This window comes from Streptomyces sp. NPDC096310 (assembly GCF_044763125.1).
In the GTDB taxonomy this organism is placed as follows: domain Bacteria; phylum Actinomycetota; class Actinomycetes; order Streptomycetales; family Streptomycetaceae; genus Streptomyces.
Window position 1 is genome coordinate 1 of record NZ_JBIWFO010000033.1, and the last position, 55990, is coordinate 55990.

Here is a 55990-nt window from a genome sequence, read left to right on the forward strand (position 1 = left end):
GGCGCGGGGCCCACCACGGTGTTCGCCGGCTCCCGGGCGGCGGGGGCGGGGGGGGGGGGGGGGGGGGGCGGGCGGGGGGGGCCCCCCCCGCCGCCGTATCCGGACGTCCGGGAAACCGGCGGAGGACCGCCCCCTCGCACTTTGGCGGTTTCCAGGGGGCGGGCCTCCGCCTTGAGCGGTAGGGGCCGGGAGCCGTGCCCGTACGGTCGCGTACGGGCACGGCTCCCGGCCCGCGCCATGCCGTACGCGTCAGTGAGCCACCGGCACATACGCGGCGAGCGCCGCGGCCAGTTCCTCGTGGACCCGGGCCTTGAGCAGCGTGCCCTCCGGAGTGTGCTCCTCGGACAGCACCTCGCCCTCGGCGTGCACCCGCGAGACCAGGGCGCCCTGCGTGTACGGCAGCAGCACCTCGACCTCGACCTGGGGGCGGGGCAGCTCCGCGTCGATCAGCGCGAGCAGTTCCGCGACGCCCTCGCCCGTCCGCGCGGAGACCGCGATCGCGTCGCGCTCCGTGCGCAGCAGCCGCTGGAGGACCAGCGGATCGGCAGCGTCCGCCTTGTTGATCACGACGATCTCGCGTACGTCGACCGCGCCGACCTCGCGGATCACCTCGCGTACGGCGGCGAGCTGCTCCTCCGGCACGGGGTGCGAGCCGTCCACCACGTGCAGGATCAGGTCGGAGTCCCCGACCTCCTCCATCGTGGAACGGAACGCCTCGACCAGGTGGTGCGGCAGATGGCGGACGAAGCCGACCGTGTCGGCCAGGGTGTAGAGCCGGCCGCTCGGGGTCTCGGCCCGCCGTACGGTCGGGTCGAGGGTGGCGAACAGCGCGTTCTCCACCAGGACGCCCGCGCCGGTGAGCCGGTTGAGCAGGGACGACTTGCCCGCGTTGGTGTATCCGGCGATGGCCACCGAGGGCACCTTGTTGCGGCGGCGCTCCTGGCGCTTGATCTCACGGCCGGTCTTCATCTCCGCGATCTCCCGGCGCATCTTCGCCATCTTCTCGCGGATCCGCCGCCGGTCCGTCTCGATCTTGGTCTCACCGGGGCCGCGGGTGGCCATCCCGCCACCGCCGCCGCCACCCATCTGCCGGGAGAGCGACTGGCCCCAGCCGCGCAGCCTCGGCAGCATGTACTGCATCTGGGCGAGCGCGACCTGCGCCTTGCCCTCACGGGACTTGGCGTGCTGGGCGAAGATGTCCAGAATCAGGGCCGTACGGTCGACGACCTTGACCTTGACGACGTCTTCGAGGTGGATGAGCTGGCCGGGGCTCAGCTCACCGTCACAGACGACGGTGTCGGCGCCGCTCTCCTCCACGATGTCCCGCAGCTCCTGGGCCTTGCCGGAGCCGATGTACGTCGCGGAGTCGGGCTTGTCCCGGCGCTGGAACACCCCGTCGAGCACCAGCGCGCCCGCCGTCTCGGCGAGGGCGGCCAGCTCCGCGAGGGAGTTCTCGGCGTCCTGGAGGGTCCCCGAGGTCCAGACACCGACCAGGACGACGCGCTCCAGACGCAGCTGGCGGTACTCGACCTCGGTGACGTCTTCGAGCTCCGTGGAGAGGCCCACCACACGCCGCAGCGCGGCCCGCTCCGAGCGGTCGAGCTGGTCGCCGTCCCGCTCTCCGTCGATCTCGTGGCTCCAGGCGACGTCCTCTTCCATCAGGGCATCGGCCCGAAGGCTTTCCGTGCGGGTGTCCGCGAAGTTCTGCGTGTCCTGGGAAGGGGAGGAAGAGGAGGTCATTGGATCCTTACGTCGAAAGAGAGTCCGTTACGTCAGTCACAACGCGTGACGGCCGGGATTGATTCCCGGCCGCGTCGCCGACTCGTCGATGGTGGCACGGTTCCGCCCGGCCGTCACTCCGGTTTCGCGGGTCTTCCCGGCCGTGGGCGGGTCGCTGCGCCAGTCGGCGTGGCCGGGCATCGGCGGGGTGGTCCGCCCGTACAGCCACGCCATGAAGAACGCGGACAGGTCACGCCCCGCGACCCCGGACGCCAACTCGGTGAAGTCCGCCGTGGTCGCCGTGGCGTCCCGGTGGAGACGTACCCAGTCGCGCTCCAGCCGCCCGAAGGCGTCCTCCCCGATCTCCTGGCGCAGCGCGTACAGGACGAGGGCGCTGCCGTCGTAGACGACCGGCCGGAAGAGGCTGATCTGATCCCCCGGCGTCGGCGGCTTCGGGGCCGCGGGCGGGCCACCGGCCGCACGCCAGCCGTCGGAGCGCCGGTAGGCGTCCCGCATCCGGGTCTCCAGCGCCTTGCCGCCGTGCTCCTGCGCGTAGCGGGCCTCGTACCAGGTGGCGTGTCCCTCGTTGAGCCAGAGATCCGACCAGGTATGCGGGCTGACGCTGTCCCCGAACCACTGGTGGGCCAGTTCGTGGACCATGACCGAGTCGACGTACCACTCGGAGAAGGCGGAGCCGGTGAACAGGGAGCGTTCGAAGAGCGAGAGAGTCTGCGTCTCCAGTTCGAAGCCGGTGTCGGCGCCGGCGATCAGCAGACCGTACGTCTCGAAGGGGTACGCCCCGACCTGCTGCTCCATCCACCGGATCTGGTCGGGAGTCTTCCTGAGCCAGGGCTCCAGCACGTCGCGGTCGGCGGCGGGCACCACGTCGCGTACGGGGAGGCCGCCGGGGCCCTCACGGCGCAGCACGGCCGAGTCCCCGATGGAGACCTGCGCCAGCTCCGTCGCCATGGGGTGCTGGGTGCGGTAGACGAAGGTGGTGTGGGCGCCCTGGCGCGTCTTCCCCACGGGGAGGCCGTTGGCGACCGCCGTCAGCCGCTCGGGGACGGTGATCCGGAAGGTGAAGTACGCCTTGTCGGCGGGATGGTCGTTGCCGGGGAAGACACGGTGCCCGGCGTCGGCCTGGTTGGCCATCGCCAGCCCGTCGGTGGTCCGTACCCAGCCGCCGCCCTCGCCGGCCGGGTCACTGGTGTGGTGGACGGTGATCCTCATCCGCTCGCCCTCGTCGACCTCCTCGGCCGGCGTGATCACCAGGTCCTCCCCGGCCGTCGCGAACTCCGCCGCCGCCCCGTCGACCTCGACGGAGCGGACCTCGCCGTGGGTGAAGTCGAGGTTGACGCGGTCCAGGCGCTGGGTCGCCCTCGCGTCGATCCTGGTGATCGCGTCCAGGGGCTTGTCGTGGTCGCCGCCGTAGGTGAGGGCGAGATCGTACGCGAGGACGTCGTACCCGGGGTTGCCCAGATACGGGAAGAGCGGATCGCCGATGCCGAGCGGCTCGGGCGGGGGCAGCGTCGCTGCGACGAGGGTGGCCGAGGCCGCGGCCAGCAGAGCGGCGCGCAGGCGGCGGGAGAGGGACAGCGTTGACAGCATGGACCACGGCTATCAGCGGCCGCCCGGCGCGCGGTGACGGCGCGCACCGCTCCCACCCGAAAGGGGCAGCTCGCGGGCGGGTACCGCCGCCGGATGCCCCGTCACACGAAGTTGACGGCGGGTGAGTTCCTGGAGACGTCCGGAGCGCCGGCGGCGCCCGCCGTGGACGTACGTCGCGGGGACGTACGGTCACGGCGGGCGCTTTCGTCCGGCCTCGCGCGGCTCAGGCGGTCGCCGGGTGCTGGGCGCGGCTGACGTCGTACACGCCCGGTACGTCGCGCATGGCGCGCATCAGGCCGGGCAGGCCCGCCGCGTCCGGCAGCTCCAGCGTGTACGTGTGCCGTACGCGCTGCTCGCTGGGCGGCTCCACCGTGGCCGACACGATCGCCGCGCCCGCCGTGGCGATGGCCTCCGTGAGGTCCGCGAGCAGCCGGGGCCGCCCGAACGATTCGGCGTACAGCGTCACTCGGCACTCCGGCGCGTCGCCCCAGGTCACCGGGATCGGTCGCCGGTCCAGCGCGCGCATACGCTCCACGGCGCGGCACTCCTTGCGGTGGACGGTGACCACGCCGCCGCGCACGGAGAAGGCGGTCACCGCGTCGGGCGGTACGGGCGTACAGCAGCCGGCCAGCCGTACGGTGGCGCCCGGCAGGTCCACCACGGCGTTGGTCCCGCCCCGCCGGTCGGCGGTGACGGCGAGTGCCGCGCGGGGCGCTGCGTCGGGCGTCCCGACCGCCTCGGGGTGGGCCGCCAGCCAGCCGGTGATCGCGATCCGGGCTGCGGGCGTACGGGCGTGGTCGAGCCACTGCGGTGAGGGCCCCGAGGCGGCGTCCTGGGCCAGCAGCAACTGGACCGTGTCGCCGTCCCGCAGGACCGTGGAGAGCGGCGCCAGACGGCCGTTGACGCGCGCTCCGAGACAGCCGTGCGCGGCCTCGCCGTGCTGCGCGTACGCGGCGTCCACGCAGCTCGCCCCGGCGGGCAGACCGAGCATGCCGCCCTCGGCGCGGAAGACGGTGATCTCCGCGTCCTGGGCGAGGTCCGCGCGGAGCGTCGTCCAGAAGGCGTCCGAGTCGGTGGTCGCCTCCTGCCACTCCAGGAGGCGGGAGAGCCAGCCGGGCCTGGTCGGGTCGGCGCGCTCGCCGTCCTGCGGGTCCGTGGCCGGGGCGCGTTCGGCGGTGTCGTGGGACCCGGTGGCGTCGGTGGACGCGTACGGGTTGCCGAGGGCGACCACCCCGGCCTCGGCGACCTTGTGCATCCGGTGTGTACGGATGAGGACTTCGGCGACGGCGCCGTCCGGGCCGGCGACCGCCGTGTGCAGCGACTGGTACAGGTTGAACTTGGGCGCCGCGATGAAGTCCTTGAACTCGGAGATCACCGGGGTGAAGCAGGTGTGCAGTTCGCCGAGGACCGCGTAGCAGTCGGCGTCCTCGGTGACCAGCACCAGCAGCCTGCCGAAGTCCGTGCCGCGCAGCTCGCCGCGTTTCAGCCCGGACCGGTGCACGGAGACGAAGTGCCGGGGCCGGACCAGGACTTCCGCGGTGATGCCCGCCTCGCGCAGCACGCGCCTGACGTCCTCGGAGATGGCCGCGAGCGCGTCCCCCGCGGTGGCGTTGTCCGCGATCAGGGCGCGGGTGTGCGCGTACTCCTCGGGATGGAGGATGGCGAAGACCAGGTCCTCCAGTTCGGTCTTGAGCGCCTGGACGCCGAGGCGTTCCGCGAGGGGGATGAGCACGTCGCGGGTGACCTTGGCGATCCGGGCCTGTTTCTCGGGGCGCATCACCCCGAGGGTGCGCATGTTGTGCAGCCGGTCCGCCAGCTTGATCGACATCACCCGGACATCGTTGCCGGTGGCGACGAGCATCTTGCGGAAGGTCTCGGGCTCGGCCGCCGCCCCGTAGTCGACCTTCTCCAGCTTGGTCACGCCGTCGACCAGGTAGCAGACCTCGTCGCCGAACTCCGCGCGGACCTGATCGAGGGTCACGTCGGTGTCCTCCACGGTGTCGTGGAGGAGGGAGGCGGTCAAGGTCGTGGTCTCGGCGCCCAGTTCGGCCAGGATCAGGGTCACGGCGAGCGGATGCGTGATGTACGGCTCGCCGCTCTTGCGGTACTGCCCGCGGTGCGAGGCCTCGGCCAGGACGTACGCCTTGTGCAGCACGGCGAGATCGGCGTCCGGGTGGTGCGCGCGGTGCGCCTCAGCGACATGGCCGATGGCGGCCGGCAGCCGGTCCCTGGTGGCGGGTCCGAGTAAGGCGGCCCTGCCGAGCCTGCGGAGGTCGATCCGGGGAAGGCCGCGTCTGCGGCTGTGGGCACCAGGGCTGGTTGCCTCTGCGCTCATGGGGCACCTCCGGGCAGCTTCGACCGGCGGGGAGAGGGCGGGAACGCCCTCCGGGCCGGTGCTTGATGCTATCGACCCCGGCACGTCGGGCAGTCCCGGTCCCGCCCGACGTGAAACGGATCACTCATCCGAGCGACGATTTAACCGAAGGCGGATTCGAGCCAGACCGGATCGATGTGACCCTCCGCGACGATGACGGCGGGCCCTGTCATCTCGACGGCGCCGTCCGGACGCTCCGTGATGAGGAGCCGTCCGCCGGGCAGGTCCACGGTGTACGTGACGGACTCGCCGGTCACCGCCGGGTCCACGCCATCTCTGCGGGCCGCGGCGACCGCCACGGCGCAGGCGCCCGTACCGCAGGAGCGGGTCTCGCCGGAGCCGCGCTCGTGGACACGGAACGCGACATGGCGGGGGCCGCGGTCGACGACGAATTCGACGTTCACCCCGTCCGGGTAGACGGACGCGGGGCTGACGGGCGGTGCGGTGCGCAGCTCCCCCGCGTCCGCCAGGTCTTCGACGAACGCGACAGCGTGGGGGTTGCCCATGTTGACGTTGCGGGCGGGCCATTCCCGGCCGCCGACCGTGACCGCCGCCTGCTCGTCGGGGAGTACGGCGCGCCCCATGTGGACCGTGATGTCCCCGGCCCCGCCGTCCGCGCCGTCCTTGGCGAGGTGCACCTTCTTGACGCCGCCGCGGGTGGCGACGGCCAGGTCGCCGGCCTCGGCGTGTCCGGCGCGCTGGAGGTAGCGGGCGAAGACCCGCACGCCGTTGCCGCACATCTCGGCGACCGACCCGTCGGCGTTGCGGTAGTCCATGAACCATTCGGCCTCGCCGGCCATGGCGCGCGCCTCGGGGTGCGCGGCGGACCGTACGACGTGGAGCAGCCCGTCGCCGCCGATGCCGGCCCGGCGGTCGCAGAGGGCGGCGACGGCGCGCGGCGGCAGCTCCAGGGCGTTCTCCGGGTCGGGAACGATCACGAAATCGTTCTCCGTCCCGTGGCCCTTGAGGAAGGCGAGGGGCGCGGCGGGCGAGGCGGCGGTCTGCGAAGTGCTCACGGGAACCATCGTACGAGCCGGGTCGGACATCGCCGTCCGGGACGGCCGGCGGGAAGCCCCGGGCGGGTTCCGCGGCGCGTCATGGCCCGGTCAGCGCAGCCGGGCCACCCGCCAGACGGCGAGGGCGACCAGGACGGCGCCCACGGCCACGTACAGGCCGAGGACGCGCCAGTCGGGGCGCTCGCCCGAGGACCGGCTCGGCAGCCCCGGCCAGGTGTGGCCGACCCGGCGCGCGGTCATCATGCCCGCGCCCGCGGCGCAGCAACTGATCAGCAGTCCGAGCATGGCGACGACCGCCCCGCCGTCCCCGGTGCCGAAGGCGAGAGGGAAGGCGAACATGAGCGATCCGACGGCGGCGAGGGTCACGATGGGGGCGAGCTGCCAGATCCGCAGCCTGCGCTGGGGCCGGAGTTCGACCTGGACCTCGTCGGTGACGGTCTCGTCCTCCGGACCGTCAGGACTCAGCCTCGGCCCGTCCTCCGGTGTCTCCGAGGGCGTGGGTTCTCTGTCGCGAGGGCCGGCCTCCATCGCCACGCGCCCTCCCAAGTCGGACTCCACTGGTCGATCGATGCCCGATGGTCGACCGTTGCTCGATGATGGCACGCCCGGGAGGACCGCACGGACGCGCGGAGCGTCCCGATGCCATCACGTGATCAGGCTGTGACCGCCCGTTCGACCAACGCGAGCGCCCGGTGGGGGAGTTCTTCCCGGTCCTCCGTTCCGCCGGCCAGCCAGTGGACGCGGGAGTCGCGGCGGAACCACGAGTCCTGGCGGCGCGCGAAGCGTTTGGTGGCGCGTACGGTTTCCGCGCGCGCCTCCTCCTCGGTGCACTCACCGGCGAGCGCGGCGAGCACCTGCTGGTAGCCGAGGGCGCGGGAGGCCGTACGCCCCTCGCGCAGTCCCCGCGCCTCCAGGGCGCGCACCTCGTCCACCAGTCCCTCGTCCCACATCCGGTCGACCCGGCGGGTGATCCGCGCGTCCAGCTCCGGGCGGGCGACGTCGACGCCGATCTGGAGGGTGTCGTACACGGATTCGTGGCCCGGCAGATTGGCGGTGAAGGGCTTGCCGGTGATCTCGATCACTTCCAGCGCGCGGACGATGCGGCGGCCGTTGCTGGGCAGGATCGCGCGGCCCGCCTGGGGGTCGGCGGCGGACAGCCTGGCGTGCAGCGCGCCGGAGCCGCGGAGGGTGAGCTCGGCCTCCAGCCGGGCGCGGACCTCGGGGTCGGTGCCGGGGAAGTCGAGGGCGTCGATGGCCCCGCGCACGTACAGCCCGGAGCCGCCCACCAGGACGGGCGTACGGCCCTGGGCGAGCAGCCGGTCGATCGCCGCCCTGGCCGACCGCTGGTACTCGGCGACGCTCGCCGCCTGGGTGACCTCCCAGATGTCCAGGAGGTGGTGCGGTACTCCGGCACGCTCCTCGGTCGTCAGCTTGGCGGTGCCGATGTCCATCCCCCGGTAGAGCTGCATGGAGTCGGCGTTGACGACCTCACCGCCGAGTTGCCGGGCGAGGTGGACGCCCAGATCGGACTTGCCGGCCGCGGTGGGACCGACGACGGCGATGACCCGCGGTGCGGTAGGTGCGCTTCTCACTGCCCCAGTCTCGCAAACAAGGGGCCCCTGCCCGAACGAGTTACGTGACGGGGCACCGCCGGGGTCGTTGCCTGTTGCGGGGTCCCGGCCGTGGGTTTCCGGGACCGGAACCCCGAGCCGTGCGACGGGCGGCTCAGGACGGCGCGGATCTTCGCCCCCGCGCGTAGGATATGGAGGAGATATGGGTGTTTTTTCCTGGTTCAGCAGGAGATCCGGGGTGAAGGAGACCGGCACGGCGGAGGCCGGGCCGGCCGAGAGCGACCGGGCGCGGACCGTCGCCGCCGAGGGGGTGGAGATCCCGAAGCAGCAGTCGGCGGAGGCGGCGGCGGACAACGAGGCCGGAAAGAGCACCCGCCAGTAGGCTGTTGTCTCCTCCGAGGGAAGGTGGCCCATGGGCTTCCTGGATTCATTGAAGGCCAAGATCGGTCCGGCCAAGGAAAAGGTCGCCGACCTCGCGCAGCAGCACGGGGACAAGATCGAACAGGGGCTGGACAAGGCCGCCCGCACGGTCGACGAGAAGACCAAGGGCAAGTACAGCGACAAGATCGACACGGGTACGGGCAAGGCCAAGGACGCCCTCGGCAAGCTCTCCCACAAGGACGACGGCACTCCCCCGCCGCCGCCCGCTTCCTGATTCTCCGGACTCTCCGGACGCACGCGTCACGGGGCGGTACGGGGCGCCGCGAGGGCCTCGTACCGCCCCGTGACGCGCCCTTCCACCGCCCCGCACCGCATCTCCCCACCGCCCCGTAGCGAGTCTCCCCGGGGCACTGGACGCGTGCTGCCAGGACCCGCTCCTAGTGCAGCGCGTCGCAGGCACAGCGGGATGCGCACGCCCTCGCCCTCTTTCTCGACGATCGCCGTGAGGTAGCCCAACGAACCGCGCCACCGGGTGTCAACCTCGGCCAAGGCGGGCCGGCTTTGCAGCTGGAAGGCGTGGTGGTCGACGGTGTCGTCGACCTCTTCCTTGAGGCGTTTGGGGGGACCGGCAGGGTGATCACCCAAGCTCCCGGCTAGTGCTCACGTCACGTTGCCGCGCAGCAGCGCCCTCGCCGCGCGCGTGGCGCGGGTGGCGACGTCCTCAGGGGAGAGCCGGGAGCGCGTCAGGAAGTCCTCCGTGTCCAGGGTGACGTAGCCGTGGGCTAGGGCGAAAAGCTGTTCGAGTAGGAGCAGTGCTCGGGAAGGGTCGGCGTGGCCCGCCTGCCGGGCGAGGTCGAGCAGCAGCGTCATCAGGTCCCGGCCGGCCCGGGCCACGTCGGCGTCGCGCAGCGGCCTCAGCTCCCGGGCGAAGATCACGTCGAAGCCGGCACCGCGGTCGGACACGTGGCGCACGTATGCCCCCGCGGTGGCCGCGAGCCGGTCGATCGGGTCGGGACCGGCCGCCTGCGCGGCGGCCTCGATGGACCGGGCGAGCTCGTCGGCGGCCTGTGCCGCGACGACGGCGAGCAGCGCGTCACGGTGGGGAAAGTGACGGTACGGGGCGGCCGTGCTCACTCCGAGCCTGCGGGCGAGTTCGGCGACGGAGAAGCCGGCCATCCCCGCCTCCGAGAGCAGCGCGAAGCTCTCAGCGATCAGCGCCGAGCGGAGCTGCCCCCGGGCAGGGCGCTCACCCCCCGCCCCACTTGCTGCGTCAGTCACTCGGTCCACCTCCTTGACCATAAGTAAGGGACCACTTACTTTATAAGTGATAGCCCTCTTACTTCTAGCATTGGAGGCCGAGCATGACAGGGATCGACGGCAAGGTGGTGGCCATCACGGGCGCGGGCAGCGGGATCGGCGAGGCGAGCGCACTGCTCCTCGCGTCGCGCGGCGCGAAGCTCGTCCTCGGAGCGCGTCGGAGCGACCGGCTGGAAGCGCTCGGCGCCCGTATCGAGGCCAATGGCGGCACGGCCGTCTGGAAGGCGACGGACGTGCGTCGCCGAGGAGACCTCGCGGACCTGGTGGCGTACGCCTGCGGGCGCTATGGCGCGCTCGACGTCCTCGTCAGCAACGCCGGGATCGGCCCTATCTCGCCGTTCGACGAGCTGCGCGTCGAGGACTGGGACCAGATGATCGACGTCAACTTCCGCGGCGTGCTGCACGGGATCGCGGCGGCGCTCCCCGTGTTCCGCAAGCAGGGCACGGGGCAGTTCGTCAACGTCGTCTCGACCGCTGGGCTGCGCATCGTGCCGAACCAGGCCGTCTACGCGGCGACGAAGAACGCAGTCCGCACCGTATCCGAGGGACTGCGCCAGGAGGCCGGGCCCGGCCTGCGGGTCACCATGATCTCGCCCGGCTACGTCGCGACGGAGTTCGCCGACTCGGTCACCAGCCCCACCGTCAAGTCGCAGGCCCCGGCGGTCGACTTCTCCCTCTCCCCCGACGACATCGCCCGCGCTGTCGCCTTCGCGATCGAGCAGCCGTCGAACGTCGACGTCGGCGACATCGTCGTCCGCCCCACGGCACAGAGCTGACGCCTCACGGGTCTCCCTGGGCGGACCCGTCGACGCCCACGTGCGTTTCCTTGGAGGGATGGGCCTGACCGGGGATGTCCCCGCTTCGCCCACCCGTCCGGCATGGAGCGAAGCGTCAGAAGGCTGTCAGCGGTTGACGATCACAACAGCTTCCGGCTGGTGCTCACTCCAAAGGAAACGCACCCCTTCGTGGCCCATCCACCCGCACCGCCGTTGCGGCTTTCACGCAAGCAGGAACGCAAGGTGCGCCCGCACAGGGGCCGCGGCCGGCCGACGATGACGCGTTCTGGGCCCAGGCCGACGCGGTGTGCCGTCTCTACCTGGACATCCCACCCGGCACGCTCCTGGTCAGCGTGGATGCGAAGACCGGCATCCAGGCCAAGTCCCGCCGCTACCCCACCCGGCGCACCCACCCCGGACAGGCCGAGCGGCGCGAGTACGAGTACCGCCGGCACGGCACCGTCTCCATCGTCGCCGCCATGGACGTGGCCACCGGCCAGGTACTGGCCGAGCGCATGGAGCGCAACGGCTCGTCCCCCTTCATCGCCTTCCTACGGCGATCGCACCGGCTGACCGACCCGGTCCTGCGCCTCCACCTGATCATGGACAACGGCTCCTCACACACCTCCCGGGCCACCCGCGCCCCACCCGCGAATCACCGTCACCCACACGCCCAAGCATGTCAGTTGGCTGAACATGGTCGAGCAGTGGTTCGGCGTCCTGACCCGCCGCCTGATCCGCCGCGGCGACTTCACCTCCCGCAAGGCCTCGAAGCCCAGATCACCGCCTCCACGATCCGACACAACCGCACCGCCCGCCCCTACCAGTGGCGCTACGACGCCGACGCCGACCACGCCCGCCACCCCCAGACCGCCCCAGCGGAGTACACCAAGGCCGCGTTATCCTCACCCACCGTCACCAAGGCGACCACCAGCAACCGGCAAAGGACCTGGGACGCGCTGCACTAGGACCAGGCGGCCACGAGGTACCCGACGCCGTACGGCGCGTCCTCGTACAGCAGCGCGCCCGCCAGGCCCGCGCCCCCGGCCGCGCCCGCGAGCACCTGCCAGGGCGCCCGCCCGGCCGCCTTCAGCCCGGCCGCGGGCTCCACGCCGAGCGCCGTCAGCGCCGCGACATCCGCCGCCGCCAGCGCGGCGGCGACCGACGCGTCGAAATGGGCCGCGCGCTCGTCCAGATAGCCGGGCGCCTTGAGCGTGCGGCAGGCGCTGGCGTCGCCCATCACCATGAGCGCCACCCGATCGGCCCGGGCCGCGATCTCCTGTCCGGCCAGGACGCACCGGTCGGTGGCGAGCGCGGGGTCCACGGCCAGCGCCGACACGGGCGCGGCGGACCAGCGCACCTGCTCCAGCAGCCACGCCGCGACGGCGAGGGAGGCGGGCAGCACGGGCCGGTGGCGCCGCACGGCGCTCCCTGTCCCCGGGTCGTCCGTCCTCCCGTCCTCCGTCCCCGCGCAGTCCGTTTCCGGGCCGCCCGGTCCGGCCGCGCCCAGCACGACGTCCACCGCCACGCCGAAACCGCGGAACGACCCCACGGCGCCCCGCGCATGGGCTTCCGTTCCCCCGGTTCCGCGCTCCGCCGGCCCGACGACGACCAGCCGGTCGGGCCGGGCGGCGGCGAGCACGCCCAGAGCGTCGGCGCACGCGGCGCGCGCGGCGTCCAGCTCGGGCGCGGCGCCGGCCGCCACGGCGGGCACCAGAAGCGGCGGACTGGGACATACGGCAGCGGAAACGAGCATGATCAGAAGCCTAGTGCTGCGCTCAGAGGGCGGCGCAGCCGCCGGTGACGGCGGGGAACGGGGCCGGGACGCCGACGGTGGGCAGGCCCAGCAGGACCCCGGCGGGCTCCGCCGCCCCGGCGGTGTTCCGCTTCTCCCACGCGTCGCCCGCACGGGTGCGCCGTACCCGCGTCGTCGGCCCTTCGGCCAGCAGATGGTGCGGGGCTGCGTAGGTGATCCCGACGGTCACCACGTCGCCCGGACGCACCTCTTGGTCCGGCTTGGTGAAGTGGACGAGCCGGTTGTCGGGCGCGCGCCCCGAGAGCCGGTGCGTGGCGCCGTCCTTGCGCCCCTCGCCCTCCGCGACCATGATCTCCAGCGTCCGGCCGACCTGCTTCTTGTTCTCCTCCCAGGAGATCTCCTCCTGGAGGGCGGACAGCCGCATGTAGCGCTCCTGGACGACCTCCTTGGGGATCTGGCCGTCCATCTCGGCGGCCGGGGTCCCGGGGCGCTTGGAGTACTGGAAGGTGAACGCCTGCGCGAAGCGCGCCTCGCGCACCACGCGCATGGTCTGCTCGAAGTCCTCCTCGGTCTCGCCGGGGAAGCCCACGATGATGTCGGTGGAGATGGCGGCGTGCGGGATGGCGGCACGCACCTTGTCGATGATGCCGAGGTAGCGGTCCTGGCGGTACGAGCGGCGCATCGCCTTCAGGATCGTGTCCGAGCCGGACTGGAGCGGCATGTGGAGCTGCGGCATCACGTTCGGCGTCTCGGCCATCGCAGCGATCACGTCGTCCGTGAAGTCGCGCGGATGGGGCGAGGTGAAGCGGACGCGCTCCAGGCCCTCGATCGCCCCGCAGGCGCGCAGCAGCTTGGAGAACGCCTCTCGGTCACCGATGTCGGAGCCGTACGCGTTGACGTTCTGGCCCAGCAGTGTGATCTCGCAGACGCCCTCGGCGACCAGGGCCTCGATCTCGGCCAGGATGTCGCCGGGGCGGCGGTCCTTCTCCTTGCCCCGCAGCGCGGGGACGATGCAGAAGGTGCAGGTGTTGTTGCAGCCCACCGAGATGGAGACCCACGCGGCGTACGCGGACTCGCGCCGCGTCGGCAGCGTGGAGGGGAACGCCTCCAGGGACTCGGCGATCTCGACCTGGGCCTCCTCCTGGACGCGGGCGCGCTCCAGGAGGACCGGCAGCTTGCCGATGTTGTGCGTGCCGAAGACCACGTCGACCCAGGGGGCGCGCCGCACGATGGTGTCGCGGTCCTTCTGCGCCAGACAGCCGCCGACGGCGATCTGCATGCCCGGGCGCCTGGTCTTCATCGGCGCGAGCCGGCCGAGGTTGCCGTACAGCTTGTTGTCGGCGTTCTCGCGCACGGCGCAGGTGTTGAAGACGACGACATCGGCGTCGCCGTCGGAGCCCTCGGGCGCCCGGACGTACCCCGCGCCCTCCAGGAGGCCGGACAGCCGTTCGGAGTCGTGGACATTCATCTGGCACCCGTAGGTGCGCACCTCGTAACTTCTCGTACCGCCCACTGTCTGACTCCGGTCGCCGCTGCTGGTCATCCCTCAAGGGTAGGTGCTCCCGTGCGGCCCTCCGCCGCCGTGGACCGGGCACCCGGCCGGGCCCGGCGCGGAGGTGGGTGGCGAGTCCTGGACAGGGCCTGGCCATCACGGGGAGTGAGCTGACAGGATCGGCGCATGGTCATCCTTCCGTCCCGCCTCAGCCGCGGCCGCGCCCTGCGGGGAGCCGCCGCCGGGCTGGTGGTGCTCGGGCTGCTCGTGTGGTGGCTGGCGCCGATCGGCCCGGCGTCGCCGAGCGGTTCGGTCACCTTCAGTACGGGCGTGACGACGGGGGTGTACCAGCGGTACGGGACGCTGCTCAAGGAGGATCTGGCGCGCGACCTGCCCCGAGTCTCGGTCGATCTGCGGGACAGCGAGGGCTCCCAGCAGAATCTGGCCCGGGTGGCGACGGGCGAGGCCGACTTCACGATCGCCACCGCCGACGCCGTCGCCAAGTACCGGAAGGACGGCAGCCCCGGCGCCGCCGGCCTACGCGGCTGCGCCCGGCTGTACGACGACTATGTGCAGCTCATCGCCGCCAAGAGCGCCGGCATCGGCTCCGTGGAGGAGCTGCGGGGCAAGAAGGTGGGCGTGGGCCAGGAGGGATCGGGGGTCCGGCTGCTCGCGGAGCGGATCCTGGCGGCCGCCGGGCTCGATCCCGCGCAGGACGTCAGCCCGGTCCTGGCCGGGATAGACACCATGCCGGGCCTGCTCGAAGAGGGGAAGCTGGACGCCTTCTTCTGGTCGGGCGGGCTGCCCACCAACGCCGTGCAGGAGCTGTCCGCGCGCTACGACATACGGCTGGTCCCGCTGGACGCCGCGCTGATCGAGAAGTTGCACACCTCGGGCGGCGCTGCCGCGCGCTACTACCGCTCGGCCGAGATACCCGCCGACGCGTACGGCGGGATACGGAGCACGGCCCCCGTCCCCACGGTCGCGGTGGCCAATCTCCTCGTGACCAACGACGGGATCGACTCGGATCTGGTGGAGGGCTTCACCCGTACGGTGATCAAGAGCCGGGACCGCATCGGCCACCAGGTGCACCCCGCCCAGTTGGTGGATCTGCGGACCGCCATCTACACGGACCCGCTCAAGCTGCACAAGGGCGCGACGCGCTACTACCAGTCGGTCAAGCCGTAGGGCCGGATCGGCCGGGCACGCGGTCACGCCCGAAGGCGCCGAACGCCGACGCGGCGCGCGCAGCGGCTCGACGTCGGCTCGGCTCGACGCGTGGTCAGGGCGCCGTTCTCGGGACGCTGACGGTGACCCGCAGACCGCGCGGCTCGCCGTGCGCGTAGGTGATGGTGCCGTCGCCGGCCGCGAGCAGCGCCCGTGTGATGGAGAGACCGAGCCCCGATCCCTTGATGTTCTGGTGGCGGTTGCTGCGCCAGAAGCGGTCGCCGATCCGGGACAGTTCCTCGTCGGTGAGCCCGGGACCGCCGTCGTTGACGACGACGGTGGAGGTCGCGCCGTTACGGGCGACCGTGACGGTCACCTCCTCGCCGGCGGGGGTGAACTTGAGGGCGTTGTCGATCACGGCGTCCAGGGCGCTGGAGAGGGCGATGGGGTCGGCCCAGCCGGTCACCGCGGCGCGGTGCTCGGTCAGCCGTACGCCCTTCTCCTCGGCCAGCGCCCGCCAGGCCGCGACCCGCTCGGCGGCGACCTCCCCGATGTCGGTGACCCGCAGATCGGCGGCGGTGTGCTCGGCCAGCGCCAGATCCAGCAGGTCGTCGAGGACCTGCGCCAGCCGCTTGCCCTCGGTGCGTACGGAGGCGATCTCCGCGTTCCCCTCGGGCAGTTCGAGCCCGAGCAGCTCGATCCGCAGCAGCAGTGCGGAGAGCGGGTTGCGCAACTGGTGGGAGGCGTCCGCGACAAAGGCGCGCTGCTGTTCCAGTACGTCCTCGACGTTGTCGGCCATCTCGTTGAACGAGCCGGCCAGCCGCCGCAGTTCCGGCGGACCGCCCGCGGCGGCGACGCGCGACTTCATCCGGCCGGTGGCGATGTCGTGAGTGACGGCGTCCAGGACCCGTACGGGCTTCAGCACCCACCCGGTCAGCCGGATGGCGGCCCCGACGGCGACGAGCAGGGCCACCGCCTCGCCCGCCCCGATGACCAGCCAGCTCCGCAGGGTGCGCGAACGCATCTGGCCGGTCGGCGAGTCGGTCACCACGACGGCGACCACGTCCCCGTCCCGTACCACCGGCGAGTCCACGATGAGCCGGCCGTTCTGCCAGGGCCAGACCTGCTCGGGGTCGTCGCTGCGGCGGCCCAGCAGGGCCTCCTGGAAGGACTGGCGCCCTGTGCCCTCCGCGGGCACCCGCCAGCCCTTCGGGGCGCTGGCCATGGCCTCGCCGTCGCGGTAGAAGACGCCGACCCTGATCCCGTACACCTCGTGGTAGCGGGTCAGTTCCTCCTCCAGCAGGTCGCGCCGTTCCTGACTGCCCGCGCGGCCCTCCGTACCGGTGCGGCCCTCGGAGACGAACTGTGCGAGGGCCGCGACCCTGGCCGTGTCGTCGATCCGGTCGATGACGACGTCCTGCTGTTCGGCGGCGGCGCGGCTGACGGCGAGCGGGAACCCCAGGGCGAGGAGCACGGCCGCCATGAGAATGATCAGCAGCGGCAGGAGTCGGGAGGTCACCGGGCCGCTACGACCCCGGGTGCGGGGCCGGGACGACCAGCCGGTAGCCGACCCCGCGTACGGTCTCGATCAGCGCGGGCATGCCGAGTTTGGAGCGCAGTGACGCCACATGGACCTCCAGCGTGCGCCCCGTACCCTCCCAACTCGTACGCCACACCTCGCTGATGATCTGTTCCCTGCCGAAGACGACTCCGGGGCGCTGCGCGAGCAGGGCCAGCAGGTCGAACTCCTTGCGGGTGAGCTGTACGGGTATGCCGTCGACGGAGACCCGGCGGGTGGGCAGTTCGAGCGTGAGGCGTCCGAGCCGCTGGGCCGCCTCGTCCGGGTGCCCCGGTTCGTCCCCGCCCACGGCGCGCCGGCTGACGGCGTGGATACGGGCGAGGAGTTCGCCGGTGTCGTACGGCTTGACCACGTAGTCGTCGGCCCCGAGGTTGAGGCCGTGGATCCGGGAGCGTACGTCGGCCCGCGCCGTCACCATGATCACCGGGGTCGAGGTGATCTTCCGGATCTTGCCGCAGACCTGGTAGCCGTCCTGGTCGGGCAGTCCGAGGTCGAGCAGCACCACCGCGAACGGCGGTCTGCCGCCGGAGGGCAGGACGGCCTGCAGCGCCTCCTCGCCGCTGCGGGCATGGACGACCTGGAATCCGTGCTTGGCGAGCACGGCGGACAGTGCGGCGGCGACATGGTCGTCGTCCTCCACGAGCAGCAGCCTCACGGGCCTCCTTTTCGGTCGCGATCCCGAATGTCGGGATCTTGAGTCATGTCCGATGTAGGTGTCTACGTATCTGGCATCCATGCCGATGGCGCCGCGCCAGTCAAGAGCCTTCCCGTTACACCGAGGTTTCCGTTACCCACCCGGTACTCCTCGCACTGCCCACTTCACACGGAGTGTCCGGTTGCGGCCGGATCGTTATGCTCAATTTCAGCTCAGATGTAATGACGCTGATCGCAGTGCGTGACTAGGGTCCTCCCCAACCGAGTGAGGACGGAGCAAAAAGCCGATGAGCGGAGTGTCAGCGACCAAGGACACCGGGAGCGCCGGGCCGGCGACGGGCGACCTGGTCGTACTGAGCAACGTGAACAAGCACTTCGGCGCGCTGCATGTGCTCCAGGACATCGACCTGACCATCGCCCGTGGCGAGGTCGTGGTCGTCATCGGACCCTCCGGGTCCGGCAAGTCCACACTGTGCCGCACCATCAACCGTCTGGAGACGATCGATTCGGGTTCCATCTCGATCGATGCCAAGCCCCTGCCCGACGAGGGCAAGGAACTGGCGAAGCTGCGTGCCGATGTCGGCATGGTCTTCCAGTCGTTCAACCTCTTCGCACACAAGACGGTGCTGGAGAACGTCACGCTGGGCCAGATCAAGGTCCGCAAGACGGACAAGAAGGAGGCCGAGGCAACCGCGCGCACGCTGCTCGACCGCGTGGGCGTCAGCTCGCAGGCCGACAAGTACCCCGCCCAGCTCTCGGGCGGACAGCAGCAGCGTGTCGCCATCGCGCGGGCTCTGGCGATGAACCCGAAGGTCATGCTCTTCGACGAGCCGACCTCGGCGCTCGACCCCGAGATGATCAATGAAGTACTCGAAGTCATGCAGCAACTGGCTCGCGACGGAATGACGATGGTCGTCGTCACGCACGAGATGGGCTTCGCCCGCTCCGCCGCGAACCGGGTCGTCTTCATGGCCGACGGCCGGATCGTCGAACAGGCGACGCCCGACGAGTTCTTCAGCAATCCGCGCAGCGACCGTGCCAAGGACTTCCTCTCGAAGATCCTGCACCACTGACTCACCAGTTCACGGCTCTTCTCAGCGTCTTACGGCTCTTCCACGGCTCTACCGAGTCCGGCAGAACCTGATTCGTTCACGTCTCACTTGAGGGAAGTTCACGCATGAAGCTCCACAAGGCAAGCGCGGCCGCGGCCGCCGCACTGGTCCTCTCCCTGACCGCCACCGCCTGCGGCGGCAAGAGCGAGGAGAACGGCGCCGGAGGTTCCGGTGGCGACAAGATCACCATCGGTATCAAGTTCGACCAGCCCGGTCTCGGTCTGAAGAAGCCGGACGGCACCTTCGCGGGCTTCGACGTCGACGTCGCCACGTATGTCGCCAAGGAACTCGGCTACGACGCCAAGAACATCATCTGGAAAGAGTCGCCCAGCGCCGAGCGCGAGAACCTGATCTCCAACGGTGACGTGAAGTTCGTCGCCGCGAGCTACACGATCAACGACGAGCGCAAGAAGAAGGTCGACTTCGCGGGCCCCTACTTCCTGGCCCACCAGGACCTGCTCGTCCGCGCGGACGACAGCTCCATCACCAAGGCCGCGGACCTGAACTCCAAGAAGCTCTGTTCCGTCACCGGCTCCACCTCGGCGCAGAACGTCAAGGACAAGCTCGCCCCCAAGGCGGACCTCATGGCCGTCGGCGGCTACTCGGAGTGCCTGACCGGTCTGGAGAACAAGGCCGTCGACGCCCTGACCACGGACGACTCCATCCTCGCGGGATACGCCTCGCAGAAGGAGCACCAGGGCAAGTTCAAGCTTCTGAGTCTCAAGCTCAGCGACGAGCCCTACGGCATCGGCCTCAAGAAGGGCGACACCGAGCTCCAGAAGAAGATCAACGCCGCGCTCACCAAGATGGAGTCGGACGGTTCCTGGGAGAAGGCCGTGAAGGCCAACTTCGGGCCGGCCAACTACAAGAACGAGCCCGCCCCCAAGATCGACGCCGCGAGCTGAGAGAAGCAGTGACGCGCCGCCGGCCGGGCCGGCGGCGCGTACCGACCAGCAAACCAGGGGAGAGCGCGGGGCATCGTGTTCGACTTTCTTGATTCCGGGCAGTATGACCTGCTCGGCGCCTTCTGGGTGACGGTGCAGCTCACCCTCTATTCCGCAGTGGGTTCCCTGATATGGGGAACGCTGCTGGCCGGGATGCGTGTCAGTCCCGTACCACTCATGCGTACCTTCGGTACCGCGTATGTCAACGTCGTCCGTAACACCCCGCTGACCGTGGTGCTCGTCGGCTGTTCGCTGGGGCTGGGCCAGACGCTCCAGATCAAGCTCGGCGGCGAGAACTTCGAGTCCATCGGCTTCCGGCTCGCCGTACTGGGCCTGGTCGCCTACACCGGCACCTTCGTCTGCGAGTCCCTGCGCTCCGGCATCAACACCGTGCCCGTCGGGCAGGCCGAGGCCGCCCGCGCGCTGGGGCTGAACTTCTTCCAGGTGCTCACGCTGATCGTGCTGCCCCAGGCGTTCCGCTCCGTGGTGGCGCCGCTGGCCAACGTGCTGATCGCGCTGACGAAGAACACCACGATCGCCGCGGCCATCGGCGTCGCCGAAGCCTCGGCCCTGATGAAGACCATGATCGAGAACGAGAGCAGCGCGCTCTTCGCCGTCTTCGCGGTGATCGCCTTCGGCTTCGTCGTTCTCACCCTCCCGACCGGCCTGCTCCTGGGCTGGGTCAGCAAGCGCGTGGCGGTGAAGCGATGAGTGGCACGTCCGTTCTGTACGACGCCCCGGGCGCCAGCGCCAAGCGGCGCAACATCCTCTACACGGTCGTGTTCCTGGCGCTCATCGCGCTCGCCGCCTGGTGGGTGCTGGCGACCATGGCAGAGAAGGAACAGCTCGCGTCCGAGAAGTGGAGCCCGTTCGTCACGGACTCCGCGGTCTGGACGACATATCTGCTGCCCGGACTCGGCGAAACGCTCAAGGCCGCGGCCCTCGCCATTGTGATCGCCCTGCCCTTCGGCGCGCTGCTCGGTATCGGCCGGCTCTCCGACCATGCGTGGGTCCGCATTCCGGTCGGCGTGGTCGTGGAGTTCTTCCGCTCCCTGCCGGTGCTGATCATGATGGTGTTCGCCAGCGCGCTGTACGTCCAGTTCAGCAATGTCTCCTCGGACCTGAGGCCGCTGTACGCCGTCGTGACCGGTCTGGTGCTCTACAACGCATCGGTCATAGCGGAGATCGTCCGGGCCGGCATCCTCACACTGCCGAACGGCCAGACCGATGCCGCGAAGGCGATCGGGATGCGCAAGGGCCAGACCATGTCGTACGTCCTGCTGCCGCAGGCCGTGACCGCGATGCTGCCGGCCCTGGTCAGCCAGCTCGTGGTGGTCGTCAAGGACACGGCGATCGGCGGCGCGGTCCTCGGCTTCTCCGAACTGCTCTCGCAGAACCGTACGATCACCGCGAACTACGGCGCTAACACCATCGCCGCCCTCGTCGTCATCGCCCTGATCTACATCGTGCTGAACTTCGCGCTCACCAGTTTCGCCGGGTGGCTGGAGCGGCGGCTGCGGCGCGGCAAGAAGAGCACCGGCGCGGTCCTCGGAGCCGAAGACCTGGATCTGGCCAAGACACCGGGGGCCTCCACGGGCGACCTCTCCTGAGTCGGGCGGGACAGGGGGTGTGCGCGCCGCCCAGCCCGTCGCTTGACGCGGGCACCCCCAGTAGGTTGCATACGTTCTGTGATCACACACCGGGCTCCTGCCGCCGCCCTTGACCGTATGACCGCACGGGCCCGAAGGGGCGCGCCGTGGACCCGGTGATCGTTGTCGGCGCGGGCCCGGTCGGGCTCGCGCTCTCGCTGGCCCTCGCCGCGCAGGGCGTCCCCTCCGTCGTGCTGGACGAGTCCACCGGCACGGCCGAGCCACGCCCCGCGCGGACCGCCGTACTACGGCCGGACACCTCGGCGCTGCTGGCCCGGCTCGGCTGCACCACCCTCGGTGACGAGGGCACACACTGGGTCGGCTGGCGTCTGATGCGGCGCAAGCAGCTCATGCGGGAGCTGCCGCTCGGCACGGCCGGTGACGGCTCCCCGGCTCCGCTGCACATCCCGCAGCACGCGCTGACGCGCGGGCTGCGCGCCGCCATCGCCGAGGAGGGCCTGATCCGGCTGGTCCCCGGCAGCCGGCTGGACGCCCTGGAGCAGGACGGCCACGGGATCACCGCGCACACCCGCGGTCCCGGGGCGACCTGGTGGCGCGGCAGCCATCTCGTGGGGTGCGACGGCGCCCGCTCCACGGTCCGCAAGCTGCTCAGCATCCGCTTCCCCGGGCGTACGGCGGTGGAGCGGCACGCGGTCGCCGCGCTCCGCGTGGAGCTGCCGTGGCCGGACGAGGCGCTGCTGCACCGTCGGCCGCCGTGGCCGGGCGGCGGCGAGGAGGTGTCCGCCAGGCCGCTCTCGGACGGTGTGTGGCGGCTCGACTGGCTGCTGCCCGCCCGCGGCGACCTGGTGACGCCCGAGGCCCTGGTGGCGCGTTTACGGGACACCCTGGCCGGCTGGTGCGGCGAGACGCCGCCGTACGACCTGCTCGACACGGGCGTCTACACGCTGCACCACCGGCTCGCCCGGCGCTGGCGCGCGGGCCGCGCCTTTCTCGCCGGGGACGCCGCGCATCTGCTGGGCGCCGTCGGCACCCAGGGCCTCGACGAGGGGCTGCGCGACATCGGCAACCTCGCCTGGAAGCTCGCCGAGGACTGGCACCACGGGGCTTCGGAGACCCTGCTGGACAGCTATCAGGCCGAGCGGCGCACCGCCGTGGCCGCCCGGCTGCGCGCGGCCGACCAGTCGCTGCCGATACTGCGGGGCGGCGGCGGGCTGCGTACGTACGTGCCGGGTGCGACGCGTGGGCACGACACGCTGCTCGCCGACGGGCATCTCGGGAACGGTTCGCTGGGCGCACCACCCGCCTACCCGCACTCCCCTCTCGCGCCTCCGTACGCCGGGACGCAGACGACGGTGGGCACGCCCCCCGGGGGCCAGGTCGACGACGTACGGGTGACGGCGCCGGACGGCACGACCACGCGCCTCGGCGACCGGCTGGGCCGGGGGCGTCTGCTGGTGGTGCTGGTCGCGCCGGGCACCGGGGTCTGGGACCGGCGGCACTGGATGACGGCGGGAGTGATGCCGCGGCTGGCCGACGCGGTGGCCGCCCTGCCCGTACGGGCGGAGCTGCTGGTCACGGAGGCGTACCCGGGCGCCTCCGCGCACAGTGTCCTGCTGGTACGGCCGGACGGGCACCTCGTGACGGCCTTCGGCGGGGTACGGCCCGAAGACCTCTACGCGGCGGCGGACGCGGCGCGCGGCGGCGCGCCCCACGCGCCCTCGGGCGCCGTCGATCCGCCGGCGGCGCACACCGTCCCGAAGCCGAACGCTCCGGTAACCCCTGACCACACCGCGAACATCAATTGACCGCCACGGGCTCACATGGTGTACTCCGAATCGTGACCGACACCGATGTGCGCCTGTGGCGGAGGGTCCATATGGACCTGGTCCGCTATGCGGGCTGCGTGTGTCGCCCGTCCTGTTGATTCGCCGCTTCTCCACCCGCGCCCGCCGCTCCGTGCCGCGGCAGGGCACCTTCGCGAACCTCTCAGGACGGTCACCATGTCGCTTCTTCCCGTAGGTACCTCCGCTCTTCCCGTAGGCACCTCCGCGCCCGCCCATCGGGCCGCACCGGCGACACCGGTCGCCCCGATGGGCGGGCCCTCCCCCGCCGAACTGCTGGACTTCGTCCGCGGCACCGCCGCCGACAGCGCGCTGATCGCCTCACTCCCCCTCGACCCCGAGGGCCGTACATGGATCCGGCTGGACGGCCCCGGGGGCAGCGAGGCGTGGCTGATCGGCTGGCCGCCCGGCACGGGCACCGGCTGGCACGACCACGGCGGCTCGCACGGCGCTTTCGCCACGGCCTCAGGAGCGCTCAAGGAGGACTCGCTGGCGGCGCGGCTGCCCACCGAGGGATGGAAGACCCTGGAGCTGGCCGAGGACGTGGACCGTGAACGTCAGCTGACGGCGGGCGAGGGCCGGGCGTTCGGCAGGCACCATGTGCACGAGGTGCGCAACGAGTCCGGCGACACCCACGCCGTGTCCGTCCACGCGTACTACCCGCCGCTGCCGCTGATGCGGCGCTACAGCCGCACGGGCCAGGTGCTCCGGCTTGAGCAGGTCGAGCGTCCCGAGGAGTGGCAGTGAGCGAGCGGGTGGGCATAGACGAGCTGCTGGAGCGGGTCCGCGCGGACCTGGACCGGCTGGAGCCCCGGGAGGCGTTCGAGGCAGCGGCGGACGGCGCGCTGCTGGTGGACATCCGGTACGCGGCGCTGCGTGAGCGCGACGGGCTGATCCCGGGAGCACTGGTGGTGGAGCGCAACGAACTGGAGTGGCGGCTCGACCCGCAGGGCAGCCACCGCGCCCCGGAGGCCACGAGCCATGAGCTGCGGGTCGTGGTCGTCTGCAACGAGGGGTACGCGTCGAGCCTCGCGGCGGTCTCCCTGCGGCAGTTGGGAGTGCACCGCGCGACCGACCTCGTCGGAGGGTTCCAGGCGTGGAAGGCCGAGGGACTGCCCGTCGCACGGTGAACGCGTGAGCGCGCCACCGCGCCCGTACGCGGCTACGTCGGGGTACGCCGGACCACCACACCGGGCCGGAAGTCCGGATCCAGGCCCGGGCGAGGACGAACGCCAACGCGGACCGAGCCCGGGCGGGGGCGCGCCGGCCGGTGCCCTGGGCGGGCGCCATGGGCCGGGCGGAGGCCGGGTGCCTGGGCGGGTCCGGGTGCACAGGACGCGCCGATGGCCGAGCGTGAGCTGATGCCGGTGCCGGTGCCGGAGCCGGTGCCGGTGCCGGTGCCGGAGCGTGAGCAGCGTGCACCGGCAAGGCCGGTGCACGGATGGCCGGCGCGGCGAGTGCCTGGCTCTAGTACGCGCCCTCGTCCAGCCCCTCGGTGTCCTCGCCCTCCTCCTCCAGCGCCCGTTTGACGACCCGGAGCGCCATGCTCTCCGGATACCCCTTGCGCGCCAGCATCCCCGCGAGCCGACGCACACGTCTGTCCCGCTCCAGGCCGCGGGTGGCACGGAGTTTGCGGGCGACCAGCTCGCGGGCGGTCTCCTCCTCCCGCTCGGAGTCGAGCTGCCCGACCGCCTCGTCGATCAGGGCGGACTCGACACCCTTCGTACGCAGCTCGCGCGCGAGCGCGCGCCGGGCCAGACCGCGGCCGTGGTGGCGCGACTCCACCCAGGCGTCGGCGAACGCCGCGTCGTTGATCAGCCCCACGTCCTCGAAGCGGGAGAGCACCTCCTCCGCGATGTCCTGCGGGATCTCCCGCTTCTCCAGCGCGTCCGCGAGCTGCTTGCGGGTGCGCGGCGTGCCGGTGAGCAGGCGCAGACAGATCGCCCGCGCCCGCTCGGCCGGGTCCTGGGGCGGCAGCTCCTGCTCGGCCCTCGACGAGTCGGAGCTGCCGCCCGGCCTTTCGGCCCGTCGCCTCTTCGCATAAGGCACGGTGCCGGACTAACTCTTGGCCGCTGCCGACTTGGCCGACCTGGCCTTGGAGGCGGCGGCCGCCGGCTTCGCCGGCTCGTCCCCCGGGGCGGGGGCGCCCGCCGCATCCGCGCCCGGCTCTGCCGTCGGCGCCTGCGGCTGGACCCCGACCCCCAGCTTCTCCAGGATCTTCTTCTCGATCTCATTGGCGAGATCGGGGTTGTCCTTGAGGAAGTTGCGGGAGTTCTCCTTGCCCTGGCCGAGCTGGTCGCCCTCGTACGTGTACCAGGCGCCGGCCTTGCGGACGAAGCCGTGCTCCACGCCCATGTCGATCAGGCCGCCCTCGCGGCTGATGCCCTGGCCGTAGAGGATGTCGAACTCGGCCTGCTTGAAGGGCGGTGCCACCTTGTTCTTGACGACCTTGACCCGGGTCCGGTTGCCGACGGCCTCGGTGCCGTCCTTCAGCGTCTCGATACGGCGGATGTCGAGCCGGACCGACGCGTAGAACTTGAGCGCCCGGCCACCGGTCGTGGTCTCCGGCGAGCCGAACATCACGCCGATCTTCTCGCGGAGCTGGTTGATGAAGATCGCGGTGGTCTTGGACTGGTTGAGCGCGCTGGTGATCTTCCGGAGCGCCTGGCTCATCAGCCGCGCCTGGAGACCGACGTGCGAGTCGCCCATCTCACCCTCGATCTCCGCACGCGGCACCAGCGCCGCGACGGAGTCGATGACGATGAGGTCGAGCGCGCCGGAGCGGACCAGCATGTCCACGATTTCGAGGGCCTGCTCCCCGTTGTCCGGCTGGGAGAGGAGCAGATTGTCGATGTCGACGCCGAGCTTTCTCGCGTACTCGGGGTCGAGGGCGTGCTCGGCGTCCACGAAGGCCACCGAGCCGCCCAACCGCTGCGCGTTCGCCACGGCGTGCAGCGTCAGCGTCGTCTTGCCGGAGGACTCCGGACCGTACACCTCCACCACGCGGCCGCGTGGCAGGCCGCCGACGCCGAGCGCGACGTCGAGCGCGGTCGATCCGGTGGGGATGACCTCGACGGGGTCGTTCGGCCTGTCTCCCATGCGCATCACTGCGCCCTTGCCGAATTGCCGTTCAATTTGTGCGAGAGCGGCGTCGAGCGCCTTCTCACGGTCGGTTCCTGCCATGGGTTCCACCCGATTTGCTTGAGTCGATCGCTTCACGTCAATGACGCTATCCCCTGCCACTGACAACGCGTCCCCGGCGCCTCCCCGCCTGTGGACAACCTCGGACGATTCGTCCGGGCCGGCCGCCAGCCAGCGACCCTCCCATAAGAATGGATGTTCGATTTTGGTGTCAAGTGACACGCGCCGGGCCCCACGGTCCTCCCGTGAACCTGTGCCATCGAACCTTGATCATTGCCATCGAAGGTTGATGATCAGTAAGTTCGTGCCACCGAAGTTCGAGTGGCACGGAGTGCTGGTGTGTCGGGGGTGGCGGTGGGGGACTCGCGGATGCGTACGCGCATCCGGACCTTGGGGTGTTTGACCTGGGGTTTCTGGAAGATGGGGTACAGGTTCGACGGTCTCTCGCGGCCTGCTGGGGTGTCCGTTTCGAGAACGTAGCGCCGGTGCGTCCGTTCCGCTGGCCCAAGGGCGGGGAGAGTTTCGCGGGTTGGTACTTGTCCGCGGCGGCCAGACGTGGAGCCCCCAACTGTTCGGGCTGCGCGGTACGCCCAGGATCGAACCCCTCTGGGGCCACCTCGCCGACACCACGACCGCGGCACGTCTCTGGGCGGCCAGCCGCGATCTGACGCTCACCGCACCGACAAGGTTCGGAGACTGAGAGCGCGGCGACCGAAGGCGGCGAAGTAGACGCCCGACCGGATGAGATCGGACAAGCGGTCAAGTCCGTGTGGCAAACAGTCAAGATCTCGTGACACAGGACACCGAGCGGACGGGCCGGCGAGTGAGCGCCCGAGTGGGGCACCGCCCGCCGTCGAAGACGGTCCGCCCCCTACAACTCCGGTACCACCCAGGACCGTTGTGTCATTCCCTGGGTGTACGGGATGTGCAGCCCGGCGAGGGATCCGCGCGCAGGGCCCGTTCCTGAATGATCTTTCCTGTCCGAACATACGACCGGAAGGATCGATATCGTGCGCAGACGACGTCTCGCGCCCCTGTTGGCCGTGAGTGTCACGGCCACGCTGGCTCCCGTGCTCGCCACCTCGACGGCCACCGCCGCTCCGGCCGCCACCCCGTCGACCGTCTCCACGTCCGCCGCCAAGGGCACGCTGGACCGGTATGTGAAGCAGAAGCCACAGTGGAAGCGGTGCGACGCCGACGCTCCGGCGGAGTTCGAGTGCGCCACGGTCAAGGTGCCGCTGGACTACCGGGTTCCTGGGGGCAAGCAGATCGACCTGGCCATATCCCGGCTCAAGAGCACCGCGCCCGACAAGCGGCACGGTGTCCTGTTCTCCAACCCCGGCGGTCCGGGCGGACAGGGGCTCTACATGCCGCTGGGGATGCAGGACAGGCTCCCCGAGTCCGCGCGGCAGAAGTACGACCTCATCGGCTTCGACCCACGCGGGGTGGGACTGAGCAGCCCGGTCTCCTGCGACCTGGAGCCGGACGAGGAGAACTGGCTGCGGCCGTACAAGGAGGAGACGTTCGACAGACACGTCGCCTGGGCACGCGACGTCGCGGCCAAGTGCAAGGAGAAGGCGGGCGACACGCTCCCGCACATCACCACGCGCAACGCCGCGCGCGACATGGATCTGCTCCGGGCGATTCTCGGTGAGAAGAAGATCTCGTACGTGGGGTACTCGTACGGCACCTATCTGGGCGCCGTCTACACCCAGCTCTTCCCGGGCCGGGCCGACCGGTTCGTGCTGGACAGCGCGATCGATCCGGCGCGCGCCTGGCGGGGGATGGTCCAGTGGTGGGCGGAGGGCGCCGAGCCCGCGTTCGACCGGTGGACCGAGTGGGCCGCCGAGCGTTCGGAGAAGTACGGCCTCGGTGACACCCCGAAGGAGGTCGGCCGGACCTTCTGGGACCTTGTCGCGCAGGCCGACGAGAAGCCCATCGAGGTGGAGGGCTGGCCGAACACCGGTGACGACATCCGCAGCGGTATGCGCGCGGCGGTCTTCAGCCCGGAGTACGCCACCGAGGGGCTCGTGGAGCTGAAGAAGGCCGCGGCCGGCGAGCCCGCATCCGCGAAGAAGCTGGCGGCGTTCACCGGATCCGAGGGTGCCGGGACGGCGGGCACCGCCGCCGAGCTGCCGTCCGACAACATGACGGCGAGCATGCTGGCCGTCATCTGCGGCGACAACTCGGCCGCATGGTCCCGCGATCCCGAGAGTTACCGGCGGGACGCCATCGAGGACAAGGGCCGTTACCCGCTCTTCGGTGACTTCGCGTCCAGCATCAAGCCCTGTGCGTTCTGGGACAGGTCCGTGGAACCGGCGACCGAGGTGAACAACAAGGTCGGCTCCCTGGTCGTGCAGAACGAGTGGGACTCGCAGACCCCGCTGCCCAGCGGTCAGGCCCTGCACGCCACTCTGAAGGGCTCGAAGATGGTCACCGTCCTCGGCGGCGAGGGCCACGGCGTCTACCCGAACGGCAACGCGTGCACCGACGGCACGGTCACCGACTACCTGCTCACCGGCAAGCTCCCGGCGAAGGACGTGACCTGCCGGGCGACGGCCGACTCGAACGCGGAGGCACGGAAGAACCAGAAGCGGGACGTGCTCCCCGGGTCTCCGCTCCCGCAGCGTGCCCCGGACCGCTTCTGACCCCGGTCGCACGGCCAACCCCGGTCGCACGGGCCATTGCCGTATGACCCCTTCATGACCTCTTGAGGACGGGGCGGGGCCTCCTGACGTGGCTCCGCCCCGTATCGTCCCGTCCCGCGTCGTCGGATTCGAGGTGCCAACAGCCCTACGGACGGCCCCTGCCGTCATCCCCCGTCCGCAGCCGCCGTATCCGCCGTATCCGCCCCCACAGCGGGACGTCGCGGCGCCGTCTGCCGCCTCCCACCCGCGGATCGTCCATCACGTCGTACCGCTTCACGTACACGCCGAGAAACGCCTGCAGGGTCGCGACGGCGGGGATCGAGATCAACGCCCCGACGGGGCCCAGCAGCGCCGTACCCGCGATGACCGAGCCGAAGGCCACCGCCGGGTGGATGTCCACGGACCGGGCGGTGAGCTTGGGCTGGAGCATGTAGTTCTCGAACTGCTGGTAGATCACGACGAAGCCGAGGACCCACACCGCGTACCAGGGGTCAACGGTGAAGGCGATCAGCATGGGCAGGGCGCCCGCCAGGTACGTGCCGATGGTCGGGATGAACTGGGAGACCAGACCCACCCACATCGCCAGTGCAGGCGCGTACGGGACGCCCAGGATCTCCAGCAGGATGTAGTGCGCGACACCGGAGATGAGGGCCATCAGTCCGCGCGAGTAGAGATATCCGCCGGTCTTCTCGATCGCGATCTCCCAGGCCCTCAGTACCTCGGCCTGCCGGGCGGGCGGCAGCACCGAGCAGAGCGCGCGGCGCAGCCGGGGCCCGTCGGCGGCGAAGTAGAAGGAGAACAGGAAGATCGTCAGAAGCCGGAACAGCCCGCCCAGCACGGTGGCGGAGACGTCGAGGACGCCGCTGGCGCTGTTCTGCACGTACCTCTGGAGCCAGTCGGAGTGCAGCAGGCTGTCCTGGACGGCGACCCGGGACAGCTCGGTGTGGAACGTCAGGTTGATCCACTTGATCACCGAGTCGAGGTACTGGGGGAAGGAGTCGACGATGTCGATGATCTGGCTCGCCAGGATGGAACCGAGCATCACCACGAAACCGGCGCTCGCGATCAGCACCCCGAAGAAGACGAGGAAGGTGGCGAGTCCGCGGCGCATCCCCCGGGCCGCCATGCGGCTGACCGCGGGTTCCACCGCCAGCGCCAGGAAAAAGGCGATCAGCACATTGATCAGCAGCCCGAAGAGCTGGTGGAACGCCCAGATACCGAGCTGGAAGCAGGCGACGAGGCCCAGGGCGAGGAGCATGGCCCTCGGCAGCCAGCGGGGCATACGCTCGCCCCCGCCGTCCCGGTCGGCCGGGCGCGGGAGCGGCCCCGCGGGCGTCCCTGAGGGCGCGGCGTGCGGGGTCTCCGGCGCGGAGTCCGGCGGAGGGATCGGCGGTTGTACGTCCGAGGCGGTGCTGTCGTTCGGTGCCACGGAGTCAGTCTGGACTACGGCAGTGACAACCGGCCCCGCGGTCCGGGCTTTGGGCCCCTCTCCGGGGGCGGCGCGTCAGCGCTTCTCGGCCGGGACACCCATGGCGGCGCAGACGGCGCGCCAGACGTCCTTGGCCTCCCAGCCCGCTTCGAGTGCCTCGTGCACCGTACGGCCGCCCAGTTCGGCCATCACATGGTCACGGGCGAAGGAGTCCGCGTAGGCGGCACCGAAGTGGTCCGCCATCCGCTCCCAGAAAATCGTCAACCGCATGCGCCCAGTATCCCGCTCCTCCGGGTGCGGTCCTGCGCTGTCCCCCTCGTACGCCGCCGTGAGGGCCCCAGAGCCCCCGTTCCGCCCCGGGGCCCCCGGGTCAGCCGGACAGCGCCCGTACGACTGCCGTGACGGCCACGGCGGCCCCGACGACCACCAGGAACGGGGCGCGCAGCACCAGTGCGAGCGCCGCCGCGGCGACCCCCGCGCCCCGGGCGTCCAGGACGAGCGCGCCGTTAGCGCTGAAGGTCTGCTGCGCGGTCAGCGCGGCGAGCAGGGCGACGGGCAGCAGGGCGGACAGCCGCCGGACGAGCGGGCGCTCCAGCACCCCCGCGGGTACCAGAAGTCCCACCAGCTTGAGGAGGTAGCAGCCGGCGGCGGTCGCGCCGATCGCGATCCACACGGTCATCGGTCCGTTCCCTTCGTGCGACCGGAGCCCTCCGGCGGGCCGGAGGAGGGCGTGCGGCGGGCGCCGAGCCCGCGGCCCTGGAGCCAGAGCACGACGGGTGCGGCGAGCGCCGCGACGAGCACCGGGACCCCGCCGGGCAGCACCGGCAGCAGCCCGAGCCCCAGGACGATGGCGAGGCCCGCGACGGCGCGCTCGGTGGTGGTACGGAGCATCGGCGCGAGCAGGGCGAGGAAGACGGCGGGCCCCGCGGCGTCGAGCCCCCACGCGGCGGTGTCGCCCAGGGCCTCGGCGCCCAGCGCACCGGCCAGAGTGGTCAGGTTCCACAGCGCGTAGAGCGTGAGCCCCGTGACCGTGAAGCCGATCCTGGCGGCGCGCCGGGTCGGCTGGGCGAGGGAGACGGCGGCCGTCTCGTCGATCACCCACTGCGCGGCGAACGGGCGCACGGGGCCCGGCAGGCGCAGCAACTGAGAGAGCCTGAGACCGTAGAAGGCGTTGCGTACGCCCAGGAAGAACGCGCCCGCCGCGGCGGTGAAGGGGCTCCCGCCGGCCGCGAGCGCGCCGACGAGCGCGAACTGCGAGGCGCCGGTGAAGACCAGCAGGCTGAGCGCGCAGATCTGTGCCACGGTGAGCCCCGCGCCTGCCGCGGTGACGCCGAAGGCGAAGCCCGAGAGTCCGACGGCGATGCCGACACCGAGGGCGTCGCGCACCACGGCGGAGTCGGGTTTGGCCGCGGGGGCGGTACGAGGTGCGGGGTGCGGGGCGCTTCCCCCGGGGCCGTCCGCCGGTATGCCGGCCGGTATGTCCGAGGAAGCGGACGCTGTCTGTTCTGCCACGCCGCGGACGCTACGCGGAGCGGAACCCCCAGGTCTTGTACATTCTTGCGCCCTGCCCCGCCCCGCCTCTCCACTCCGCCTCTCCACTCCGCCCGCCACGCGCAGCCCCGCCCGATGTCAGCCTGAGCGCCGCCCGGCCCGCTCCCCGCGGTACGCGCCGGGAGGGACCCCGATGATACGGCTGAAGTGCCGGTTGAGGTGAGGCTGATCGGTGAACCCGACGGCCACCGCCGCCTCCGCGGGCCCCGTACCGGCGTCCAGGAGGCTGCGTGCACGGCGCACCCGCGCGTCAGTGAGCCAGGGGTGTGCGGCGGCAGCCCGTAGGCGCTCCTGAAGGAGCAGCGGGGCGAAGGGGCTGGTCCCCAGCTCGGCGGCGAGCCGGCCCAGGGACGGCGGGTCCGTCATCCGCTCCTCAGCACGGCACGCGCCCGTGCCGCGAGCCGCGCCCCGCCGCCCGTACGGTGCGCACGGACCCCGCCGTCGACGGCGAAGACGGCCCCGCCCATCAGGACCGCGGTTCTGATGGGCGGGGCCGTTTCCCCAGGCCCGGGCGATTGTCAGTGGCCGGGTGCACGATGGGGGGCATGGCAGCCAGCGCGCTCGACTCCTTCTCCCCCGCGACCCGCGGCTGGTTCACGGGGGCCTTCTCCGCGCCCACCGCGGCGCAGGAGGGCGCCTGGCGCGCCATCCAGGAGGGGTCGGACGTGCTGGTGGTGGCGCCGACGGGCTCCGGCAAGACGCTGGCCGCCTTCCTCGCCGCGCTGGACCAGCTCGCCTCGGCGCCGCCGCCCGCCGAGGCGAAGAAGCGGTGCCGGGTGCTGTACGTGTCACCGCTGAAGGCCCTCGCGGTCGACGTGGAGCGCAATCTGCGCAGCCCGCTCACGGGGATCCGGCAGGAGTCCGTACGGCATGGACTGCCCGAGCCGCAGGTGCGGGTCGGTATCCGCTCGGGCGACACCCCGCCAGCCGACCGCCGGTCGATGGCGACAAGGCCGCCGGACATCCTGATCACCACACCCGAGTCGCTGTTCCTGATGCTCACGTCCTCCGCGCGGGACGCGCTCGCGGGCGTCGAGACGGTGATCCTGGACGAGGTGCACGCCGTGGCCGGGACGAAGCGCGGCGCCCACCTCGCCCTCTCCCTGGAGCGGCTCGACGAGCTGCTGCCGCGCCCGGCACGACGGATCGGCCTGTCGGCGACGGTGCGTCCGGTGGAGGAGGTGGCCCGTTATCTCTCCCCGCAGCGCCGGGTGGAGATCGTCCAGCCGCCCTCCGGCAAGGAGTTCGACCTCTCCGTCGTCGTCCCGGTCGAGGACCTGGGCGAGCTGGGCGGCTCCCCCGCGTCGGAGACGGACAGCGGGGAGAAGCCGTCGATCTGGCCGCATGTGGAGGAGCGGATCGCCGATCTCGTCCAGGCCCACCGCTCCACGATCGTGTTCGCCAACTCCCGCCGCCTGGCCGAGCGTCTGTGCAACCGGCTCAACGAGATCGCGTACGAACGCGCGACAGGGCGGACGATGCCCGAGGAGCACTCCCCGGCCGAGGTGATGGCCCAGTCAGGCGCGGCCAAGGGCGCCCCGCCGCTGCTGGCCCGCGCGCATCACGGCTCGGTCTCCAAGGAGCAGCGCTCCCAGGTCGAGGAGGATCTCAAGGCGGGCCGGCTGCCCGCCGTCGTGGCCACCTCCAGCCTGGAGCTGGGCATCGACATGGGCGCCGTGGATCTGGTCGTCCAGGTCGAGTCGCCGCCCTCGGTCGCCTCCGGCCTCCAGCGCGTGGGCCGGGCCGGCCATCAGGTCGGCGCGGTCTCCACGGGCGTCGTCTTCCCGAAGTACCGCGGCGACCTGGTGCAGGCCGCCGTGGTCACGGAGCGGATGCGCGGCGGGTCCATCGAGGCGCTGCGCGTGCCGGCCAATCCGCTGGACGTGCTGGCCCAGCAGCTCGTCGCCATGGTCGCGCTGGACACCCGCCAGGTGGACGACCTGCTCACCGTGGTCCGCCGGGCCGCGCCGTTCGCCTCCCTGCCCGACTCGGCGTTCCACGGCGTGCTGGACATGCTCGCCGGGCGCTACCCCTCCGACGCCTTCGCCGAGCTGCGGCCCCGGGTGGTGTGGGACCGCCTCGCGGGTACGGTCACGGGCCGCCCGGGTGCCCAGCGTCTCGCCGTCACCTCCGGCGGCACGATCCCCGACCGCGGCCTCTTCGGGGTCTTCCTCGCCGGAGCCGACCCCAAGAAGGGCGGCGGCCGGGTCGGCGAGCTGGACGAGGAGATGGTGTACGAGTCCCGGGTGGGCGATGTCTTCACCCTGGGGACGACATCCTGGCGGATCGAGGACATCACCCGTGACCGGGTCCTGGTCACCCCGGCCCCCGGTGCCCCGGGACGGCTGCCGTTCTGGAAGGGCGACCAGCTCGGCCGCCCGCTGGAGCTGGGCCGCGCGGTCGGCGCCTTCCTACGCGAGGTCGGCTCCCTCTCCGAGGAGGACGCGCGGCTGCGCCTGATGACGGCGGGCCTGGACGACTGGGCAGCCGGCAATCTGCTGTCGTACCTGGCCGAGCAGCGCCGCGCCTGCGGGCACGTCCCCGACGACCGGACGATCCTGGTCGAGCGGTTCCGTGACGAGCTGGGCGACTGGCGGGTGGTGATCCACTCCCCGTTCGGCGCCCAGGTGCACGCCCCGTGGGCGCTGGCCCTGGGCGCCCGGCTCTCCGAGCGGTACGGCATGGACGCGCAGGTCATGCACGCCGACGACGGCATCGTGCTGCGGCTGCCCGACGCCGATCTGATGGGCCTGGATCTCCTCGACGAGGAGCCGGACCGGCTCAGCACCGCCTTCGACAGCGAGCAGGCCCCGCTGGGCGCCGCGGACGTCGCCTTCGACACAGGCGAGATCCGCGGGATCGTCACCGAACAGGTCGGTGGCTCCGCCCTGTTCGCCTCCCGGTTCCGGGAGTGCGCCGCGCGGGCGCTGCTGCTGCCGCGCCGCAGCCCCGGCAAGCGCACCCCCCTGTGGCAGCAGCGCCAGCGCGCCGCCCAGCTCCTCCAGGTGGCGAGTGAGTTCGGCTCGTTCCCCATCGTGCTGGAGGCGGTGCGGGAGTGCCTTCAGGACGTCTTCGACGTCCCCGGTCTCACCGAGCTGATGGGCGACATCGAGGCCCGCCGCGTCCGGCTCGTCGAAGTCACCACCCCCGAGGCCTCACCCTTCGCCCGGTCGCTGCTCTTCGGCTACGTCGCGCAGTTCCTGTACGAGGGCGACTCGCCCCTCGCCGAGCGGCGGGCCGCCGCCCTCTCGCTGGACTCCCGGCTGCTCGCCGAGCTGCTGGGCCAGGCCGAGCTGCGCGAGCTGCTCGACCCCGAGGTCCTCACGGAGCTGGAGCGCGAACTCCAGTGGCTGACGGAGGACCGGCGCGTCAAGGACGCCGAGGGCGTCGCCGACCTGCTGCGGATCCTCGGTCCGCTCACCGACGGCGAACTGGCCGAGCGCGGCGCGCCGGTGGCGTGGGCGGAGGAGCTGGCCACGGCCCGCCGCGCCGTCAGGGTCCGTATCGCCGGGGCTGACCACTGGGCGGCGATCGAGGACGCCGGCCGGCTGCGGGACGCCCTGGGCACAGCGCTGCCGGTCGGTGTCCCCGAGGCGTTCACCGAACCGGTCAAGGATCCGCTGGGCGATCTGCTCGCCCGCCATGCCCGCACGCACGGGCCGTTCACCTCGTCCTCTGCGGCCGAGCGCTTCGGTCTCGGGGCGGCGGTCACGGACGGCGCGCTCCAGCGGCTCGCCGCGAGCGGCCGGATCGTCCAGGGCGAGTTCCATCCCTCCGGCATCGGTCAGGAGTGGTGCGACGCCACGGTGCTCCGCAGGCTGCGCCGCCGCTCCCTGGCCGCGCTGCGCCAGGAGCTGGAGCCGGTCGCGCCCGCCGCGCTCGCCACGTTCCTTCCCCAGTGGCAGCATCTGAACGGTGACAGCCTGCGCGGTATCGACGGGCTCGCCCGCGCCGTCGAGCAGTTGCAGGGCGCCCCCGTCCCCGCGTCCGCCCTGGAGAAGCTGATCCTGCCGTCCCGGGTCGCCGGCTACGCCCCGGCGCTCCTGGACGAACTGACCACCACGGGCGAGGTGCTGTGGGCCGGAGCCGGAGCCCTGCCCGGCAAGGACGGCTGGGTCTCGCTCTATCTCGCCGACGCCGCCCCGCTCCTCCTGCCCGCCCCGCATCCGCTGGAGCAGACCGCCCTGCACGCCTCGGTGCTGACCACCCTCTCCGGCGGGTACGGACTGTTCTTCCGGCAGATCGCCGACCAGGTCCGCGCCACCACCCACCCCGAGGCGACCGACCCCCAACTCGCCGACGCTGTCTGGGACCTGGCCTGGTCGGGGCGGCTCACCAATGACACGCTGGCCCCGCTGCGCTCGCTGCTCGGCGCCGGCCGTACGGCCGGCGCCACCGCCCACCGCGCGCGCCGACCGGTGCCCCGCGGCCGGTACGGCACCCTCACGGTCGCGGCCAGACCCGTGTCCCGTACGGGCCCGCCGACCGTGAGCGGACGCTGGTCGCTGCTGCCCGAGCCGGAGCCCGACCCCACGCACCGCGCGCACGCCCTGGCCCGTACGCTCCTGGACCGTCATGGTGTGGTGACCCGGGGCGCGGTCGCGGCCGAGGGGGTGGCGGGCGGCTTCTCCGCCACGTACCGCGTGCTGTCGGCCTTCGAGGACAGCGGCCAGGCCCGTCGCGGCTATGTCGTGGAGGGGCTGGGCGCCGCACAGTTCGCGATGGACGGCGCGGTCGACCGGCTGCGGGCCGCGGCGACGGCCCGCGACCGCGCCCCCGAGCAGTCCGCACCCCGGGCCGTGGTGCTCGCCGCGGCCGACCCCGCCAACGCCTACGGGGCCGCCCTGCCCTGGCCGGAGCCGCCGGACGGCGCGGGCCACAAGCCGGGGCGCAAGGCCGGCTCCCTGGTCGTCCTGGTCGACGGCGAGCTGACCCTCTACCTGGAGCGCGGCGGCAGGACCCTGCTGGCCTGGGCCGTGGATCCGCAGGCCCCGGCGCTGACGGCCGCCGCCGGGGCGCTGGCCGACGCGGCCCGCGCGGGCGCGCTCGGTACGGTCACGGTCGAGCGGGCCAACGGCGCCCCGGCCCTGACGTCGCCGCTGGGCCGGGCCCTGGAGTCGGCCGGCTTCCACGCCACCCCCAGGGGCCTCCGCCTACGCGCCTGACCGGGTCCGAGACCCCTCAGGCAGGCCCCAGGATCGTCCCGGAACACCACCCGCCCCCGGAAACACCGCCCACCGGACCGACCCACCCAACCCATCAGCCAAACCCGCCACCCGATCCGTCGCCCAGCCCGGCCCCGCCCCGTCGCGCATCATGGGAGACATGCCCGAAGGAGACACCGTCTGGCAGACCGCCCGGCGCCTGCACACCGCCCTCGCCGGACATCCCCTGACCCGCTCCGACCTGCGGGTCCCCCGGTACGCGACCGCCGATCTCACCGGCAGGACCGTTCTCGATGTCACGCCGCGCGGAAAACACCTGCTCACCAGGGTCGAGGGCGGACTCACCCTCCACTCGCATCTGCGGATGGACGGCGCGTGGAAGATCTACGCCCCCGGCGAGCGCTGGCGCGGCGGCCCGGCACATCAGATCCGGGCGATCCTCGGCACCGCCGAGCACACCGCCGTGGGCTACCGGCTGCCCGTACTGGAACTCCTCCGTACCAGCGACGAGGAGCGTGTGGTCGGCCACCTCGGCCCCGATCTGCTGGGCCCCGACTGGGACCCGGCCCTCGCCCTGCGACGGCTGCTCTCCGATCCCGGCCGCCCTGTCGGGGAGGCACTGCTCGACCAGCGCAATCTCGCCGGGGTCGGCAACATCTTCAAGTCCGAGACATGTTTCCTCGTCCGCGCGACCCCATGGCTTCCGGTCGGCGAACTCCCCTCCCCCGAACGCCTGGTGACGGCCGCCAAGAAGCTACTCGAAGCCAACCGCGAACGTCCCGGCCACCGCCGGGAGCTGCACGTCTACGGCCGCGCCCACCGCCCCTGCCCCCGCTGTGGCACCCCGATCCGTACGGCCGACCAGGACGGGCGTCCCGTCTACTGGTGCCCCCGCTGCCAGTCGGGCCCCGCCCCCTGACCCCGGCCCGGCTTCCCCCGCGCCGCGGCCGCGTGCACCGGCAGCAGGCTCAGCCCCCAGCCACCCGCCGCCACCGTGCACTCCACGACACCGCTGTGCTCCGGCACCAGCAGCAGCCGCAGCACGGCCCACCACCACGCTCCACCGAGAACACCGAGGACAAGTGCACAGACGAGAGCGCAGGCCGGAGGAAGGATCCATCGCCCCACCATGGCGGCCTCCTCCGGCCGGCGACCATCGACGCCGAACGACGCTAGACCCGTGCGATCACCGGCGGGGAGGGCGCATCGGACGCACACCCACGGCGTGCGCCGCGCGCTACGCGCTCTCCGCCTGGAACATCCACGCGTGCTTCTCCAGGTCGGCCGTGACCTGGATCAGGATGTCCTGCGTCACCGGATCCGGCTTGTCCGTCGCGCCGACGCGCTCCCGCATCCGCGTGACCACCGCGCCAAGGGCGTCCACCAGGGTCCGTACCGCGTCCCCGTCCTTGATCCAGCCGTTGGGGACCGGGCCGATCGCGCTGGTCCCCGCCACCGTCGCGGCCCGCCCGTCGGGCGTCACACCGATCGCCGAGGCCCGCTCCGCGACCGTGTCCGAGTGCTGCCGCGCCGTGGTCACGACTTCGTCGAGCTGAAGGTGTACGGAGCGGAAGCGCGGCCCGACGATGTTCCAGTGCACCTGCTTGGCGATGAGCGAGAGATCCACCAGATCCACGAGCGCGCCCTGCAACGCCTCGCCGACCAGCTTCAGGTCCTCCTCGGACAGGGGACTCTTCACGACAGACATACGGGCCCTCCAGTGTTCCGTCGACTCCACCGGCCCGACCGGACGCACCGGCCTCTTCCGGTTCCCTGTCCACCATGACACAGGAGAGACGAAACGGTCATTCGGGCCATGGGTGGCCGACCATGCCCGGACCCGCACCGCTGCGGACATGCCGGGGCCCCGGCCGGTATCGCTACCGACCGGGGCCCCGTCACAGCCTCACATCCGCACCCTCAGGCGGCGACGACGTCCGCGGGTGCCTTGATCGTCACCCGCTCCGTCGGCACTCCGGCCACCGACGTCACAGAGACGGAATTGAGCATGGGTCGTACTGGCGCGGGCACCGGCTCGTTCGCCGCCGCCGACGCGGCCAGCTCCGCCAACGACAGTTCGTCGCTCACTTCGCGCATGAGCTCGGACATCCGTACGTCAAGCGCGTCGCAGATCGCGGAGAGCAGCTCGGAGGAAGCCTCCTTCTGCCCCCGCTCAACCTCGGAAAGATAGCCGAGCGAGACTCGGGCGGACGAGGAGACTTCGCGCAGAGTACGGCCCTGGCGCTGGCGCTGCCGACGCAGCACGTCACCCAGCAGGCGACGGAGCAGAATCATCGGTGGCTCCCTCCTCGGACCGCGTAGCCGCATCCTTCACGCCCCACCGTACCGCCTTGCGCGGCGGCCGTGCGGGGAGCGATGTCGTGTTCACTCAGGGCTGTAAACATCAAATCCCCCCGTTCTCTTCCGTATCCTGTGTCCGCCCGTTCCCGGAGAGTTCGCCGAGGAGCAGTCCCAGTGCGCTCCGTACACTCTCCTTACGGATGTCCGCCCGGTCGCCGTTCAACCGCAGCGCGGCCACTTTCCCCGCGCCTTCCGGTCCCGCCACCGCCACGTACACCGTGCCGACCGGCTGCCCGTCCTGCGGATCGGGGCCCGCCACCCCGGTGGTGGCGACGCCCCAGTCGGCGCCCAGCGCCCGCCGCACCCCGGCCGCCATCTGCCGTGCGACCTCGGGGTCCACGGCGCCCCGTTCGCCGAGCAGGGCCCCGTCCACGCCCAGGACGTCCCGCTTGAGATCCGTCGCATAGGCCGTCACGGCCCCGCGGAAGGCCCGGGAGGCCCCGGGGACAGCGGTCAGCTCCGCGGCCACCAGACCGCCGGTCAGGGACTCCGCCACCGCCAGCGTCCCGCCCCGGCCGGCCAGCAGCTCCAGCACCCGCGCGGCACGGGCCCCCGCCCCGGTCGCCGTTTCGCTCACCGAGCGGACTCCTCCTCGGCACGCTCCGCCGCCAACCCCTGGCGTCGCAGGACGACCGCCTGGCGCACGTAGTCGAGCCCCGTGAGCACCGTCAGGACGACCGCCGCCGCCATCACCCAGAACCGCAGCGTGGCCAGCGGCCCGGTCAGTGCGAGGACGTACATCCCCACGGCGACCCCCTGCGTGAGCGTCTTCAGCTTGCCCCCGCGGCTGGCCGGGATCACCCCGTGTCTGATCACCCAGAACCGCATCAGCGTGATCCCCAGCTCGCGGAAGAGGATGACGCCCGTCACCCACCAGGGCAGGTCCCCGAGCGCGGAGAGACAGAGCAGCGCCGCGCCCATGATCGCCTTGTCCGCGATCGGGTCGGCGATCTTGCCGAAGTCGGTGACCAGGTTGTACGTACGGGCCAGGTGGCCGTCGAAGATGTCCGTGATCATCGCGACGGCGAAGGCGGCCCACGCCCAGGCGCGCCAGACGGGGTCGTAGCCGCCTTCCTGGAGCAGCAGATACACGAAGCAGGGCACGAGGACCAGCCGCACCATGGTGAGGATGTTGGCGATGTTCCACAGACTGGCCTGATTGACCACCACCGCCGCCAGCTTGGCGCCGGGCGCCGGCTTCGCGCCGGTACCGCCCGCCGCGGACGCCGGGACTCCGGTCATCTGGCCGCCTCCTCACCCGGGATCCGGGGGCCGTCCCCCGGGAGCTCGTAGCACTCGGCGACCAGGTCCACGCCTTCGGTCCCGACCACCTTCGCCTCGACCATACGGCCGGGGCGCAGCCCCTCGCGCGAGGTGAAGATCACCTGGCCGTCCGTCTCCGGTGCCTGGTGGGCCGCGCGGCCGACGGCCGGCTCGTCGGCGTCGTCCGAGGGATCGACCGATTCGACGAGGACCTGAAGGCTCTCTCCGAGCCGCTCCTCGGCCCGCTGGGCGGTCAGCTCCTCGGCCAGCCGGGAGAGGTGCGCCAACCGCTCGGCGACGACGTCCGCGTCCAGCTTGTCGCCGTAGCCGGCGGCCTCGGTGCCGTCCTCGTCCGAGTAGCCGAAGACCCCGATGGCGTCGAGGCGCGCGCCGGTGAGGAAGCGTTCCAGCTCGGCGAAGTCCGCCTCGCTCTCCCCGGGGAAGCCCACGATGAAGTTGGAGCGCACCCCGGCCTGCGGCGCCTTGCCCCGGATGGTCTCCAGCAGCTCCAGGAAGCGGTCGGTGTCCCCGAAGCGCCGCATCGCGCGCAGTACGTCGGGGGCGGAGTGCTGGAAGGACAGGTCGAAGTACGGGGCGACCTTGGGCGTCGAGGTGAGGACGTCGATCAGCCCGGGCCGCATCTCGGCGGGCTGGAGGTAGCTGACCCGTACCCGCTCGATGCCGTCGACGGCCGCCAGCTCCGGCAGCAGGGTCTCCAGCAGCCGGATGTCGCCGAGGTCCTTGCCGTACGAGGTGTTGTTCTCGGAGACCAGCATGACCTCCTTGACGCCCTGCTCGGCCAGCCAGCGTGTCTCGCCGAGCACGTCGGAGGGGCGGCGCGAGATGAAGGAGCCGCGGAACGACGGGATGGCGCAGAAGGAGCAGCGGCGGTCGCAGCCGGAGGCGAGCTTGACGGAGGCGACGGGGCTGGTGTCGAGGCGCCTGCGCAGGGGCGCCCGCGGCCCGGAGGCCGGCGCGATCCCCTCGGGCAGGTCCTCGGGGGCCGGCGCGACCTCGTCCTGGCCCTGTGCGTGGCCGGGGAGCGCGACGTCGGCACCCTGCCGCTCGACGGGGCTGAGCGGCAGCAGCTTGCGGCGGTCGCGGGGGGTGTGGGAGGCGTGGATGCCGCCGTTGAGGATGGTCTGGAGGCGGTCCGAGATGTCGGCGTAGTCGTCGAAGCCGAGGACTCCGTCCGCCTCGGGCAGGGCCTCGGCGAGTTCCTTGCCGTACCGCTCGGCCATGCAGCCGACGGCGACGACGGCCTGGGTTCTGCCCTGGTCCTTCAGGTCATTGGCTTCCAGCAGGGCGTCGACGGAGTCCTTCTTTGCGGCCTCGACGAATCCACAGGTGTTGACGACGGCGACATCCGCCCCCGAGGCGTCCTGGACGAGCTCCCAGCCATCCGCTGCCAAGCGGCCTGCGAGCTCCTCCGAGTCCACCTCGTTACGGGCGCAGCCAAGAGTGACAAGGGCGACGGTACGGCGTTCGGGCATGGGCTCAAGACTACTTTGTCCCGGCCCCGCCCTTACCGTGCAGGGTTGGTCAGCCGACCTCGGGGTCACCCTGCGTGTACGAGAGCCGCTCGACCTGGCCGGGTTCGAACTCGTCCGCGACCTTCTTACCGTTCACGAAGAGCTCGATGGCACCGGCGTTGCCGAGGATCAGGTCGATCTGCTCGTCATCCTGGAAGGTCTTGGAATCACCCTTGAGAAGGATTCCGTCGAAAAGCAGTTTGCCGTTGTGCGCCTTGGCGGAGATCCAGCTCTTGTCGTCCATGGCCGACAGCTTCACCGTCACCTTGTCCCGGGGCGCGGCGGCGATGGCGCTCTCGGACGATTCCGGCTTGGGGGTGGTCTTCTTGCTGGGGCTGGGCTTGGTGCCGGACGTCGGGCCCTCGGCGACCTCGTCGCTCTTCGCGTTCTTGCCGGTGCCGTCGAGCGCCGTGAAGCCGACGAATCCGACCACCGCGACGATCGCGGCGACCATGGCGGCGGTCCAGTTGGGGCGGCGTCGCTCCGGACGGATCCGCTCCGCCTCGAACATCGGCGCCGCGGGCGTGGGTGCGGGCCGTCCGCCCCGCTCGGCGTCGAACTGCTCGACGAGGGGTTCGGGGTCCAGTCCGACCGCCCGCGCGAGCATACGGATATGACCTCGGGCGTACACGTCGCCGCCGCAGCGCGAGAAGTCGTCCTCCTCGATCGCGTGCACGATGGGCACGCGCACCCGGGTGGAGCCGCTCAGCTCCTCGACCGTGCGGTGCGCGGCGATACGGGCCTGCTGGAGCGTCCGGCCGATCGAAGGCCGTTGTTCCTCAGGGGAGTTGCCGTCGGGAGCACCGGGATCGGGGGCGCGGTCCTCGGGGGCGTTGGCGTCGGGGGACTTGCCGTCGGAAGAGTTGCCGATGGACACGGGGGCGCCTTTCGAGCGTGTAGCCACCTGCTGGACACTCAGTCTAGGGGTGGTACGAAAGGGTGGGGCAACCGGGCGGATGCACTTTGTACGCCATCGGAAGGGCCGGATGGCGTGCGAGAGGAACATCATGCCTTTCCCCTCTCCAACTTGACGTACGCGCAAGGGAAACGGTTGCCCTACGGCTTCCCTCGAAATCAGATTGAAATCCCGGTGCGTACGGGCGCGTCCGGGTGACTTCCGGCGCGTCCGGACCAACCGGTCAGCTCGTCGTACGGGAACGAGGCGCCCCGCGTGGGTCTACGGAGCCGACTCGCCGCGGATGATCGCGAGGACCCCGTCCACTTCGTCCGCCTTGACCAGGACGTCGCGGGCCTTGGAGCCCTCGCTCGGCCCGACGATGTTCCGCGACTCCATCAGGTCCATCAGCCGGCCGGCCTTGGCGAAGCCGACGCGCAGCTTGCGCTGGAGCATCGAGGTCGAGCCGAACTGGGTGGACACGACCAGTTCGACCGCCTGGCAGAGCAGGTCGAGGTCGTCACCGATGTCCTCGTCTATGTCCTTCTTCTTCTGCGTCCCGACCACGACGTCGTCCCGGAAGACGGGGGCCATCTGGTCCTTGCAGTGCCGGACGACGGCCTGGATCTCCTCCTCGGTGACGAAGGCGCCCTGCATACGGGTCGGCTTGTTCGCCCCCATCGGGAGGAAGAGACCGTCGCCCTTGCCGATCAGCTTCTCGGCGCCCGGCTGGTCGAGGATGACCCGGCTGTCCGCCAGCGAGGAGGTGGCGAAGGCGAGCCGCGAAGGCACGTTCGCCTTGATCAGCCCGGTGACGACGTCGACCGAGGGCCGCTGGGTGGCGAGCACGAGGTGGATGCCGGCGGCCCGGGCGAGCTGGGTGATCCGGACGATGGCGTCCTCGACGTCCCGGGGCGCGACCATCATCAGGTCGGCCAGCTCGTCCACGATGACCAGCAGATACGGATACGGCGACAGCTCGCGCTCGCTGCCTTCCGGCGCCTTGACCGTTCCCTCGCGCACCGCCTTGTTGAAGTCGTCGATGTGCCGGAAGCCGAAGGCGGCGAGGTCGTCGTAGCGCAGGTCCATCTCGCGCACGACCCACTGGAGCGCCTCGGCGGCCCGCTTGGGGTTGGTGATGATCGGGGTGATCAGGTGCGGGATGCCCTCGTACGCGGTCAGCTCGACCCGCTTGGGGTCGACGAGGACCATCCGGACGTCCTCCGGGGTCGCCCGTACCATCACCGAGGTGATCAGGCAGTTGATGCAGGACGACTTGCCCGAGCCGGTGGCGCCCGCGACAAGGAGGTGCGGCATCTTCGCGAGGTTGGCCATCTCGTAGCCGCCCTCGACGTCCTTGCCGAGCGCGACGAGCATCGGGTGGTCGTCCTCGGCGGCGGCCGCGAGACGCAGGACGTCGCCGAGGTTGACCATCTCGCGGTCGGTGTTCGGGATCTCGATACCGACGGCGGACTTGCCGGGGATCGGCGAGATGATCCGTACATCGGGGCTGGCCACGGCGTACGCGATGTTCTTGGTGAGCGCGGTGATCCGCTCGACCTTCACGGCGGGGCCCAGCTCCACCTCGTACCGGGTGACCGTCGGGCCCCGGGTGAAGCCGGTGACGGCCGCGTCGACCTTGAACTCCTGGAAGACATTGGTGAGCGAGGCGACGACGGCGTCGTTGGCGGCGCTGCGCGTCTTGCCGGGGCCGCCGCGCTCCAGCAGGTCCAGCGAGGGCAGCGCGTACGTGATGTCTCCGCGGAGCTGAAGCTGCTCGGCGCGCGGCGGGAGCGGCCTGTCCAGCTCGGGCGCGGGCTTGGTCAGATCGGCGACGGTTGCCACACCCGGCGTGCGCCTCCCGGCCTCGCGCGCCGGTGGTACGGACACGGGGCTCTCCTCCGCGCCGTCCGTCCGCTCCCCGGGGCGGGCCGCGGGTTCGTCCGTACGCTCCCCGGGGCGCCGCTTGCGGTCCACGGAGACGCCCTGGGTGAGGTCCGCGACGATCGGCGAGGGCGGCATCCCGTTGAGCACCGCGCCGTCCAGCGCCGCGGCCGCTGCTGCGGCCACGTCCACGGCGTCCATCCGCCGGTCCGCCGCCGGCTGTACGGAGGGCCGGCGCGGCCTGCGCCGCTTGGAGAGCGCCTCCGCCTCGGCCTGGTCGGGGTCGTACTCCCCGGCCGGGCCCCGGCGCCCGGCGGAGCGCCGCCGGCCGGAGGGCAGCGCCTCGCGCCACTGCTCGTCGTACCGCTCGTCGTCGCCGGGGTACGCGTCGTACTCGCGGTCGAAGGGCTCCGCCTCGTCGTCCGGTTCGACGATGCCCAGCCTGATCCCGAGCAGCCGCAGCCGCCGCGGGATCGCGTTGACGGGGGTGGCGGTGACCACCAGCAGTCCGAAGACGGTGACCAGCAGGAGCAACGGAACGGCCAGGACCTCGCCGGTGGTGAAGATCAGCGGGGTGGCGGAGGCCCAGCCGATCAGGCCGCCCGCGTCGTGCATCGCCTCCGTGCCGTCGCTGCGCGCGGGGGAGCCGCAGGCGATGTGAACGAGTCCGAGCACGCCGAGGACGAGGGCGGAGAGCCCGATCACGATCCGGCCGTTGGCCTCGGGCTTCTCGGGATAGAGGATCAGCCGTACGGCGATGGCCCCGAGCAGTATCGGTACGAGGAGGTCGAGCCGGCCGAAGGCTCCGGTGATCAGCATCTCGACCAGGTCGCCGACGGGGCCGTGGAGACTGGACCAGGTGCCCGCCGCGACGACCAGTGCCAGGCCGAGCAGGAGCAGGGCCACGCCGTCCTTGCGGTGGGCGGGGTCGAGCCCCTTCGCGCCGCGTCCTATGCCGCGGAGCATCGCGCCGACGCCGTGCGCGGCGCCGAGCCAGACGGTGCGGACGACCCAGAACACGCCCCCGGTGGGGTTCGGGGCGGGCTTGGGCGCCGGCCTGGCCGCCGCCTTCTTGGCCGGTGCCTTCTTCGCGGGGGCGGTCTTCTTCGCAGCTGTCTTCTTGGCGGGTGCCGCTTTCGCGGGACCGGTCGTACGGCCGGCCCGCGGCTTCGCGGCGCCCGCCGTGCCCTGGGAACCCTTGCCGGACGTACGTGAGGCCATGGTGGTGAGGTTACCGGTGTGAACGGCCGGGGACACGTGTGCCTTCCGCTTCACCCGTTCGTGTCGCCGGCAACTCCACAGGAAAATGGACCGGCTTCAGCGGCCGGCGCGTCAGTTCTGCGACGGCAGCGAGGCGGAACCGCTCCCCGTGCCCGGCTCCAGCGCGTCGAGCGCCCGCCGGAGTCCGGTGAGTTTGCGCTCCAGGTGCGCGGCGGTCGCCACGGCGGAGGCGTCGGCGGCGTCGTCGTCGAGCTGCTTCGAGAGTGCTTCGGCCTGCTCCTCAACTGCCGCGAGCCGTGCGGAGAGTTCGGCCAGCAGTCCGGCGGGCTCCCGCGCCTCGCCCGCCCCGGCAAGCTGGAGTCTGAGCAGTTCCGCCTGCTCCTTGAGCTGGCAGTTCTTCATGTACAGCTCGACGAAGACGGAGACCTTGGCACGGAGCACCCAGGGGTCGAACGGCTTCGAGATGTAGTCCACCGCGCCCGCCGCGTAGCCGCGGAAGGTGTGGTGCGGGCCATGGTTGATGGCCGTGAGAAAGATGATGGGGATGTCCCGCGTCCGCTCGCGCCGTTTGATGTGGGCGGCGGTCTCGAAACCGTCCATCCCCGGCATCTGGACATCCAGCAGAATGACCGCGAAGTCGTCCGTCAACAGCGCTTTGAGCGCTTCCTCCCCTGACGATGCCCGCACCAGCGTCTGATCGAGCGCGGAGAGAATGGCCTCCAACGCCAGCAGATTCTCCGGCCGGTCATCGACCAGGAGGATCTTGGCCTTCTGCACCATGGCCGCCCGCCCTCCTCGCCCCGGCATGGGGCGTCCCCTGTCCACCGGCCCCGGAGTTGCACCGGGCGCCGTCCGAGGGGACGACTCCCTTACGCCGTCCGTCCTTGTGCCGGTCATGGTAGCCGCACCCCGCCCGTCGCCACACCCTGTCACCGTGATGTCACTGCGCTCGAAGCAGAAACGCGGCGGAAGACCAGAAGGTTCCCCGAATACCAGCGGCTCACACGCCCCCGGACACAGCCCGTCGGCACAACGTACCGATTCGCTCGCCGCTCGCTCACTCCTCGCGCATCCACTGCTCCATCACGGACAGCAAGTGATCGGGATCGACCGGCTTGGTGACATAGTCGGAAGCTCCGGAGTCGATGGCCTTCTCCCGGTCGCCCTTCATGGCCTTCGCCGTGAGGGCGATGATGGGCAGACCGGCGAACTGCGGCATCCTGCGGATCGCCGTCGTCGTCGCGTACCCGTCCATCTCCGGCATCATGATGTCCATCAGAACGACCGTCACATCGTCGTGCTGCTCCAGCACCTCGATGCCCTCGCGGCCGTTCTCCGCGTACAGCACCGACAGACCGTGCTGCTCCAGCACGCTCGTCAGGGCGAAGACGTTGCGGATGTCGTCGTCGACGATGAGCACCTTCTCCCCGGAGAAGGAGAACGTACGGCTCTCCGCGGCGGCCTCCGAGGGCTCCTGACGGCCCGTGCGGGCCGCACCCGCCCCCCAGAACTCCCGCTGCCCCGAGGGGACTCCACCGGACCCGCCGGGCCCGCCCGGTCCCCCAGGCGCCCCTCCAGAAGCTCCTGAGGACCCGCCCGTCACGCCCGCCGTTCCCCCGGGCCGCGCCGAACCGCCCTCCGCCGCTCCCGCGTTCTTCCTGCGGCGCCGGAAGAGCGCCGCGGGACCGGGCGCCTCGGCCGGCGTCGAGGCCTCCGGCCGCGCCTGCCCCGGCGACTCCCCCGTACCGTCGTTCGCCAGGGGCGGCAGTTGCTGCATGCCCGCCGGGGTGAGCTGCGGATAGCCCTGAGGAGGCAGCTCGCTCGGATGGAGTGGCAGGTACAGCGTGAAGGTCGAGCCACGGCCCGGCTCGCTCGCCGCGTGGATCTCACCGCCCAGCAGCCGCGCGATCTCCCGGCTGATGGAGAGCCCCAGCCCCGTACCGCCGTACTTCCTGCTCGTCGTACCGTCCGCCTGCTTGAACGCCTCGAAGATCACTCGCATCTTGCTCGACGCGATCCCGATCCCCGTGTCCGTCACCGAGAAGGCGATCAGGTCGCCGTCCACCTCGCGCAGCGAACCCGCCTCCAGCAACTGCTCCCTGATGGCGTCCGGCACATCGGAGCCCGCCGGCCGGATCACCAGCTCCACGGCCCCGCCGTCGGTGAACTTCACCGCGTTCGACAGCAGATTGCGCAACACCTGCAGCAGCCGCTGCTCATCGGTGTGCAGGGTCGCCGGCAGCTCCGGCGACACCCGTACGGAGAAGTCGAGCCCCTTCTCCGCGGTCAGCGGACGGAACGTCGCCTCCACGTAGTCGACGAGCTGCACCAACGCGATACGGGTCGGACTCACGTCCATCTTGCCCGCCTCGACCTTCGACAGGTCCAGGATGTCGTTGATGAGCTGGAGCAGGTCGGAGCCCGCCCCGTGGATCGTCTCGGCGAACTCCACCTGCTTCGGCGAAAGGTTCGACTCCGCGTTGTCCGCCAGCAGCTTGGCGAGGATCAGCAGCGAGTTCAGCGGCGTACGCAGCTCGTGCGACATGTTCGCCAGGAACTCCGACTTGTAGCGCATGGAGACGGCGAGCTGTTCGGCCCGCTCCTCCAGCACCTGCCGCGCCTCCTCGATCTCGGTGTTCTTCACCTCGATGTCGCGGTTCTGCTGCGCCAGCAGCTCGGCCTTGTCCTCCAGCTCCGCGTTGGACTCCTGAAGGGCCTTCTGCCGGTTCTCCAGCTCCGCCGAGCGCTCCCTGAGCTGCTCGGTCAGCTCCTGCGACTGCTTCAGCAGCACCTCGGTCTTCGAGTTCACACTGATCGTGTTGACGCTGGTCGCGATCATCTCGGCGATCTGGTTGAGGAAGTCCCGCTGGATCTGCGTGAACGGCTGGAACGACGCCAGCTCGATCACCCCGAGCACCTTCCCCTCGAAGAGCACCGGCAGCACGATCACATGCGCCGGGGACGCCTCCCCGAGCCCGGACGAGATCTTCAGATACCCCGGCGGCACATTGACCTGGATGGTCCGCTTCTCCTCCGCCGCCGTCCCGATCAGGGTCTCGCCGGGACGGAACGCGGTGGGCATGGAGCCCGCCGAGTAGCCGTAACTGCCGCGCATGCACAGCTCGTACGAACCGTCGCGCCCCACGTCCGTGCCGAGCTGCGGCACCGTACCCGTCTGCATCGCCAGGAAGAACGCGCCGTGCTGCGCCGAGACGACCGGGGTCAGCTCGCTCATGATGAGCGACGCCACGTCGTCGAGATCACGGCGGCCCTGCATCAGCCCTGAGATCCGGGCGAGGTTGCCCTTGAGCCAGTCCTGCTCCTCGTTGGCGAGGGTGGTGTCCCGCAGATTGGCGATCATCGTATTGATGTTGTCCTGGAGGGCCTGGATCTCACCGGCGGCGTCCACATCGATCTTGAGGTTCAGATCGCCGCGGGTCACCGCGGTCGCCACGGCGGCGATCGCGCGCACCTGGCGGGTCAGGTTGCCGGCCATCTCGTTGACCGACTCCGTCAGGTCACGCCAGGTGCCGTCGACGTCCCGGACCCGCGCCTGACCGCCGAGCTGACCGTCCGTACCCACCTCACGGGCCACCCGGGTCACCTCCTGCGCGAAGGAGGAGAGCTGGTCGACCATGGTGTTGATGGTGTTCTTGAGCTCCTGGATCTCACCGCGCGCGTCGATGTCGATCTTCTTGGTGAGATCACCCTTCGCGATGGCGGTGGTGACCGTGGCGATCTGACGCACCTGCCCCGTCAGGTTCGACGCCATCGAGTTCACCGACTCGGTGAGGTCCTTCCACGTGCCGGAGACCCCGGGAACCCGGGCCTGACCGCCCAGTTCGCCCTCGGTGCCCACCTCACGCGCCACACGCGTCACCTCGTCGGCGAAGGACGACAGCGTGGTCACCATCGTGTTGACGGTATCGGCCAGCTCCGCGACCTCACCGCGCGCCTCCACCGTCACCTTCTTCGTCAGATCGCCGTTGGCGACCGCCGACGAGACCCGCGAGATACCCCGCACCTGACTGGTCAGGTTGTTGGCCATGGTGTTGACGTTGTCGCTGAGGTCCTTCCAGATCCCGGTGACGCCACGGACCCGGGCCTGACCGCCGAGGATGCCCTCCGTGCCCACCTCACGGGCGACACGGGTCACCTCGTCGGCGAAGTTCAGCAACTGGTCGACCATCGTGTTGACCGTCGTCACCAGGTCGAGGATCTCGCCCCGGGCATCGACGGTGATCTTCTTCGACAGATCGCCCTTGGCTACCGCGGTGGTCACCTCCGCGATGTTGCGCACCTGGGAAGTGAGGTTGTTCGCCATGAAGTTGACGGACTGGGTGAGGTCCTTCCACGTACCGGACACGCCCTGGACCTCGGCCTGACCGCCCAGGATCCCTTCCGTACCCACCTCGCGGGCCACCCGCGTCACCTGCTCGGCGAAGTTGGAGAGCTGGTCCACCATCGTGTTGAGGGTGTTCTTCAGCTCCAGGATCTCGCCCCGGGCGTCCACATCGATCTTCTGCGACAAGTCACCGCGGGCCACCGCCGTGGCGACGCCCGCGATGTTGCGGACCTGCGCCGTCAGGTTCCCCGCCATACCGTTCACGGAGTCCGTCAGGTCCCGCCAGACCCCGGCCACACCGGGCACCTGCGCCTGACCGCCCAGCCGGCCCTCGGTGCCCACCTCACGCGCGACCCTGGTCACCTGGTCGGCGAAGGCGGAGAGTTGGTCGACCATCGTGTTGATCGTGTTCTTCAGCTCCAGGATCTCGCCCCGGGCGTCCACATCGATCTTCTGGGACAGGTCACCACGCGCCACCGCCGTCGTCACCTGGGCGATCTGCCGCACCTGGTCGGTCAGGTTTCCGGCCATGGAGTTGACGGAGTCGGTCAGCTCCTTCCACGTACCACTGACGCCGTCCACCCGCGCCTGGCCACCGAGACGGCCTTCCGTACCCACGTCGCGGGCCATGACCGTGACCTGATCAGCGAACGAAGAAAGCTGCGCCACCATCGTGTTGACGGTGTTCTTCAACTCCAGCATCTCGCCGGCCACGTCGACCGTGACCTTCTGGGTCAGGTCCCCGTTGGCGACCGCCGTCGTCACCTGCGCGATGTCCCTCACCTGACCGGTGAGGTTACGGAACGCCGTGTTGACGGAGTCCGTGAGGTCCTTCCACGTACCCGCGGCACCCGGCACCTGCGCCTGGCCACCGAGCCGGCCCTCGACCCCGACCTCGCGGGCCACCCGCGTCACCTCGGAGCCGAACGAGTTCAACTGCCCCACCATCGTGTTGACGGTGTTCTTCAACTCCAGCATCTCGCCCGCGACATCCACGGTGACCTTCTGGGACAGATCGCCGTTGGCGACCGCCGTCGTCACCTGCGCGATGTCCCTCACCTGGGTGGTCAGGTTGCGGAAGACCGTGTTGACCGAGTCCGTCAGGTCCTTCCACGTACCCGCCGCGCCCGGCACCTGCGCCTGGCCGCCCAGCAGCCCCTCGGCGCCGATCTCGCTCGCCACCCGGGTCACCTCGTCCGCGAAGGTACGGAGCGTCTCGGTCATCTGGTTGATCGTCTCGGCGAGCTGGGCCACCTCGCCGCGCGCGCTCACCGTGACCTTCTGGGACAGGTCCCCGCTGGCGACGGCGGTGGTGACCTCGGCGATGCCCCGCACCTGGTTGGTCAGGTTCCCGGCCATCGTGTTCACCGAATCGGTGAGGTCCTTCCACACCCCGGCCACCCCGGGCACGGTTGCCTGACCGCCCAGCTCCCCCTCCGTACCGACCTCCCGGGCGACCCGGGTGACCTCGGAGGAGAACGACGAGAGCTGGTCCACCATCGTGTTGACGGTGTTCTTGAGCTGAAGCATCTCGCCGGCCACGTGGACCGTCACCTTGCGCGACAGATCACCCTTGGCGACCGCCGTGGTGACCAGCGCGATGTCCCGTACCTGGGCGGTCAGCCGGTACGCCATCGTGTTGACGGAGTCCGTCAGGTCCTTCCAGGAACCCGACATCCCGCGCACCTTGGCCTGACCGCCGAGCTTGCCCTCGGTCCCGACCTCCAGCGCTACCCGCGTCACTTCGTCGGTGAACGCCGAGAGCTGGTCGACCAGGTTGTTGACGGTACGGGCCACCTTCAGGAACTCACCGCGCAGCGGACGCTCCCCGCCCTCCACGGAGTGGGAGCGCAGATCCATGCGCTGCTCCAGGTCGCCCTCGGCGACCGCGGAGAGCACCCGGCCCACCTCGGAGACCGGCCGGGCCAGATCGTCCACCAGCGCGTTCGACGCGTCGATCGCGGCGGCCCAGGAGCCCTCGCAGGCACCGGTCTCCAGCCGCTCCGTGAGCTTCCCCTCGCGTCCGACCATGCGGCGTACGCGGGCCAGCTCCCCGGTGAGATGGATGTTACGGTCGGCGACCTCGTTGAAGACGGCGGCGATCTCCGCCATCACATCGTCACCGGAGACCGTCAGGCGTTTGCGGAAGTTGCCGTCCCGCATCGACACCAAGGCCGTCAGCAGTCTGTTCAGCTCCGCCGCGTCCACCTCGATGGTCGCGTTGCCGCGGGTCCGTCCGCCTTTCGCGCGCGTGCTCGTGCCACGCGCCGCCGTGCCAGACTCCACCGTGTCCCTCCCGCAGGGGTTGACCGTACTGCCCGAGCTGTCCCAGAAAGCCTGCCCAGTGTTTCACTGCGGCTCACCGCCGCGACCAACCCTTGGGGCGTTACGGCGCGACCGTCAAATCGTTGAAGCCTACAAGGACAGGACCGCCCTTGCCGCACTGCCGCCCGCAAGGTCCCTCGAAAGTCCTCACGACCACGAACCTCACCGGACGGCTTCCGCCACCGCCCCGTACCGACGGGGCACATGTGGCCGCCGGACCATAGCAGCTTCACCGAGTCGGGACTCCGTCACACGTGGCACAGGACGACCGTCTAGCCTGGCAAGCGAATCGAAGCGACAAGAAACGGGCACAGGACTCTGGGGAGAGACGAAACACCAATGGGGAGTGCTGTGATCACCGCGCGTGCGGCTGCCACCTTCGATCCGGTAGGGCGGTCCGTCGCGACCGCCCGTGCCTTTGTCCGCGACACGCTCCAGGGGTGGGGTTTCTCGGATGTCGTGGACGACGCGGTCGTTCTCACCAGCGAGCTGGTCACCAACGCCGTCATCCACGCCGGCACGTCCGCCGATGTCCTCTGCCTCCGTACGGAGCAGGGCGTCCGCGTGGAGGTCGCCGACCACTATCCCGAACGCGAGGTCCCCATCCAGGGCAGCTCGCGCTCCTTCGCCAACGCGGAACAGGAGAACGGCAGGGGACTGCTCCTCTGCGCCGCCCTCGCGTCACGCTGGGGAGTCGAGTACTCACCCACCTTCAAACAGGTGTGGTTCCAGCTCGAACTGCCGCAGCGCCCGGTGGGCACCCGCTCGGCGGGCCCCGTGCTGCCCACCGACCTGCTCCCCGTCGCCGACGAACGGGTGCGGGTCGCCGTTATCCAGATCGACCGCACGGGCGCCGTCACCAACTGGAACGAGGACGCCGAGCGCATCTTCGGATACGCGGACGAACAGGTCGTCGGGAAACCTCTCACGGACATCGCCGCCTGGCCCCACACACCGGGCATCGGCACCGGCATCGTCGAAGCGCTCCAGCTCTCACGCTGGGAGGGCAGTTACGGCATCCGGGCCGCCGACGGCCGCGTCGTCCCCGTCTACGCCTCCCACCTCCGCGTCCGCGACACCCATGGCGAGCCCTCCACGGTCTGCCTTCTCGTACGCGACCACGAACGCGCCGTGATCCAGACGCCGCTGCGCGCCCCGTCGTCCGACGCGGGAGCCGAGAACCGCATCGTGGACCCCTTCGAGGTGTTCATCGGCTCCCCCGCACCCGACGATCTCGACGGGCTCCTCCAGCGCACGGTGGAGCGCGCCCGCGACATGCTCGACGGCGACTCGGCCTTCCTCCTGCTCGCCACGGACGACGAGACGGAGCTGGAGGTACGGGCCTCCACCGGCCTCCCCTCCGCCCGCCAGCGCTTCGCCCGCGTCCCGGTGGAGGCCGGCGCGGGGCGCTTCGGCTCGGCGCGGATGCCGGCCGTCCACGAGGACCTCGCCGCGGTCCCCGGCGCCGTCCCGCTCCTCAACGGCACGGGGATGCGTTCCGTGGTCACCGTCCCGCTCAAGGTCGAGGGCCGGCTCACCGGCTCTCTGGGCGTCGCCGCGGAGGCCGCGGGCCGCTACAGCAACGAGGAGGCCCTGCGCCTCCAGTTCGCCGCCGACCGGATCGCGCTGGCCGTCGAATCGGCCCGGCTGGGCGAGCTGGAGGGCTTGCGACGCGGCTCGCTCTCCTTCCTCGTCGAGGCCTCGGACCTGCTGGCGGGCACCCTGGACCGGGACCAGACGCTGGCGCTGATGGCCCAGATGACCGTTCCCACGCTCGCCACCTGGTGCGCCGTCTACACGATCGCCGACCAGGCGTCCGACCCGTACCTCTCGTACGTGCTCCACGAGGACGAGGACCGTATCGACGGTCTCAAGGCCCTTCTCTCCAAGGTCGCCCCACCGGACCCGGTGCCCACCCCGGGCGCCCGCATCTGGGCCGCGCCGGCGGAGGCGGCCCACCTGGCGGCGCTGCGCACGTCCATGCGCGACATGGGCAGAAACAGCCCGCCGCTCTCCCTGGGGATCGGTACGACGCTGGCGACGGCGGCGGCCGTGGGCGGCGAGACCGTCGTGCTGCCTCTCGTGGCCCGCAACCGGGTCATCGGCATGCTGACGCTGGGCAAGCCCTCGGACGACCATTTCCGCCAGGAGATCCTGGAACTGGCCGAGGACCTCTCCCGCCGGGCGGCCCTGGCACTCGACAACGCCCGCCTCTACTCGGAGCGTACGGCGATCAGCCAGGCCCTCCAGCGCAGCCTGCTGCCGCCGGGCCTTCCGCAGATCCCCGGCGTCGAGGTGGAGGTCATCTACCGTGCGGCGGGCGAGGGCAACGAGGTCGGGGGCGACTTCTACGACCTGTTCCCCATCCGGGACGGTGCCTACGGCTTCGCCATCGGCGACGTCTGCGGTACGGGCCCGGAAGCTGCGGCCGTGACCGGCCTGGCCCGCCACGCCCTGCGTCTGCTGGCCCGCGAGGGCTTCAGCGGTCCCGCGGTGCTGGAGCGGCTGAACGCGGCGATCCTCGACGAGGGCGCCCGCAGCCGCTTCCTGACGCTGCTCTACGGCGAGCTGTGGCCGCAGGAGGACGGCAGCGCGATCCTCAAGGTGGTCTGCGCCGGCCACCCCCTGCCGCTTCGCCTGCGCCAGGACGGCACGGTCGAACCGGCGGCGGAACCGCAGCCGCTGCTCGGCGTCATGGAGGACCTGGAACTGTACGAGCAGGTGGTCACCCTGGACCCGGGAGACGTCCTCCTCTGTGTCACCGACGGCGTCACGGAACGCAGGGAAGGAACGCGCATGCTGGGCGACGACGGCCTCACCGACGTCCTCACGACGTGTACGGGCCTCACGGCGGGCGCGGTCGCCGCACGCGTCCTGCGCGCGGTGGAACGCTTCGCCGCCGAGCCGGCCTCGGACGACATGGCCATTCTCGCGATGCGCGTCCCGGAGCCGCACGCCGGCTAGAAGCCACGAGACGACCCAGCAGAAAGGCCCCCGCCGAATGGCGGGGGCCTTTCTTTTAGCTGAGCCCCAATACGGAATCGAACCGTAGACCTTCTCCTTACCATGGAGACGCTCTACCGACTGAGCTATTGGGGCGAGCAACGAGATAGAGCATACCCGATGATCAGACGTGCGCAAGACCATCCGGAGGGGGCTGCGGCCTGCATACACAGACTCCTGGACCCCCCGATGGCCCGGCGCCTGCAAGGGGGCCCGGAACGCAGAAATGCCCCGCACCAAAAGGTGCGGGGCATTCCCACAATAATTGTTCGGCGGCGTCCTACTCTCCCACAGGGTCCCCCCTGCAGTA

45 protein-coding genes and 1 tRNA gene are annotated in these 55990 nt (G+C 71.1%); 17 read left to right on the forward strand and 29 right to left on the reverse strand.

Features of this window, described 5'->3' with window-relative positions:
- Positions 1-249: 249 nt before the first annotated feature.
- From hflX to miaA, 6 genes are all read right to left on the reverse strand, one after another.
- Entirely contained in the window at positions 250-1740 is a 1491-nt protein-coding gene (gene hflX / locus ACIQ7D_RS34400; RefSeq protein ID WP_403944634.1) for a GTPase HflX, read from the reverse strand.
- Positions 1741-1776: 36 nt separating this feature from the next.
- On the reverse strand, positions 1777-3327 hold the full coding sequence (locus ACIQ7D_RS34405) for a M1 family metallopeptidase (RefSeq protein ID WP_403944636.1): 1551 nt from the start codon (positions 3325-3327) through the stop codon (positions 1777-1779).
- Positions 3328-3550: 223 nt separating this feature from the next.
- Positions 3551-5662 (reverse strand): RelA/SpoT family protein, encoded by a 2112-nt coding sequence (locus ACIQ7D_RS34410; RefSeq protein ID WP_403944638.1) that lies wholly within the window; start codon positions 5660-5662, stop codon positions 3551-3553.
- A gap of 140 nt (positions 5663-5802) precedes the next feature.
- Positions 5803-6726 carry a diaminopimelate epimerase gene (gene dapF / locus ACIQ7D_RS34415; protein ID WP_403944640.1) on the reverse strand — a complete coding sequence of 308 codons (924 nt, stop codon included), beginning with the start codon at positions 6724-6726 and terminating at the stop codon, positions 5803-5805.
- Positions 6727-6807: 81 nt separating this feature from the next.
- Positions 6808-7245 carry a hypothetical protein gene (locus tag ACIQ7D_RS34420; RefSeq protein ID WP_403944642.1) on the reverse strand — a complete coding sequence of 146 codons (438 nt, stop codon included), beginning with the start codon at positions 7243-7245 and terminating at the stop codon, positions 6808-6810.
- A 125-nt stretch (positions 7246-7370) separates the two neighbouring features.
- Positions 7371-8309 carry a tRNA (adenosine(37)-N6)-dimethylallyltransferase MiaA gene (gene miaA / locus ACIQ7D_RS34425; RefSeq protein WP_403944645.1) on the reverse strand — a complete coding sequence of 313 codons (939 nt, stop codon included), beginning with the start codon at positions 8307-8309 and terminating at the stop codon, positions 7371-7373.
- A 181-nt stretch (positions 8310-8490) separates the two neighbouring features.
- On the opposite strand from miaA, the gene ACIQ7D_RS34430 reads away from it, so the two are divergent.
- Both ACIQ7D_RS34430 and ACIQ7D_RS34435 read left to right on the forward strand, forming a co-directional pair.
- Positions 8491-8670 carry a hypothetical protein gene (locus ACIQ7D_RS34430; RefSeq protein ID WP_403944647.1) on the forward strand — a complete coding sequence of 60 codons (180 nt, stop codon included), beginning with the start codon at positions 8491-8493 and terminating at the stop codon, positions 8668-8670.
- A gap of 30 nt (positions 8671-8700) precedes the next feature.
- A complete protein-coding gene (locus ACIQ7D_RS34435; RefSeq protein WP_403944649.1) occupies positions 8701-8943 on the forward strand; it encodes an antitoxin in 243 nt (80 codons plus the stop codon).
- Between the two features lie 386 nt (positions 8944-9329).
- On the opposite strand, the gene ACIQ7D_RS34440 is transcribed toward ACIQ7D_RS34435, so the two are convergent.
- On the reverse strand, positions 9330-9947 hold the full coding sequence (locus tag ACIQ7D_RS34440; RefSeq protein WP_403944652.1) for a TetR/AcrR family transcriptional regulator: 618 nt from the start codon (positions 9945-9947) through the stop codon (positions 9330-9332).
- A gap of 83 nt (positions 9948-10030) precedes the next feature.
- Between ACIQ7D_RS34440 and ACIQ7D_RS34445 the strand changes: the two genes are divergently transcribed.
- Positions 10031-10762 carry an SDR family oxidoreductase gene (locus tag ACIQ7D_RS34445; RefSeq protein WP_403944653.1) on the forward strand — a complete coding sequence of 244 codons (732 nt, stop codon included), beginning with the start codon at positions 10031-10033 and terminating at the stop codon, positions 10760-10762.
- A gap of 305 nt (positions 10763-11067) precedes the next feature.
- Positions 11068-11730 carry a transposase gene (locus ACIQ7D_RS34450; protein ID WP_403944656.1) on the forward strand — a complete coding sequence of 221 codons (663 nt, stop codon included), beginning with the start codon at positions 11068-11070 and terminating at the stop codon, positions 11728-11730.
- Here ACIQ7D_RS34450 and ACIQ7D_RS34455 read toward each other — a convergent pair.
- Positions 11727-12518 carry a hypothetical protein gene (locus ACIQ7D_RS34455; protein ID WP_403944657.1) on the reverse strand — a complete coding sequence of 264 codons (792 nt, stop codon included), beginning with the start codon at positions 12516-12518 and terminating at the stop codon, positions 11727-11729. The genes ACIQ7D_RS34450 and ACIQ7D_RS34455 overlap by 4 nt on opposite strands.
- Before the next feature lie 22 nt (positions 12519-12540).
- On the reverse strand, positions 12541-14061 hold the full coding sequence (gene miaB, locus ACIQ7D_RS34460) for a tRNA (N6-isopentenyl adenosine(37)-C2)-methylthiotransferase MiaB (protein WP_403944659.1): 1521 nt from the start codon (positions 14059-14061) through the stop codon (positions 12541-12543).
- 135 nt (positions 14062-14196) lie between these two features.
- Here miaB and ACIQ7D_RS34465 point away from each other — a divergent pair, with 135 nt between their 5' ends.
- Positions 14197-15198: a TAXI family TRAP transporter solute-binding subunit gene (locus tag ACIQ7D_RS34465; RefSeq protein ID WP_403944661.1), complete on the forward strand. Its 1002-nt coding sequence runs from the start codon at positions 14197-14199 to the stop codon at positions 15196-15198.
- A gap of 94 nt (positions 15199-15292) precedes the next feature.
- Here ACIQ7D_RS34465 and ACIQ7D_RS34470 read toward each other — a convergent pair whose 3' ends face one another.
- The gene (locus ACIQ7D_RS34470) at positions 15293-16696 is read right to left on the reverse strand and encodes an ATP-binding protein (protein ID WP_403944663.1); all 1404 of its coding nucleotides are present in this window, start codon (positions 16694-16696) and stop codon (positions 15293-15295) included.
- Positions 16697-16703: 7 nt separating this feature from the next.
- Positions 16704-17411 carry a response regulator transcription factor gene (locus ACIQ7D_RS34475; RefSeq protein WP_403944666.1) on the reverse strand — a complete coding sequence of 236 codons (708 nt, stop codon included), beginning with the start codon at positions 17409-17411 and terminating at the stop codon, positions 16704-16706.
- A gap of 286 nt (positions 17412-17697) precedes the next feature.
- Between ACIQ7D_RS34475 and ACIQ7D_RS34480 the strand changes: the two genes are divergently transcribed.
- From ACIQ7D_RS34480 to ACIQ7D_RS34515, 8 genes are all read left to right on the forward strand, one after another.
- A complete protein-coding gene (locus tag ACIQ7D_RS34480; RefSeq protein WP_403944668.1) occupies positions 17698-18483 on the forward strand; it encodes an amino acid ABC transporter ATP-binding protein in 786 nt (261 codons plus the stop codon).
- A 104-nt stretch (positions 18484-18587) separates the two neighbouring features.
- Positions 18588-19427 carry a glutamate ABC transporter substrate-binding protein gene (locus ACIQ7D_RS34485; protein WP_403944670.1) on the forward strand — a complete coding sequence of 280 codons (840 nt, stop codon included), beginning with the start codon at positions 18588-18590 and terminating at the stop codon, positions 19425-19427.
- A 75-nt stretch (positions 19428-19502) separates the two neighbouring features.
- On the forward strand, positions 19503-20177 hold the full coding sequence (locus ACIQ7D_RS34490) for an amino acid ABC transporter permease (protein WP_403944673.1): 675 nt from the start codon (positions 19503-19505) through the stop codon (positions 20175-20177).
- Positions 20174-21076 carry an amino acid ABC transporter permease gene (locus tag ACIQ7D_RS34495; protein ID WP_403944676.1) on the forward strand — a complete coding sequence of 301 codons (903 nt, stop codon included), beginning with the start codon at positions 20174-20176 and terminating at the stop codon, positions 21074-21076. Before ACIQ7D_RS34490 ends, ACIQ7D_RS34495 begins: the two co-directional genes overlap by 4 nt.
- A 146-nt stretch (positions 21077-21222) precedes the next feature.
- Positions 21223-22881, forward strand: coding sequence for an FAD-dependent monooxygenase (locus ACIQ7D_RS34500; RefSeq protein WP_403944678.1), 1659 nt, complete (start codon positions 21223-21225; stop codon positions 22879-22881).
- Positions 22882-22952: 71 nt separating this feature from the next.
- Positions 22953-23000 carry a hypothetical protein gene (locus ACIQ7D_RS34505; protein ID WP_309506048.1) on the forward strand — a complete coding sequence of 16 codons (48 nt, stop codon included), beginning with the start codon at positions 22953-22955 and terminating at the stop codon, positions 22998-23000.
- 166 nt (positions 23001-23166) lie between these two features.
- Positions 23167-23664: a cysteine dioxygenase gene (locus ACIQ7D_RS34510; RefSeq protein ID WP_403944715.1), complete on the forward strand. Its 498-nt coding sequence runs from the start codon at positions 23167-23169 to the stop codon at positions 23662-23664.
- Positions 23661-24047, forward strand: a complete 387-nt coding sequence (locus ACIQ7D_RS34515; RefSeq protein WP_403944679.1) for a rhodanese-like domain-containing protein — start codon at positions 23661-23663, stop codon at positions 24045-24047. Before ACIQ7D_RS34510 ends, ACIQ7D_RS34515 begins: the two co-directional genes overlap by 4 nt.
- A 337-nt stretch (positions 24048-24384) precedes the next feature.
- Here the strand turns inward: ACIQ7D_RS34515 and recX are convergent, their stop codons facing one another.
- A complete protein-coding gene (recX, locus tag ACIQ7D_RS34520) occupies positions 24385-24966 on the reverse strand; it encodes a recombination regulator RecX (RefSeq protein ID WP_403944681.1) in 582 nt (193 codons plus the stop codon).
- 9 nt (positions 24967-24975) lie between these two features.
- Positions 24976-26100: a recombinase RecA gene (recA, locus tag ACIQ7D_RS34525; protein WP_403944682.1), complete on the reverse strand. Its 1125-nt coding sequence runs from the start codon at positions 26098-26100 to the stop codon at positions 24976-24978.
- Between the two features lie 968 nt (positions 26101-27068).
- Between recA and ACIQ7D_RS34530 the strand changes: the two genes are divergently transcribed.
- Entirely contained in the window at positions 27069-28706 is a 1638-nt protein-coding gene (locus ACIQ7D_RS34530) for an alpha/beta hydrolase (RefSeq protein WP_403944683.1), read from the forward strand.
- A gap of 145 nt (positions 28707-28851) precedes the next feature.
- Here the strand turns inward: ACIQ7D_RS34530 and ACIQ7D_RS34535 are convergent, their stop codons facing one another.
- The 5 genes from ACIQ7D_RS34535 to ACIQ7D_RS34555 form a co-directional block, all read right to left on the reverse strand.
- Positions 28852-29988 (reverse strand): AI-2E family transporter, encoded by a 1137-nt coding sequence (locus ACIQ7D_RS34535; protein WP_403944718.1) that lies wholly within the window; start codon positions 29986-29988, stop codon positions 28852-28854.
- Between the two features lie 222 nt (positions 29989-30210).
- The gene (locus tag ACIQ7D_RS34540; protein WP_403944685.1) at positions 30211-30405 is read right to left on the reverse strand and encodes a DUF3046 domain-containing protein; all 195 of its coding nucleotides are present in this window, start codon (positions 30403-30405) and stop codon (positions 30211-30213) included.
- 100 nt (positions 30406-30505) lie between these two features.
- On the reverse strand, positions 30506-30814 hold the full coding sequence (locus tag ACIQ7D_RS34545) for an AzlD domain-containing protein (protein WP_403944686.1): 309 nt from the start codon (positions 30812-30814) through the stop codon (positions 30506-30508).
- Positions 30811-31647, reverse strand: coding sequence for an AzlC family ABC transporter permease (locus tag ACIQ7D_RS34550; protein ID WP_403944688.1), 837 nt, complete (start codon positions 31645-31647; stop codon positions 30811-30813). The genes ACIQ7D_RS34545 and ACIQ7D_RS34550 overlap by 4 nt, the downstream gene beginning before the upstream one ends.
- Before the next feature lie 117 nt (positions 31648-31764).
- Positions 31765-32052 (reverse strand): helix-turn-helix transcriptional regulator, encoded by a 288-nt coding sequence (locus ACIQ7D_RS34555; RefSeq protein ID WP_403944690.1) that lies wholly within the window; start codon positions 32050-32052, stop codon positions 31765-31767.
- Positions 32053-32231: 179 nt separating this feature from the next.
- Between ACIQ7D_RS34555 and ACIQ7D_RS34560 the strand changes: the two genes are divergently transcribed.
- Both ACIQ7D_RS34560 and ACIQ7D_RS34565 read left to right on the forward strand, forming a co-directional pair.
- The gene (locus tag ACIQ7D_RS34560; protein WP_403944693.1) at positions 32232-36851 is read left to right on the forward strand and encodes an ATP-dependent helicase; all 4620 of its coding nucleotides are present in this window, start codon (positions 32232-32234) and stop codon (positions 36849-36851) included.
- 160 nt (positions 36852-37011) lie between these two features.
- On the forward strand, positions 37012-37770 hold the full coding sequence (locus ACIQ7D_RS34565) for an Fpg/Nei family DNA glycosylase (RefSeq protein WP_403944695.1): 759 nt from the start codon (positions 37012-37014) through the stop codon (positions 37768-37770).
- Here ACIQ7D_RS34565 and ACIQ7D_RS34570 read toward each other — a convergent pair.
- The 10 genes from ACIQ7D_RS34570 to ACIQ7D_RS34615 form a co-directional block, all read right to left on the reverse strand.
- On the reverse strand, positions 37731-37982 hold the full coding sequence (locus ACIQ7D_RS34570; RefSeq protein ID WP_403944696.1) for a hypothetical protein: 252 nt from the start codon (positions 37980-37982) through the stop codon (positions 37731-37733). The two genes, ACIQ7D_RS34565 and ACIQ7D_RS34570, sit on opposite strands and share 40 nt — an antisense overlap.
- 106 nt (positions 37983-38088) lie before the next feature.
- Complete coding sequence (locus ACIQ7D_RS34575; RefSeq protein WP_403944699.1) at positions 38089-38559, reverse strand: Dps family protein; 471 nt, start codon at positions 38557-38559, stop codon at positions 38089-38091.
- A 212-nt stretch (positions 38560-38771) separates the two neighbouring features.
- Positions 38772-39146 carry a helix-turn-helix transcriptional regulator gene (locus tag ACIQ7D_RS34580; protein ID WP_329822570.1) on the reverse strand — a complete coding sequence of 125 codons (375 nt, stop codon included), beginning with the start codon at positions 39144-39146 and terminating at the stop codon, positions 38772-38774.
- 109 nt (positions 39147-39255) lie between these two features.
- Positions 39256-39789, reverse strand: coding sequence for a CinA family protein (locus ACIQ7D_RS34585; RefSeq protein ID WP_403944702.1), 534 nt, complete (start codon positions 39787-39789; stop codon positions 39256-39258).
- Positions 39786-40454 carry a CDP-diacylglycerol--glycerol-3-phosphate 3-phosphatidyltransferase gene (gene pgsA, locus ACIQ7D_RS34590; protein ID WP_403944705.1) on the reverse strand — a complete coding sequence of 223 codons (669 nt, stop codon included), beginning with the start codon at positions 40452-40454 and terminating at the stop codon, positions 39786-39788. Before pgsA ends, ACIQ7D_RS34585 begins: the two co-directional genes overlap by 4 nt.
- Positions 40451-41968, reverse strand: coding sequence for a 30S ribosomal protein S12 methylthiotransferase RimO (rimO, locus tag ACIQ7D_RS34595; RefSeq protein WP_403944707.1), 1518 nt, complete (start codon positions 41966-41968; stop codon positions 40451-40453). The genes pgsA and rimO overlap by 4 nt, the downstream gene beginning before the upstream one ends.
- A 49-nt stretch (positions 41969-42017) precedes the next feature.
- Positions 42018-42770: a helix-turn-helix domain-containing protein gene (locus tag ACIQ7D_RS34600; protein WP_403944721.1), complete on the reverse strand. Its 753-nt coding sequence runs from the start codon at positions 42768-42770 to the stop codon at positions 42018-42020.
- A 414-nt stretch (positions 42771-43184) separates the two neighbouring features.
- The gene (locus ACIQ7D_RS34605) at positions 43185-46007 is read right to left on the reverse strand and encodes a DNA translocase FtsK (RefSeq protein ID WP_403944708.1); all 2823 of its coding nucleotides are present in this window, start codon (positions 46005-46007) and stop codon (positions 43185-43187) included.
- A 111-nt stretch (positions 46008-46118) separates the two neighbouring features.
- The gene (locus ACIQ7D_RS34610; RefSeq protein ID WP_329822575.1) at positions 46119-46787 is read right to left on the reverse strand and encodes a response regulator; all 669 of its coding nucleotides are present in this window, start codon (positions 46785-46787) and stop codon (positions 46119-46121) included.
- Between the two features lie 277 nt (positions 46788-47064).
- Positions 47065-52638, reverse strand: a complete 5574-nt coding sequence (locus ACIQ7D_RS34615; RefSeq protein ID WP_403944711.1) for a HAMP domain-containing protein — start codon at positions 52636-52638, stop codon at positions 47065-47067.
- 378 nt (positions 52639-53016) lie between these two features.
- Here ACIQ7D_RS34615 and ACIQ7D_RS34620 point away from each other — a divergent pair, with 378 nt between their 5' ends.
- Positions 53017-55641 (forward strand): SpoIIE family protein phosphatase, encoded by a 2625-nt coding sequence (locus ACIQ7D_RS34620; protein WP_403944713.1) that lies wholly within the window; start codon positions 53017-53019, stop codon positions 55639-55641.
- A gap of 62 nt (positions 55642-55703) precedes the next feature.
- On the opposite strand, the gene ACIQ7D_RS34625 is transcribed toward ACIQ7D_RS34620, so the two are convergent.
- Positions 55704-55776, reverse strand: a tRNA-Thr gene (locus ACIQ7D_RS34625).
- Positions 55777-55990: the final 214 nt, after the last annotated feature.

Coding starts and splice junctions, on each gene's coding strand:
- hflX (WP_403944634.1), bottom strand. CDS start 1,740: ATGACCTCCTCTTCCTCCCCTTCCCAGGACACGCAGAACTTCGCGGAC.
- ACIQ7D_RS34405 (WP_403944636.1), bottom strand. CDS start 3,327: ATGCTGTCAACGCTGTCCCTCTCCCGCCGCCTGCGCGCCGCTCTGCTG.
- ACIQ7D_RS34410 (WP_403944638.1), bottom strand. CDS start 5,662: ATGAGCGCAGAGGCAACCAGCCCTGGTGCCCACAGCCGCAGACGCGGC.
- dapF (WP_403944640.1), bottom strand. CDS start 6,726: ATGGTTCCCGTGAGCACTTCGCAGACCGCCGCCTCGCCCGCCGCGCCC.
- ACIQ7D_RS34420 (WP_403944642.1), bottom strand. CDS start 7,245: ATGGAGGCCGGCCCTCGCGACAGAGAACCCACGCCCTCGGAGACACCG.
- ACIQ7D_RS34430 (WP_403944647.1), top strand. CDS start 8,491: ATGGGTGTTTTTTCCTGGTTCAGCAGGAGATCCGGGGTGAAGGAGACC.
- ACIQ7D_RS34435 (WP_403944649.1), top strand. CDS start 8,701: ATGGGCTTCCTGGATTCATTGAAGGCCAAGATCGGTCCGGCCAAGGAA.
- ACIQ7D_RS34445 (WP_403944653.1), top strand. CDS start 10,031: ATGACAGGGATCGACGGCAAGGTGGTGGCCATCACGGGCGCGGGCAGC.
- ACIQ7D_RS34455 (WP_403944657.1), bottom strand. CDS start 12,518: ATGCTCGTTTCCGCTGCCGTATGTCCCAGTCCGCCGCTTCTGGTGCCC.
- miaB (WP_403944659.1), bottom strand. CDS start 14,061: ATGACCAGCAGCGGCGACCGGAGTCAGACAGTGGGCGGTACGAGAAGT.
- ACIQ7D_RS34465 (WP_403944661.1), top strand. CDS start 14,197: ATGGTCATCCTTCCGTCCCGCCTCAGCCGCGGCCGCGCCCTGCGGGGA.
- ACIQ7D_RS34480 (WP_403944668.1), top strand. CDS start 17,698: ATGAGCGGAGTGTCAGCGACCAAGGACACCGGGAGCGCCGGGCCGGCG.
- ACIQ7D_RS34485 (WP_403944670.1), top strand. CDS start 18,588: ATGAAGCTCCACAAGGCAAGCGCGGCCGCGGCCGCCGCACTGGTCCTC.
- ACIQ7D_RS34495 (WP_403944676.1), top strand. CDS start 20,174: ATGAGTGGCACGTCCGTTCTGTACGACGCCCCGGGCGCCAGCGCCAAG.
- ACIQ7D_RS34510 (WP_403944715.1), top strand. CDS start 23,167: ATGGGCGGGCCCTCCCCCGCCGAACTGCTGGACTTCGTCCGCGGCACC.
- recA (WP_403944682.1), bottom strand. CDS start 26,100: ATGGCAGGAACCGACCGTGAGAAGGCGCTCGACGCCGCTCTCGCACAA.
- ACIQ7D_RS34535 (WP_403944718.1), bottom strand. CDS start 29,988: ATGCCCCGCTGGCTGCCGAGGGCCATGCTCCTCGCCCTGGGCCTCGTC.
- ACIQ7D_RS34540 (WP_403944685.1), bottom strand. CDS start 30,405: ATGCGGTTGACGATTTTCTGGGAGCGGATGGCGGACCACTTCGGTGCC.
- ACIQ7D_RS34545 (WP_403944686.1), bottom strand. CDS start 30,814: ATGACCGTGTGGATCGCGATCGGCGCGACCGCCGCCGGCTGCTACCTC.
- ACIQ7D_RS34555 (WP_403944690.1), bottom strand. CDS start 32,052: ATGACGGACCCGCCGTCCCTGGGCCGGCTCGCCGCCGAGCTGGGGACC.
- ACIQ7D_RS34560 (WP_403944693.1), top strand. CDS start 32,232: ATGGCAGCCAGCGCGCTCGACTCCTTCTCCCCCGCGACCCGCGGCTGG.
- ACIQ7D_RS34565 (WP_403944695.1), top strand. CDS start 37,012: ATGCCCGAAGGAGACACCGTCTGGCAGACCGCCCGGCGCCTGCACACC.
- ACIQ7D_RS34570 (WP_403944696.1), bottom strand. CDS start 37,982: ATGGTGGGGCGATGGATCCTTCCTCCGGCCTGCGCTCTCGTCTGTGCA.
- ACIQ7D_RS34575 (WP_403944699.1), bottom strand. CDS start 38,559: ATGTCTGTCGTGAAGAGTCCCCTGTCCGAGGAGGACCTGAAGCTGGTC.
- ACIQ7D_RS34580 (WP_329822570.1), bottom strand. CDS start 39,146: ATGATTCTGCTCCGTCGCCTGCTGGGTGACGTGCTGCGTCGGCAGCGC.
- pgsA (WP_403944705.1), bottom strand. CDS start 40,454: ATGACCGGAGTCCCGGCGTCCGCGGCGGGCGGTACCGGCGCGAAGCCG.
- rimO (WP_403944707.1), bottom strand. CDS start 41,968: ATGCCCGAACGCCGTACCGTCGCCCTTGTCACTCTTGGCTGCGCCCGT.
- ACIQ7D_RS34605 (WP_403944708.1), bottom strand. CDS start 46,007: ATGGCCTCACGTACGTCCGGCAAGGGTTCCCAGGGCACGGCGGGCGCC.
- ACIQ7D_RS34610 (WP_329822575.1), bottom strand. CDS start 46,787: ATGGTGCAGAAGGCCAAGATCCTCCTGGTCGATGACCGGCCGGAGAAT.
- ACIQ7D_RS34620 (WP_403944713.1), top strand. CDS start 53,017: ATGGGGAGTGCTGTGATCACCGCGCGTGCGGCTGCCACCTTCGATCCG.